Raw genomic sequence first — 57,671 nt, 5'->3', positions numbered from 1 at the left:
GCCGCCGTGGTCATCTCCGTGGATGAACAGACCCTGGCCAGGGATGCCCTGCAGGCGGTGAATCTGGATGTGGTGGCCTTAGGCGCCCAGGAGGGCTCAACCCGCGATATGCGGCATGTACGCCTGATCTCCAGGGCCCGCCGATACGGATTCAGCCTGGGCGGGCACACCATTGTGGCCCGACGTAACGAGGAATCGGACGACCTGGCCCGCCAGTCCCTGCCCGCCGATGCAGAAAGCGACGACCTGTCCCTGTGCATCGCCATGACCATGGCCGCCGGAGTCAAACGCAACAACATCAGGAGCGCCCTGCGCGTCTCCCGTGAAATGTCCTGAGAGGTGAGGATGAGTCAGTCTGTAGGGGCCGGGTCCATGCCCATGACCCTGGAAGAGGTCGTCGAATATGTGCACGGTCGGCTGGTCGAGGCCGGTCCCGGTCGCGAACCCGATCGGCGGTCGGTGCGCATGCGGGTGGTGACCGATTCCCGGCAGGCGGGGGCCGATGGACTCTTCGTAGCCATCAAGGGCGAGCATGTGGATGGCCATGACTATGTTCCCGGTCTGGGTATCAAGGGCTGCCGCGCGGCCCTGGTCGACCACCTGGTTCCAGGTGCTGACCTGCCTCAGATTCTTGTGGACGATACAGTTGTGGCTCTGGGTCTGTTGGCCCGGGCCAACATAGACCGTCGGCGCGAGGCACAAGGTCCCTTCACTGTCATCGGCATCACCGGCTCTGTCGGCAAGACCACGACCAAGGATCTGCTGGCCTCCCTGCTGGCCCTGCTGGGTCCTGTGGTGGCTCCGGTCGGGTCCTTCAACAATGAGATCGGTCTGCCTCTGACCGCCTTGGAGGTCGGGCCGGACACCCGTTACCTGGTGGCGGAGATGGGCGCCAGCCACGTGGGCGAGATAGCAGGTCTGACCCGGATGGTTCCCCCGGACATGGCCCTGGTCCTCAAGGTGGGAGTGGCCCACCTGGGTGAATTCGGCTCTGTGGAACGCATCGCCCAGGCCAAGAGCGAGATCGTGCAAGGCCTGGTTCCGGGCGGGACCGCCGTGCTCAATGCGGACGATTCCCGGGTGGCCGCCATGGCCTATCTGGCCTCTGGGCCGGTTCTGCGGTTTGGCATGGCCGCTGAGGACGGCGGGCGGGATCGCAACCTGGACGGATCGGCTCACTATCTGGACAGTGACAGTCTGGACAGGCCGGCCTTCGAACTGTACCTGCGTGGCCAGCAGCCGGTTCGGCTGCGTCTGGGTATCCCGGGACGGCACAATGTCATGAACGCCTTGGCCGCCGCCACGGTGGCCCACGCCCTGGGTCTGGACGCAGAGCGCATTGCCGATGAGCTGGGTCGACAGCGGCGAATAAGTCCGCATCGGATGGCCCTATCGTCGGTCCGGTTGCCGGATGCCTCCTTCACCCTGATCGATGATTCCTTCAATGCCAACCCCGACTCCGTGCGGGCCGGGCTGGATGCCCTGGCTGCCTGGAAGGGATCCGATGGCCCGGTCTATCGGATAGCGGTCCTGGGGGTCATGCTTGAGCTGGGCGATCGAGGGGAGCAGCTGCACCAGGAGATTGGCGCCTATTGCCGTCGTCAGGGCATTGATGCATTGGTCGCGGTGGGTTGCCGGGACCAACAGATGGATACTCTGGTCCAGGCCCTGGTCCGTGGTGCCGGCGGCCCATCCGATCCGAGCGAGGATCAGCCTGGGGCCATGCGAGTACTCTTTGCCCAGGACGCTGACCAGGCCGACCAGATGGTCCGCCATCTGTGCGCCAGGCATTCGGACCGGCAGAATTTGGTTCTGCTCAAGGGCTCGCACATGTCCGGCCTGTCCGATCTGGCCGACCGGTGGCAGGGCTGAGCCATGAGTCCACTGGCATCCCCGCAGCGGGGTCTAATATTCAAGGACAGCATCCAAGAGTTGGAGTACACACTGTGATTGCCCTCATCATCGGAATCCTGGTCGCCCTGGTGGTGACGCTGGCGGGGACCCCCCTGCTGATACGGCTGGTCCACCGCCTGCACTACGGGCAGTACATCCGCCAGGACGGGCCCAAGTCCCACCTGGTCAAGCGCGGCACCCCGACCATGGGCGGGCTGGTCATCAACCTGGCCATTCTGCTGGGATGGGCGGCCTCGGCGCTCTACCGCTACCTGTCACGGGGGGAGTCCGTGTCCCTGTCGGCCATGCTGGTCCTGTTCGCCATGCTCTCCATGGGCTTCCTGGGCTTCATCGACGACTTCGCCAAGGTGCGCAAAAAGCAGAATCTGGGCCTGTCGGTCAGGGCCAAGTTCATCGGCCAGTTCATTCTGGCCACCATATACGCGGTGCTGGCCCTTAAGCTGCCCACCAAGAACGGTTACCCCAGCGCCCAGGCGGGCATATCCTTCGTGGAGCAACCCATCATCGACTTCAGAATGGCGGGCAGCGTCCTGTCTGTGGTGCTCTTCATCATCTGGGTCAATCTGCTGATGACGGCCTGGAGCAATGCGGTCAACCTCACCGATGGCCTGGACGGGTTGGCTTCGGGCTCCTCCATGATCGCCTTCGTGGGCTATACGGTCATCGCCTTCTGGGAGAGCTACCACTTGAAGGGCGGCGGTCATCCCGGCCATGCCTACGCGGTTTCCGACCCCCTGGACCTGGCCATCATCGCCTGCTGCGCGGCTGTGGCCTGCTTCGGCTTCCTCTGGTACAACACCAATCCGGCCTCCATCTTCATGGGAGATACCGGATCCCTGGCTCTGGGCGGGCTCTTTGCGGCCCTGTCCATCGCCACCCATACCGAACTGTTGGCGGTCATCCTGGGCGGGCTCTTCGTGGGAGAGGCAGCTTCTGATGTCATCCAGGTGGGCTACTTCAAGCTCACCCACAAGCGGGTCTTCAAGATGGCGCCCATCCACCACCACTTCGAGCTGATGGGCTGGCAGGAGTCCAAGGTGGTTGTCCGATTCTGGATGGTTGACCTGATCTTCGTCCTGCTGGCCCTGGTCTGCTTCTATGCAGACTGGGTGGTCCGTTCCGGGCTGCCCATCTGAGTGCGTCCATTCACGGTACCGGACTTCGGCAGCCGGTATCATGCCAAGCAGATGCCGGAGCTAGCGGAATGAGGTGTTCATGGATATGGACTTGAGCCGGAAGCGTGTACTGGTCGCGGGGCTGGGCATTTCCGGACGGAGCGTGGCCGTAGCCCTGCGAGGACGGGCAGCTGGTGTGATCACCGTAGACCAGCGTGCCCCGCAGGCTGATCTCCATGACTTCGACCAGGTGGATTGGAGCCGGGTGGACCTGGTCATGGCTTCGCCAGTCTTCAATCCGCGTACTCCATTCATCCTTGAAGCGCAGCGTCGGGGCATCCCCGTGGTCAGCGAGGTGGAGATGGCTTGGCTGCTGCGGGTGCCCTCAGCACGGACCGGCCGTCCAGCACCCTGGATCGGGATCACCGGCACCAACGGCAAGACCTCGACCACCAGGATGGTCTCCGCCATGATGCAGGCCAGCGGGTTTACGGCCCCGGCGGTGGGCAACATCGGCAAGGCCGTCTCCACAGCCGTTCTGGATCCCGACAATGACATACTCTGCGTGGAACTGAGCTCCTTCCAGCTGCACTTCACCTTCTCGCCGGCCCTGGAGTGCGCGGCCATCACCAATCTGGCCGACGACCACCTGGACTGGCACGGGGGCTTCGAGGCCTATGCGGCCGACAAGGCGCGCATCTACCGGGGCGTGCGCAAGGCTCTGGTCTACAACGCCGACGACTCCCGGGTCTCTGATCTGGCCGGACAGGCTCAGCCAGCCTCCGGCTGCCTGCGGGTGGGCTTCACCCTGGGTCGGCCCGAGTCTGGGCAGTTGGGCGTGGAGGACGGCTGGGTCGTGGACCGCAGCGGATTGACAGGTCAGGACCTTGAGGGGGGTATCCGGCTGGTCAGGGTGGCCGATCTGACGGACCTGTGCGAGCCCGATGGCACGGTCTATCCCCATCTGCTTGCTGATGCCCTCTGTGCTCTGGCCCTGGCACTGGGCGCTGGGGCCCGGGTCGATGCGGCCATTAAGGCCATGCGCGCTTTCACGCCCGGCGATCACAGGATCAGTACCGTGGCCACCCTGGGCCAGGGTTCGCAGGCCATCCGATTTGTGGACGATTCCAAGGCCACCAACGCCCACGCCGCTGAGGCCTCCCTGGCCAGCTACCATGACGGACAGGTGGTCTGGCTGGCCGGAGGACTGGCCAAGGGCGCCCGTTTCGATGATCTGGTCCGGTCCCGCAGGTCCAAGCTGGCCGCAGCCGTGGTCATTGGCCAGAATCAGCAGCCCATGATCCAGGCCATCAAGGACCAGGCACCCGATCTTCCGGTTACCTTGATCGACCCTGGTGCAGGCGACCAGGTCATGGCTCGTGCTGTTCGCGCGGCCGGATCCTACGCACAGCCTGGCCAGGTGGTTCTGCTGGCACCTGCCTGCGCCTCCATGGATCAGTTCGCCTCCTATGCCGACCGGGGCGATCAGTTTGCCCGGCAGGCAACGCAATGGGTCCACGAGCATGAAGCGCGACACTGATCCGCACACGGCTTCCTCCCGGGGGGCTGGCGGCAAGGGGGGCTACCGGGGATGGCGGGCCATTCTCAACCCGCTCTGGTGCTACTACGGCTTTCTGGCCACGGTCGTCGCCACCACGGTCTTCGGCCTGATGATGGTCTTCTCCTCCTCGGCTGTGGATCTGGTGGCCCAGGGCAGCTCACCCTGGAGCCAGGTCATTCGCCAGAGCGTTTACGCAGTGTTTGGGCTCTTGCTGGCCCTGCTGGCTGTGAGGATCAGTGTCGACCACTACCGGAACTGGAGCACCTGGTTTCTGATCGCCAGCCAGGGTGTCCAGCTGCTGACCCGCACTCCGCTGGGGCGTTCTGCCAACGGCAATGAGGGGTGGATCTCGGTCGGGGGCGTCTCCATGCAGCCGGCCGAGCTGCTCAAGCTGGCCCTGTGTCTGTGGCTGCCCCAGGCTCTGATAGAAGCCCAGCGGCAGGTGGGCAAGAATTCGGATCTGAAGAGTCTGGCCAAGGCCTATGCCAAACCGGCCGCCGGTTTTATCGTCAGTTTCCTGCTGATCATGCTGGGCAAGGACCTGGGTACAGCCATGATCATCGTGATCATCGGCTTCGTGGCCTTCCTGGTCTCGTGCTTCCCCCTACGCTGGCTGCTCAGCCTGGCGGTCCTGGGGATGGCGGCGGTCATCGGCATTTCGGTCTATGGCAACAGCAACCGGACCCAGCGGATCATGGCCGCCTACGGCAAGTGCTCGGCCGATGACATTCAAGGGGTCTGCTACCAGTCCATCCACGGGCTCTACGCCATGGCCTCGGGGGGTCTGACCGGTGTCGGGTTGGGCAACTCCCGGGAGAAGTGGAACTATCTGCCCGAGGCGCACAATGACTTCATCTTCGCTGTCATCGGCGAGGAGCTGGGCTTTGTAGGGGCGGCCATGCTTATTCTGGTCTTTGTGGTCATGGGCTGGTGCATGCTGAGAATCGCCCTGACCACCAAGGACCGATATGCGGGCATGGTGCTGATCTGCCTGGATGTGTGGCTGGTGGGCCAAGCCCTGGTCAACATCTGCGTGGTTCTGGGCCTGCTGCCGGTCATTGGACTGCCCCTGCCCTTTGTATCGGCTGGAGGGACCGCCCTGATCTCCTGTCTGGCTTCGGCCGGGGTGGCCCTGAAGATGATTCGGACCCAGCCGGACGTGATGGCAGCCACGGACGGGTCCTGAGATGCGGAATGGATTTGGCGGAAAGGAAGCGGATTCGCGGATGACGACAGCGACGAGGACCGAGAAAGGGATGCCTGGGGTTGCCCAGGAGCATGCCGGAAAAGGCGCTGGTCCCCATCTGGTGTTGGCCGGCGGGGGGACGGCAGGGCATGTCAACCCCCTGCTCAGTGTGGCTGCGGCCATTCGGGAACGCTGTCCCCAGGCTTCTGTCAGCGTGATCGGCACTGCTGTCGGGCTGGAGCACGACCTGGTACCGGCAGCCGGGCTTCCCTTGGATCTGATTGAGAAGGTGCCCTTCCCTCGTCGTCCCGGCAAGGCCGCCCTGGACTTCCCCCGGCGTTGGCGGCGTGAGGTGCAGCGGGTCCGAGGCTATTTGCAGGCTCGGTCGGCCGACCTGGTGGTCGGCTTTGGCGGCTATGCCTCGGCGCCGGCCTACAGGGCCGCACGAAACCTTGGTCTGCCCATCGTCGTCCATGAACAGAACGCACGAGCGGGCATGGCCAACAAGCTGGGTGCCCGCTGGGCTGATTTCGTGGGTACGGCCTATGAGGATACCGGCATCCGGGCCCGGTCGGGAGTGCCCGTGCGCCGCGTGGGCCTGCCCCTGCGGCCGGCCATCGCCCGACTGGCCAAGCAGATGGAGGCTGATCCTTCAGGAGCCCGCAGGGAGTCTGCGCAGTCCTTGGGATTGGATCCCGATAGGCCCATCCTGCTGGTCACCGGGGGGTCTCTGGGCGCACTCAGCCTGAACAAGGCGGTGGCTGGCGCGGCCCGGCAGCTGCTGGACCGAACCCAGGTTATCCATCTGACGGGCCGTGGCAAGGCCGACCAGGTCAGGAAGCGGGTGGCGGCTGACTTGGGCGATGGAGCCATCAATGATCTGGACCCGGACCACCAGGGCCAGGGGGACTATCACATGGCCGAATACCTGGAGCGGATTGATCTGGCCTTCGCCTGCGCTGATCTGGTGGTCTGCAGGGCCGGTGCAGGCTCAGTCAGCGAGCTGGCCGCCCTGGGTGTGCCCGCTGTCTACGTGCCCCTGCCCATCGGTAACGGTGAACAGCGATTCAATGCTCAGCCGGTCGTACAGGCTGGGGGAGGACTCATGGTGGATGACGCGGCCCTGGACGCTCAATGGATAGCCGACCACATCCCTGCCCTTATGGCCGACAGGGATAGGCTGGCTGACATGCGCCGCCGGGCCTGGGGATACGGGATCCGCGATGCCGCCCAGGTGATGGCCGAGCAGATCCTGACCATGGCCGCCAACACCTCGCCCGCAAGGACTCCGGGAGGGCCTAATCGGGCATAATGGAGGCAGGCGACGGGTGACCGTCCTGAATGGTCCTGAACTGTTGGAGGAGATGCAACTACTGTGCCCAAGCATGAATTGAATACGGTGCCCGGTCGGCAGGATGGCAGTGACCGGTCCCTGCCGGTCCTGGACCCCTGCCTGCCTGCCCTGGCCCAGGCCGGAGTGCACGACCCCAAGGATCTGGGTCCCACACACTTCATCGGCATCGGCGGAGCCGGGATGAGCGTGCTGGCTGAGATGCTCCACCAGGAGGGGGTGCAGGTCTCCGGATCCGACCGCGCCGAGGGGGAGAAAACCCGTCGTCTGCGTCAGCTGGGGATCCGGGTCGCCATCGGTCAGGATGCCCGCAATGTGGTCGGGGCGCGCACAGTGGTCTGGTCCAGCGCCATCAAGCCCGACAATCCCGAGATTCTAGCAGCACGGGACGCAGGCGCTCGGCTGGTCCATCGCAGCGACATTCTGGCCCTGCTCATGGCCTCCAGGATTTCAGTCACCGTGGCCGGAGCCCATGGCAAGACCACCACCAGCGCTCTCTTGGCACACCTGCTGACCAAGGGCGGCCAAGGGAGCCTGGCCGATCCCAGCTACGCCATCGGAGGTAGCCTCCAGAGCGACCGGGGGCCCATGGACGGTGGGCATGTGGGAGCCGGACGGGTCCTGGTGGCCGAGGCGGACGAGTCCGACGGCAGCTTTGGCAAGTACACTCCCGACATCGCCATCATCACCAACGTGGAGCCCGACCATCTGGACCACTACGGCACGGCTGACGCCTTTCATCAGGCCTTTGTGGAACATGCCCGGCATGCCCGCCGCTTCCTGGTGGTCTGCGGGGATGACCAGGGTGCCCTGGAGGTGCTGCAGCGGCTGCATGGGGACTGCCAGGCCAAGATTATTGTCTATTCATCAAATCCCGAGCTGAGTGCTGACTCCCTGCCTGGGATTCTGGGTCTGGTCCGCATCGGGTCCGAGTCCGAGAGCAGCGGCAGCGGTCGTGAGCATTGCCGTCTGGCTCTCCCCGAGCAAATGCTCCAGGCGGCGGGGCTGGAGGTCGGCAAGCCGCTCGATCTGCAGGTGGATTTGGCGATTCCCGGCATCCATAACGCCCGCAATGCCGCCGCAGCCATCATCGCTGCCATCCTGCTGGGAATGGATCCTGATACGGCCGCCGCTTCTGCCGCAGACTTCCGTGGGGCCTCTCGGCGCTTCGAGGTCCGTGGAATCCAGCATGGGGTCACCGTAGTGGACGATTACGCCCATCATCCTACGGAGATCGCCGCCCTGCTGACCGCTGCCAGGCGACGCTATCCGGGCCGGACCATCAGGGTGCTCTTCCAGCCCCACCTGTATTCGCGCACCGCCATCTTCGCCGATCGTTTCGCGGCTGCTTTGTCCTTGGCGGACGATGTGACCGTCACCGACATCTTCCCCGCGCGTGAGCTGGCCAGCGATTTTCCGGGTGTTGATGCTGGAACAATCCCCGACGCGGCACGCAAGGCACAAGACCCGGAGTCTCAGGATTCCGGGAATAGGTCGGCTGGGGCCGTTTTCCGGGCCTGCCCGGACATGCATCAGGCGGCTTTGGATCTGGCCGAACGGGCGGAGCCGGGTGATGTGATCCTGACCGTGGGCGCCGGCGATGTCACCGACATGGGGCCGGTCATTCTTGACAGGCTGGCTGAACGGGACGAGCAGTGAAGACCGGCAAAGGTCGTCGCGCCTCCAGTGGGGCTTCATCCAGGACCCGGGCCGTCCGGGCTGCCAAGGCCACACGGACGGCCCGGTCTGGGCGCACCAAGTCTTCGGGAGAGGAACAGCGGACCAGCAGAACCGCCAGATCGGCCAGGTCGACTGTCGCCGAGGATGCAGCGCTTGCAGGCCGCCGGTTCAAGACTGAAAAAACCGGCAGCGAGGGCAGGCGTCTCAAGCGGTCGAAGCGTCTTAAGGGCCGTCCGAATCGTGCCAAGAATCCAGGCGGATCCCGGACTCGCAGCGCCAGGTCGGCCTCTTCATCCTCCCGCTCCTTGGTAAAAGGGAACAAGGCTTCAGTCTCAAAGTCTGCGGCATCCAAATCCGCGACCTCACGCTCGACAAGTTCGGCCGGAGGATTCGTCGATGCGCGGACCATACCGCCGGACCGGCCCGTTTCTGGCAGGATCGGCACGGATCAGGAGGAGCAGGGACTGGGGATTTTCGTTCGTCCCAAGGTGCTGGACTTTCAGGCCCGGGTGCGCGAGAAGAGGAAGGTCAGCCGCAGGCTGGTCCTGATCCGGACGGGTATCGTCATTCTGGTCATGGCTCTGATCGCGGGACTGGCATGGCTGCTCTTCCTCTCGCCGGTCTTCCGTCTGCAGGCCGACCAGATCAATGTGAGCGGCGGCAATGCCTGGGTGTCCGACGATCGGGTGGCCTCGATCGTGGCCCATCAGGGGGATCGCTCGCTGCTGCTGGTTTCCACCAATGGCGTCGAGCAGGAGATCAGCAGCATGGCAGGGGTGACCGATGCCAGGGTCCGCAAGAGTTTCCCGCACGGTCTGGAGGTGACCTTCGATGCACAGGAGCCCACAGCGGTCTTCAAGGATGCGCAGGGTAAGCTGACGGCCGTCGACAGGCAGGGGAGGGTGCTCAACACCGTGGCCAATCCGGTGGATGGGGTGCCGGTCATCCAGGTGGCCACCGTCAAGCGGGCCCAACAGGATCAGGCGGTCAGGCAGACCCTGCGGATTCTGTCGACAATGCCTGAGGCCATGCGCCATTCGGTGACCAAGGTGACTGCGGAAACCCAGGACTCCATCACCACCGAGCTCGACCAGGGCAAACATGTCATCATCTGGGGTGACGGCTCAGACCTGAAGCTCAAGCAGGCCGTGGTAGACAAGATCATCAACGATTCCTCCAAGATCGGTGACAAGCATCAGCTGGATGTTTCGGCGCCTCTGCGGCCCATCGTCAAATAGCTGCTGGAGGGGTTGTTTTCTTTATCAGCCTGTCGGTGTCCAGCAGGATGGTCACAGGGCCGTCATTGACCAGATCCACTCGCATATGGGCACCGAAGCGCCCTTCGGCAACAGGGACACCGGCCGCGGCCAGCGCCCGGTTCAGGTCCTGCCAGACGCTTTGGGCGTGTTGGGGCTCTCCGGCCGCCATGAAGCTGGGACGGTTGCCGCGACGCAGATCCGCATAAAGGGTGAACTGGGAGATGGAAAGGATGGATCCGCCGCAGTCCATGACCGACTGGTTCATCCGGCCCTCCTCGTCAGAGAAGATACGCATCCGGGTCAGCTTGCGGACGGCATAGTCCACCTGGTCAGCCCCGTCGCTGTCCTGGACGGCCACCAGGAGCAGGAGCCCCGTGCCGATGCTCTGGGGTTTGAAATCTGGATCCGGCTGCCCCTGTTCGTCGACCACATCGACCCGGGCACGGCTGACCCGTTGTATAACGATTCTCATGCCTTCAGTCTAAAGACCTCAGGCGTTGTTGTAGTGTCGCATGGAAAAGCTGGACCGGTACCTGGTTGGGGTCAGGCCGGAGAAGTGTTTGAAGACCCGCATGAAGTACTTGGGGTCGTCGTACCCGCAGGCCTCGGCTATCTGTCTGACGCCCATGGAGGTCGACAGGAGCAGCTCCTGCGCCCGTTCGATGCGGATCCGCCGAATCTGCCCGGTGATGCCTATGCCGAATCGTCGCTTGTAGATGGTCGACAGGTAGGAGGGCGAATAGTTGAAATTTTCAGCTACGCTGGCCACGCTGATCCGGTCGCAGGCATTGATACGAATCCAATCCTGAACCTGCTGAAGGTTGCTGTCCTCGTCGTCCGCTTCTTGAGGGTTCTTGGGCTCGGGCCTTCCCATGGAGATCTCCATGAGCAGGCAGGTCATGAAATAGCTGCAGTAGGGGCTGGGATTCGGGTAGGTGCGCTGATAGATGTCCAGCAGCTGGTTGAACATGACGGTCACCCGGTTGTTGTCTGCCAGACGAAAATCCAGGGGCAGCACCACTCGTGCCACGCTCTGGTTCTTTTTATTCCTCTGTTCGTCAGGCAGATTCTGAACCCTTTGCCAGTCAGGCAAGGTGAAGTGGGCCCAGTAGAAGGTCAGCGGCTCTTGTCCCAGCCGTCGACTGCCCTCATGAGGGGTGCCGGGCGGGATCAACAGCAGACCGCCCGCCTTCAGATCATGTTGCCGTCCGGCTACGGCAAGCGGGAGGATGCCCTCTTCAACCAGAATCAGCTCAAAACTGTCAACGGTGCGGCGCTCGTGGATCCATCCGGGGGTGCCGATGAAGCGCCCTGCGGATTTGAAGACCGCCGTATCGTTGGGGAAACTGGTGATGATTGCCTGATTCGTGTTGACCGTCCTCCCTGTCGCTGAAACCTCGGCCTTCGGTTGCGGTCAGTGACTAGCCACTTCGACGTAGGCATGGTAGGGCTGGTCATGGTCAATGGTCCAGAGGGGGACGAAATCCAGGCCGCTGTCCCGGTGACGGAAGACCAGTTCCTCGCCCTGGCGTTCGAAGGCGGACCCGGGATCCTTCCGGTCGATGTCAAGGCTCTGCATATCGGTGCTGGGGCTCAAGGCGGCCAGCACGTAGGGTCCCCAGGCCACGGCGGCCAGGGAAGGTCTGTCTGGGGTGCCGATCAGCCGGATGGCCGGATCGAACGTCAGCGTGATGGTGGTTCCTGACCAGGAATCCAGACCGCAGGCGCTCGCATCCAGGACCGCTACAGCCGGGTTGGTGCCCATAAGAGCCTGGGACACTGGGGTTCCGTCGATGTCGACATGGACCCTGCCGCGGGTCCAGGCGGGGATGCGTAGGGCCAGGCGCGGCCTGTCCAGGGCCTCTATGGTGATGATCACCTTCTCGGGGTGGCGGTCGTCCACGTCAACGCTCAGGGCCATCTTCTGGTCCATGTCGTTCAGGCTGCAGGGCAGATACTGCTCGATCCACAGGGTCGTCTCGTCTGTGTAGAAGGCTCCATCGGCGTAGTAGAAGTGTGATTCAAGGCCGGTGCCATGGCAGCAGCTGTTCTCCTCATCGAACTCCTTGCGGCCGCCCGGCTGAGTGGGGAAGAAGTAGAGGCTGCCACCCTGGGCCACATGGTCGGTGCTGGCGGCGATGTGGTTGAGTGTGGTCAGCTCGGTGTAGTCTGCATACTCCTGATCGGGGTCGAATGAGAACAGGAGCGCCGACAGCTTGAGCAGGTTGTAGGAGGCGCAGGACTCAGCAGTGTTGTCCTTGAGCAGGGCACCGATCACGTCGGGCTGCTGGAACATCTCGCCTTGCCCGGTGCCGCCCATGGCGTAGATGTGATGACCCATGACCGACTTGAGGAAGAACTCGGCCTGCTGCAGGTAGTAGGGCAGCCCGGTCTGGCGGAAGAGCTCCACCGAACCGATGACCTGGGGGATGTGCTGGTTGCCATGCAGCCCGCCCAGGGCATCCACCTTCTGACGCATGGGGACCATAAGACGGTCGTTATCGAAGAGCCGAGCGGCCTCCAGGTGCTCCTTACGGCCGGTGATGGCGTACAGATGGGCCAGGGACTCATTCATGCCGCCGAACTCGCCGGCGATGTACATGCTCCACATGTTCTGCAGCTGCTCGTGGGGGAGCCGGTGGACGCGGTTGTAGACCCAGTCGCCCAGGTCCGAGGCCACGCGCAGAGCCGTTTCATTGCCGGCAAAGTGGTAGGCGTCGATCAGCCCGGCCAGAATCTTGTGCAGAGTGTAGTAGGGTGCCCAGATGGTGGGGTAGGGCGCGTACTTCTCCAGCTTGTCGAACTGGCTCTCATCGTAGGCCGACAGGAAGCCCGGCTTGGTGGTCCCGCTCTTGGCGAAGGCGGCCTGGACCTCGGCCAGCCCGTCGACCAGATAAGTCAGCTTGGCCCGGATATCCTCGTCGCCGGTGGCGGCATAACCCAGGGCGTATGCGGACAGGACGTGCCCGGTGGTGTGGCCACGCAGGTTGGAGTCCGGAGCGTCCCAGCCGATCATGGGCTTGGCGCCCTTGGTGTCCAGGTGGGCGGCCCGGCGGAACTCCACCAGGAGCTGATCGTCGTCCAGGGTCTTCAGGAAGGCTATCCGTCGGCGCTGGTTGCCTGCCAGCATTCCATCACCGTTGAGCCGCACTCGGGAGATGGGCACGCGGCGGACTTTGGGGCTGGAATCCACTGGCTGTTCGGGGTCTTCGTCAATCACCTGAACCTTGCATTGCAGGCGGATGTCGCTGCCGTCGATGGATCCTTGGAAGTCATGCTCGCCGGTCTGTTCGTCCCGCTGCTCAACGCCTTCGTCCCAGTTGACCCGCTGGGAGACCTTCTGTCCGTCCTTGGTCAGCACGGCCGTGAACATAGGCAGATAGTAGGTGGCGCCCTTGCGCGCCTTGATCTCGATGGGGTAGACCTTGCGCACTTCAATCTTGTTGGGCATCTGCAACACGGTCACGTCGAAGCAGCGCTGCGCCTTGGCACCGCCCTTGGTGACGGTCGCGGTCAGAGTCACGTTCCGGTCGCCTAGGCCGTATTCGGGCTGATTGACCTTGCCTTGAGGGTTCACCCATCGATCGTCGCTGCTGGTCCACTCGATGGCAGTTTCCTCCACCCCCTCGGTCGGCAGTTTTAGGTCGAAATCCACGGTGCCCGTGTTGCCGATGTAGATCTGACGGGCCGCCTCGTCGACGCAGTCCTGATCAGTGTGCATGGATGATGTCATGATGAATTACCTACTTCCTCCGTTGACAGGCGGATTCTGGCCGGTCATGCTTTCCGTCGGGTCGTCTCCGATCCGTCGGCGCCGCTCTGCCCCGACGCCTTGGTGCGCCTTACCTCATCAGTCTATGGACGAAAGCCCGATCATGAAGGTGGGGGAAATCGTCGAATGGGTGGACAATCTTGCGTCTTTGGCTTGGAGTTGTTCTGGTTAGCTTCTATATCTTCCTAATCCTTGCAATGACGCGCGTTCTGAGTAAGGAACGACCCGTCAAAGGAGTTTTGTCAGGCGACCGTCAGACGGTATTACCGAGAAATATCCACCTTTTTCCGTTCTCATTGCACCTATGGCCGAGGGACAGAAGATTTACCGTTCACAGTGGAACAGCCTGTGGTTCCACGCAGAGCAAAAGGGTGCCCGCACAACGAGGGTAGGCACCAGTGAGAAGCGAGGAGAAGCGTATGGCAACATCATCGGAACATGTCGACGAGCAGTCGGACAAGGACCAGCAGGGTTCAAACCTGGTGGTCGATGAATCCGGTCTCAAGGTCGATCATCGTCAAGAGGAGGAATTGGAACATCTAAGATCAGATCGTTCCTTCTTCGGTTACCCCAAGGGCATTGGCATACTGGCCACGGGCAACCTTTTCAACTCCATCTGCTGGGCCTCTTACGGGGCTGTGATGATTTACTATCTCTACAAGCCCTGGACCAAAGGATTGGGATTCACCCAGGGTGAGGCGGCCCAGCTGATCGCCATCGTGGCGGCCATCAATTCCATGTTCGAAATACTGGGTAGCTGGTTGGCTGATCGAGTTTTTGGCGCTCGCAAGGCTTTGGTCATCGGCAATATCACCAAGGGGCTGTCCTGTGGCCTTCTTGCTATCCCTGCATTCTCAATCGGTCAGGGTCGGGCTTTTGCCATAGTGGGCATGGTCCTCATGAACATTCCTATCGTTGGTGCCTCCAACGCCTCGTTGACAGGCATGCTCTTCCATCGCGATGACAGTCGCCGTGACGGGGCCTTCGCTATTCACGCCATCGCCAATAACATAGCGGGCTTTATCACTCCTGTGATTTCTGCTCAATTGGGGCTGGTCAACTATCATTACGGTTTTGCTATCGGGGCTGTCGCGGCTCTGCTCTATGCCGCTATTATCGGATTGCCCGGTAAACGGTTCTTTGGATCCTTGGGTTCAAAGCCGTCCAGACCCTTGAGCGTCCAAGAGAAGAAGCGCTATAGTCTAATCGCTCTGGTGGCCTTGGTTGTCATCGCTGCTTTTATAGCCGTGTTGCTCTTGTCCAAGAAGGTCAGTGTGAACAGCCTGGCCAATACTGTCAGTTCGTGCACATTTGTTGTGGCGATTCTCTTCTTTGCCATTATCTGGCGTTCCAAGCGCATCAGCAGCACTGAACGGCATCGGTTGCGTGCAGTGACTCCACTGTTTATCATGCAAATCGTGATTGGTGTGGATTACGCCATCCAAGGAACCACCTTGCTGATGTTCTTGGATCAGCGGATCAACCGCAAGTTCTGGGGCATCGAAATCGCGCCAGGATCTTTCACAACTATTGTGGGTATTATTTCTTTGCTCTCGGGGCTCTTCTTCAGCTGGTTCTGGGTCACTGATCTTGGCAAGCGTTGGAAGTCGACCAGTCGTCTCTGCTTCGGTTTCTTTTTCTCCGGCATCGCCAATTTCCTCCTGATTGTGCCGACTGTCGTGCTCAATCCTCACGCCGGAAAATACTCGGTGGTTTGGCTGCTGGTTTATTACTTGGTCAGCAATTTCGGTGGATTCCCTTACGGTGTTGCAGCTAACTCAACTGTTGCTGCCATTGCTCCGAAATCTTACGAGACGCAGATGCAGACCTCACTAACCTTGTCTGCAGCCATCGGTACCGCCATCATGCTGGTCGTCTACGGAAGGTTGAAGTCGCTGGATCAGCAACTTCCTCTATTCCTCATCATTGGCACTTTGGAAGTTGTTGTTGCTGTTGTGGTAATGATGTTCAGCAAGCGTTTTGAATCCATGATTCTCGATGATTGATGAGTGGACTGGTCTTTGTCGAGCGAAGATCTTGACAGGGGCCGAGTAATAGTGAAGAGGTAAGCAGTTCCGTAACGGCCCTGTGCTGGTTGTCAATAGCGGCATCGGAGGTCATCAGCAATTTTGCGGCTTCCGGTGCCGCTTGTTTGTACTGATGCAACTATTAAATGACCACTGCGGTCATAATCCAGTCGGTCTGAATGTCCTCGCCCAAGGTGAAGGTATGCTCGCCGGTCCGTTTGAAACCCATGGCTTGGTAGAAACGTTGGGCGGGATTATTGTGCTCCCATACGCCCAGCCAGATTTTGCTCAGGCTCTGGTTCCTGGCTCGTTTGAAGGCCTGATTGACCAGCCTGGTGCCCAGTCCCTGGCGTTTGAAGTCCGATAGAACGTAGAGCCGCTCGATCTCCATGGAAGTATCACCGAACTGCTCCGTCTGGGCCTTCCCGGTGTTGAGCTGCATGTAGGCTGCGGGAGTGCCGTCCACGCTGGCCAGCAGAAAAACGGATTCAGGTTCGGACAGTTGCGACTTGACAAGTTCGGGGGAGAAGGAGTGACGGAGGTAGTCTTCCATGTCCTCCCGGCTGTTGTCGGCGGCGAAGGTGTCGCGGAAGGTAGTAATGCCCAAGGTACGTATCAGCCCGGCATCATCCGAGGTGCATTGCCGTATTGCTGCGGTCATGATGGTGATTCCTGCTCTCTTGATCTTGATTCGATTGCTTGGATATATCTGTGATGATGGTCATCACTCTTAATTGACGACCTTGAGTCCGACCACGCAGGCGACCAGACCGATGATGAGTAGAATGCGGGCGAGCGAAATTGGCTCCGAGCCCGTAGCCATGGCGTATAGGACAGTCAGGGCAGCTCCGATGCCGACCCAGACCGCATAGGCCGTGCTGGTTGGGATGTTGCGCATGGCAAAGGCCAGACCCACCATGCTGAGAATCAATCCCACGATAAAAACGATGTCAGGGACGATTTTTGTAAAGCCCTGAGACTTGCCTAATGCGGTAGCCCAGACCGATTCACAGATGCCGGCGAGTATGAGTATGATCCACGAGGACATGGTTCCCTTTCGGCAAGTCTTGTCGCTGTCCGGGTACTTGACCATCGTCCGGGAACCTGTATTAGATTCTGAACATCAGAGTAGCACGGGTTGAATCGTAAGATGTAGAGTCAGATATTTTTATGGCGGTTCAAAAGCTGTAAATGATCAATGCTGATTCAATTTGCCAGAGATCCTGATCAGTTGGGATTACATGGCTGCTTATCCACGAGGAATGGAAAACGCTGCAACCTAGGTGATCTGGTCGATTAAAGCTGTCAAAAGCACACATGGTTACATCGCATGTCTTGGCTTCATCGCCTCACTAGCGTCAGTATCAGTTGCCACCTTCCTTTGAAGCTGGAAAAACTATGAGTGATGATTTTTTGTAGTATTTCCTCGTTATCAGCCCCTGAGCTTATAGATGTTGATAAGTACTGACGATCATCGAAGATAGCAGCTAAATAGATTTTACAGTCCTCCTGGTCGCAACAATTGAACTCTGGATCATTGGTGTCGATTTTATTTATCAAGCGTGTGATAGTGCGTTGACGTTTTGTTGCATCAGGACTTATATCGTTTTTCTGTTTGAGGTTATCAGATTCTAGGGTTTTCTGAAGTTCCTGAGTTGATAAAGAAAGCAAGGGAACTTGATTTGTGGTGCGGAAAGCGGGATCACATATTTCTGCCCATTCTCCTTTTTCGGCGGGTATTATGACGGTATGCATCAAATACTCGCGATGAGTATCCACGGATAATTCAGAGCTTAAGTATGATGCCGCAATTTTTGTGAATGCTTCGTAGTGAATCTGTTCAATATTACGCTGGTCATCTTTTATCAAATTGCTAACCCACCATTTATGAATAGGTGCTAAAAACCAATTCCAGCAGGGTAGCAGATAGATGGCGACGATCAATATCGGCACCAAAAGAGTAATTAAGAACATAGGCAAAGTTGTTGGATTCAATACGATGGCAAAGGGAAGCACTGATATAAGCCAAGAAGACAATACTGTAAAGACTCGATATATCCATTTACAAACCATGCGACCCTTGTAGTGTTCTAGGTTCTTTCTACTTGGGTGACCGCCAACGCCGATGTCTAGCATAAACAGAGGATCTAACAAGCAAGGAACCAGCTCAAAAGCAACAGTTATAATAAACGTCCCTATAGAGGCTAATGGGTGATTGTTTATTCTGGCGAATAGCGCTGCTATTCCATATGTTATAAAAGCAGCAGGAGTAGTCATGAGTATCAATCCGCAAGTAATACGAAGAAAAGCATCGGCTATCGGGTGCCTTCTGACCAATGATCCCTTGGCTAATGACTGATATTCATTGAGATGATCTGATCTCAGCATTTCGTTTTCCTGTATCATGTGAAACGAAAAGACCTGTTTTACGCCGTAGCTAAGAGCAAAGGCTGCGATATTGAGGCTGACGATTATCAATAACAGGCTCAGACCAAAATCGTTCTGCTGCAACATATCAGGGGATATGTAGCCTGTGAAAATGCTAATAGCACATGACAGGAAACAGACGAATACAATGAATGCTCTCGCTTTGCTGGATGATTCAGGAGTTTTTGTTTCCAAAAAAGCTGTGACAATAATGACGCTTATGATTAATGTCCACAAAGCCAGCAGCATATTTGCTGAGTCTTTATAAGGATTGTTAAGCACGAAATTGTGTAGGAAGGTATTTTGCTTATACCGATTTAGCTCTGCTTTATTTTCAATTAAGTTATATTCTGCCAACCTGAGACCGATTCCTGATGCTAAAAGCAGGACAGAGTATGCTATTGCTACAAAGAATTGCCTTACATTTTCAGCGTGCCAGCTTTCTGCTGGACGGAATATTGGAGCAATATTCGAATGATCTCTTGTAGTGGACATAATTGAAACCTGCTCTATCATCGTCTCTCATTGTGACCTTATATAGTTAAATATAAATATGATTAAAGGACATGTAGTTTGTATACTGTCCTGGTTGTGGATCGAGAAACAAAATGACCATCGAACTGGCCAATGCGTTGGAATTGCTTGTTTGCTAGATCTTTCCAGTTAAAGGGCTTCATTTTAATGCCGCGATGCCTAGACTATGTAAGGCATACGATCACAATAAGCTCGGTCTCATAAGGATGAATCAGGGTTAGTTCAGGGTCGTTTCAGGGGTTCGCCGGATGTTGTCTTCAGCGTCGGTCAGCTATTCATGTAAATAGAGGAATGTAGTCGAGTGTACGCACGAGGATGTGGCAGGTGAATGAAACATGACTTGGGCCTTGCGTGACCTGAAAGCCAATAGTGGCATCTGGGCTGGCGTCTTTATCGTTCTTGTGGTCACCCAAACCCTGCTCTGCGCCACGAGCGTGAGCATGGGCGTCAACAGCTATTACCAGGGTCTGTCGGTCAAGACCAGGGATCCTGCCAAGAGTCTGGCTTCGGCCCTGAGTCTGGTCTTTCTCACGGTCATTGTGCTCGGCTGCCTGGTGATCAAGCACACCCTGCAGGCATCAATTCGGCAACGTCGGCAGGGGCTGGCCCTTCTCTCACTGCTGGGAGCTACGCCTAAGCAGGTCCAGGTGCTTACCCTTTTGCAGGTGATGATTTTGGCTCTGTCGGCTTCCCTTGTTGCCGTGGCTCTTTCACCTGCGCTGGCTGGAAGGATCCTCGATTGGTATTCCACAGGGATGCGAATGCCGGTACATTTCGCTTTTACCTGGGGCGGTTTTCCGAGGTCTGCCCTGACTGGTCTCGCAGTGGGGTTGGCCACGGCCGTCTTGGCGACCAGCCGAACATTGCAGGATTTGGGAAAGATGACACCAGTCCGGGTGGTGCGCCGTGCTGAGGAGAGCGAATCGATTGACCGCCCCCGACATGGACGTGGTCTTGTATCCCTTTTTCTTGGGCTGGCCTTGCTGCTGTTGCCGTTGCCTGTCTTTGCCTATCTTTCGCACAGCGGCTCTGGGCCCTTGGATCCTAAGCAAGTCCAGGCGGTCATAAGTGCCGTTGGAAGTGGACCGCTTTTCGCCATTCTCTTGCTTCTGATTGCCTTGGCACGTTCTGGGGGACCAGTTATAAGCTGGGTCACTCAACTTTGGACTGCTCTGGTGCCGTCATCGTCTGCCGTCTGGCGGATAGCGCGTTCACAGGCTGTGGCCAGGAGTCGAGACACTACATTCGGCTCAACAGTTATAGCTCTGACTGCCTGTATGTTTCTGGTTGGCGGTCTGTTGGCTGCCGGAGGCACCAGTACCATCGCCATGAACAAAGTACCGGGAATAGCAAATGCCACATCGGGTGGAACCCTGGAGTTGCTCTATGGTTTCTGGGCAGCGCTGCTGGTCGCCCTAGTCGGTGTGATCGCGGGGTTTGCCATTGCCGCTCGGGATCGTGACCTCGATCTCGTGCTCCTGTCAATTGCCGGCGCAAACCCGCAGCAGCTGACTGCTATATCCATATTGGACGGCACCATCGTGATGACTACGGGCATTATCATCGCAGCGGGCGGCACCGGACTGGTCGGACTGAGTACAGCTATGGTCTACTGGCCGCTTGTCCATAGTCTGTCCATGGTTTTTCCTTGGCGGTTCTTCCTTGTATGCGGGTTCCCGGTCATCGTCGTCGGTTCGCTGGCGACCATGCTGACGGCGCGGCCTGCTTTGTGGCGCTCGCCCATAGCTATTCTGCAAGGTGCCATAGGCGAATGATTGACAATGAACTTTTACTCCTGGACTCGCGATGCATAATTGAGCGGTCTTGCCGAGCATTGATCTCGGCCATGGCTGTGTGACATATTCGTCAATCTGCGGTTCCTTGCCGTATTGACCGGCACTGGTCAATACGGCAAATGCATGTTGGTTGCTCGAAGAAGGGTATCGTCATTATGGCATGTTGATCTTGAGGAGATCCTGCTGACGATTAATTTTTAACTGAGAAGTGGATAAACAATTGGCGGTCAAATTTGTGTATTGGGTACAGTGATTCGTGCCAGTCGGAACAAGGTTCGATCACCCAGACTTTCAATTATGTCACAGTGTTTGGTCATGGCTGCCGGTGGTCATCAAAGTAAGAATCATTTGATTCTTGTCGCGCTTGTACACCAGGAGCCAGTCTGCGTCAACATGTAGCTCCTCGTATTTGGACCAGCGTCCCTTCAACTGGTGATTTCGGTATTTACGTTTAAGTAGTGCTGAATTGTAGTCAGCCAAGTCGTCGAGCACTTGATCGAGCCTGCTTAAGTCGAAATGCTTCTTCTTGATTTTCTTGACATCACGCAGGAATTTCTGCGTATATGCAAACTCATACATGATGGATGATGTCTTTCATATCCTCTACATCACCCACGTGAGTGACCGGTGAAGCTTGAGCTTCCTCCATTTCCCTATCAAAATTGGAGAGTTGGGAGCGAAATGGAAGTCCCCCTTCGCGCAAAGACTGAGAAAGAAACATATTTATTGCTGTGCCGAGATCAAGGCCTAGATCTTCGAAAAGCTGTGAGGCCCGACGCTTCATATCCTCACTGGTGCGAATTTGAATTCTCGCTGTCTCTTTCATTGTTTTCACCCGTTTCGATTGCTCTGTTGGTCGTTCTAGTTCCAGAATTATATCATTTTTGCTCCGAATGGAGTTATATTGGAGTTATTTTAACTCCGCGAGTGAAGAAACGAGCATGACTTGAGATTCATGAATAAGGTTTTTGACAATGTGACGCACTAAAAAATGTGGGGAGTTGGATTCTTGAACCGTAAAGGCGGTATGAAAAGGGCCGGCCAAGTTGCCTCGGCCGGCCCTTGTTTTGTGGAGCTGCGGGGAATTGAACCCCGGTCCGGTGACCGCACCCTCAGTCTTCTACGTGCGTAGTCTGCTGGCCTTTGTGGCTATCTGTCTGCCCCCACCTGTGTCGCAGACAACCGGTGGCGGGCATAGCCGCAGTAAAAGTCCCCGAACCGCCCTGTGGCGCGGCAGTTCAGGCAAGTCTTCTTAATGACGCTCAGCATCCCCCCGAAGGCGAAGGGGAGTGAACGGAGCAGCTGCTCACTGGTTAATCCTGGCGCGAAGCTCAGGCAGCGAGAGCGAACTCAGTGCGGTTAGATTTAGCACTTGTTGTTTGCGGGAGGACATTAACGAGCGGACCCCCGCGTTCTCGGCACGCTTCCCTGCGACGAACAGGTCACCGTCGAAACCGATCAGCCCCAATCTTGAATTATCAAGCTCCGCTGGCACCGATTCGGGCCAGCCTCGTCAGTATACAACAGATGGGCGCTGCGGATATTCCCGCTTCTCCCTCAACATTGACTGCAATTTTGGTCAAGCCACAGAGCCCAGTCGGTTGGTGGCATAGTCGCTGAAGGCATGCACCTCCTCCACGTCCTCGTGGAAGGCCTCGCGTTTGGTGTCGTTGAAGAGGAAGATGTTGAAGCGAGGCATGTCATCTCCGGCAAAGGGGATGAAATGCAGGCCATCGCCAGGGTGCACGCCGGCCGAGGTGATCAGGCTGCAGACCAGGCCGGATGTGGTCACCATTTTCAGTGTTTCCACGTCGGAGACTTCAATCAGGTGGCTGACCGGTTCAGATAGGTGAATCAGCCGTTGGGCGGCCTGGGCATGGACGAAATCTCGGTTGAGGGTGGCAAAGGGGACATCCCCGGGAAGCATGGACAGATCCTCGGGGTGCAGGCTGGTCATTCCCGCCGTGCCCAGCCGTTCGACCATGGACTGGGTGCAGACCATGCCGAAGGGGAAGGAGGCCAGCTTGGTAGTCTCCACGCCATCCACGCTCAACGACTCGTCGACGCTGGCCACCGCCCCATAGTCCACACGGTGGGCCTCTATCTGGCTCAGCAGCTTTTGGGACCCTATGGTTTCTACGGTCGTGTTCTTGTCTGGTTCGCACTGCCCTTGCCGCCCCTGCCCGGAGCTCAGCAGCGAAGAGATGATGGGTGGCAGGCCGATTGTGCGCCGTCGAATCCCGGTCCTCGCAGCCAAGGCCTCGGGCAGGGAGTTAATCAGGTCCAAGGCCTGGCCGACGTGGTCCACCACTGTTCTTCCGGATTGGGTGAGCTGCGTGCCGTCACCTGCGCCGAAGCGCTGCCTTTGGACCAGCCTGGTTCCCAGATGCTTTTCCAACCTTCTGATGGCCTGCGAGACGGCAGGTTGGGAGATGCCCGCCTCCAATGCGACATCGGTGAAACTGCCGTACCGGGCCAGCATGGTAAGCAGCTCGAGGTCGCGGACATTATCCATATAGGTCATGAGCCGCTTCCCTTGATTGGTGCTCAGATTATTGCTTATCCTTATTGTTTATCCGTCAACTTTGGCGAAAGACTACTTATAAGAACCATATCATTATCATCTGGACTTGAGAAGATTGACCCTTGAGAATATTTACAGTTCCTGACCCATGACCGGGGTCCGGTCGCCACGATTATCGGTTATCAATCGTGCCGGCCGGACCCCAATTTCAATGTCGCAAGAAGCGAAGGTGCAGGTTTCGCTCAGGCGTCGTAGTGCCACTGGGCCTTGGCGACGGCGGCGTCCACATCCTCAATCGGCTCCCGGTTCAGACCTTCCTGGACCGCCTGTGCAGCTACAGCAGTGGCCACCCGGCGTGAGATCTCCTTGAGATCGGCCACCGGCGGCAGCACGGCTGTTCCGGGCTTGTCCACGTCGATCATGTCGGAGATGGCGTAGGCTGCGGCCAAGAGCATCCCCTTGGTGACCAGCCGTGCCTTGGCGACGATGGCCCCGAAGCAGATGCCGGGATACATGAGGGCGTTGTTGCCCTGTCCGATGGAATAGGTGACCCCCTGGTAGTCAACAGGCTTTGAGGGGGTGCCGGTGATGACGAAGCCGCGGCCGTGGGTCCAGGCGATTACGTCGGCAGCCTTGGCCTCGGCCAGTTCCGTGGGGTTGGAGATGGGGCAGATCAGCGGCCGCTCCACATGCTTGGCCATGGCCTCAACAACGTCCTGGTTGAAGGCTCCGGCCCTGGTCGAGGTGCCGATGAGCACCGTGGGCTGGAAAGCGTCGACAACCTGTGCCAGCGAGGTCTTGTCGGTGACTGAGGCGAACTCGTCCGGCTTGCGGGCATATCGTGTTTGCCCCTCGGTCAGATCATCCTGGCCCTGCTCGATCAGCCCCTGACGATCGAAGAGCAGAACCCTGTTCCGGGCGGTCTCAGGATCCATGCCCTGGCGGATGATCAGGTCGTCCACGATCTGGTCGGCGATGCCCACGCCGGCGGTCCCTGCCCCGAAGACCATGATCCTGGTGTCCTTGGGGTCGGCTCCGGCGATTTTCCTGGCGGCGATCAGTGCAGCCAGGACGGTCACGCCGGTGCCCTGGATGTCGTCATTCAGTGTCAGGATCCGGTCCTCGTAGCGCTTGAGGACAGGCGCCGCCTCAGGCCTGCCGAAGTCCTCCCAGTGGATCAGGGCCTCCGGGTAGCGCTGCAGGACCTGCTGGACGAAGTCATCGATGAAGTCGTCGTAGCGCTGGCCCCTGACCCTGGCGAAGTGATTGCCCACATAGTCCGGATTGTCCAGGAGGGCCTGGCGGTTGGTGCCGACATCCACCATCACCGGTAGAACGCGCGAGGGGTCAATGCCGGCAGCCGCAGTGTAGACCGCCAGCTTGCCCGTCAGGATCTCAGCGCCCTGGGCGCCCCAGTCGCCGATGCCGAGAATGCCTTCCGCGTCGGTGCAGACCACCAGATCGATGGGTCGGTTGCCGGCGTACTGGTCCAGGGCGTCGCCGATCCCTTCGGGGTGATCGATGGAGATGTAGGCCACGTCGCTGCCCGAATAGAACTCGTCGTAGCGTTGGATGGACTGGGCCACGGTGGGGGCGTAGACGATGGGCATGTACTCGGTCAGGTGCTTGTCCATGCTCCTGTAGAAGAGGCGACGGTCGGTGCGGCAGATGCTCATCAGGTAGAGCCGCTTGTCCAGATCGGTGGGCTGGGCCAGGAAGCGGCGGTAAACGATGCGCTCGCGCTGTTCGTCATCCTGGACGGCAGCGGGCAGCAGCCCGTCCAGCTTGAGCTCGCGCCGTTGTTCATAGTCGAATCCCAGTCCCCGGTTGGCATAGGAATCGTTGATCGTATCGAATCCTGTCATGGTCTCACTTGTCCTTCACGATTGGGGCCGGCCGCGTTGCCGGACCTCTGCAATCAGCCTAGAAAAGCCCTTGGCAGCCCGGCAAATAAGCATTGTCTATATGCCGCCAAGGGGATCATTCCAATCTTTGACGGGTCTTTAAGGCCTTCAGCGGCTGCCGGATGCGGCGTCCTTCATATAGGCAGCGCTTATTTGTCGTCCCTGCCGCCTGCCGCATAGCATAAGTCCACACGAGCAAGCCGACGAGGAGGTCGGCGGTTTTCAGGCGGTCATACGCCGGACCATGAGCGAAGGAGCAAAGATGGGTGAAACAGTACGAACAGGCGGGGGCGAGGGAGACCCCCAGACAGAGGCCAAACAGCCTTTCAATACGGGCCAACTGGTCAAGGCTCTGATCTGTGTGGCGGTAGGGCTGGTCATCTTCCTCATACCGCCTCCCAAGGGGTTGACTCCCCAGGGCATGCACATGCTGGGAGTCTTCGTGGGCACCATCCTAGGGCTGATTTTGCAGCCCCTGCCCACATCAGCGGTGGCTATCATCGGCATGACCGTGGGGATGCTGACCGGGGCATTGGACCCCAAGAAGGCGGCTTTCAACGGACTGGGCAGTGCCTCCATCTGGCTGATCGTGGCGGCCTTCTTCATCGCTCAGGGATTTGTCTCCACTGGACTGGGCCGCAGGATCGCCTTGGTCTTTCTGTCCAAACTGGGCAAGTCCAGCCTGGGCATAGCATACGGGCTCTCGGCCGCCGACCTGGTCCTGGCTCCGGCCACCCCGTCAAACACGGCTCGTCTGGGCGGCATCCTTTTCCCGATCATCACGTCCATCAGCGACGTGCAGGATTCAAAGCCGGACACTGATGAGTCCCGGCGACGCATCGGCGCTTACCTGGCGATTACGGCCAACAACGTCAACGCCATTACATCGGCCATGTTCCTGACGGCTATGGCGGCAGGCCCGGTCGTCGGGCAGCTGGCCCAGAAATTCCATGTGGACATCGGGTGGGGCACCTGGGCCCTGGCCGGCATCGTGCCCGGCCTGCTCTGCCTGATCCTCATCCCCGCCCTGATCTACCGCATCTTCCCGCCCACCCTGCGGAACGTGCCCCAGGCTCAGGAGGATGCCAAGGATGAACTCAAGGGACTTGGCCCGCTGAGCATGCACGAGTGGATCATGGCCGTGACCTTCCTGGTCATGCTGGTCCTCTGGGCGACCGGCTCGGTGATTCATATCAATTCCACCACCGTGGCCTTCCTGGGTGTGGCCGTGCTGCTGTGCACCAAGATCATCACCTGGCAGGACATGGTGGCCAACAAGTCGGCCTGGTCCACACTGATCTTCTTTGGTGTTCTGGTAGGCATGGCGGAACCGCTGAACACCCTGGGCGTCACCACTTGGGCGGGGGAGATCATCGCCGGACTGGTCAAGGGCATGCCCTGGGTGTTGGTCCTGGTCATTCTGACGATCTTCTACTTCTTCATCCACTACATGTTCGCTTCCGAGCTGGCCCAGGTGGCGGCCATCTACACGCTCTTCGTCAGCGTGGCCGTGGCTGCCGGTGTCCCCGCCATGCCTGCGGCGCTGATGCTGGGATGCGCCAGTGGTCTGATCGGCGCCATGACCCATTACGCTTCCGGGCCGGCGGCCTTGATTTACGGTGCCGGATATGTCAAGACCTCCGAGTTCCTGCGGATCGGCCTGATCTGCGGGCTGGTGACCGTGGCTATCTTCCTGACCGTGGGTCTGGGCTGGTGGCGGCTCATCGGCATTTGGTAAATTCCGAGACCGTAGATATAAGTTTGGCCCCGTCCTGTCGACAGTTCGACCTGGCGGGGCCAAATCATATTCAAAGGACGGGGATCATTGACCCTGCTGGCCCAGGTAGTCGGGGATATGCTCGGGATATTCGGGCCAGGCGCCCGGCTGGGTGCAGACGAAGGCAGCGGTGTTGACGGCAGCCCGGTGGGACTGGGTCAGGGAGGCCCCCAGCAGGCGGTTGATGGCGAAGGTGCCGGAGAAGGCATCGCCGGCACCAACAGTGTCGGCCACAGTGATTTCAGGCGTGGGCAGGTGGGAGGACTGGCCGTCCGCCAGATAGATTGTGCTGTAGTCGTTGCCGGCGGTCAGCACGATGGTGTCCAGGTGCCACTGGTCCATGAACCAGCGGCAGAGTTCGTCGTCGGTGGCTCCGGGCACACGGAACATGTCGCGCAGGGTGACCAGCTCCTCGTCGTTGAGCTTGAAGACCGTGGCCATGTCCAGAAGCTCCTGGATCAGGTCCTTGCTGTAGAAGGTGCCGCGCAGGTTGATGTCGAAGAAGCGCATGGCATGGCTTTTGGTGTGGCGCAGGACCTGCAGGCAGGTCTCGCGTGACTGGCTGCTGCGCATGCTCAGCGTGCCATAGCAAACGGCGTCGGCCTTGCTGGCCAACCCGGCCAGGTCATCCGTGTATTCCAGATGATCCCAGGCCACATCGGGCTTGAAGACGTACTGGGGGATGCCCTCGGTCAGCTGGACCTCGACGGTGCTGGTGGGGTGGTCGTTGTGCTGCAGGACGGCATCGACGCCGGCCTTCTGGACCGCCTCCTCAAGCTCCCGGCCCAGGTCGTCGCGTCCCACGGCGCTGATGGCGTAGCCTTCCGCCCCGTTCTTCGCGGCATGATAGCTGAAGTTGACCGGCGCGCCACCGGCCCGCTTGCCTGTTGGCAGGACGTCCCAGAGGATCTCGCCGATGCTGAGGACCACGGGTTTACTGGTCATGGTGTTCCTTTCCTGATGACGGGCGATGCGTCCGCCTTGTGCTTGTTGACTTCACAGCTGGTCGGCCCATACTGGCCGGATGTTCCAAAAATTGGCTGGCAGCCACCGCAGCGGCCCCGGTCAGCGTGGCATCGGCAGGTAGGTTGGAGAGCAGAATCTGCGTGTGCTCCCGTAGGCCGGGCAGGGCACGTTGGGATACTATGGCCCGAACTCGTTCAAGCAGGCGGGTACCGGCGGCGGCCACCATGTCTCCGATGACGATCTGGGCGGGGTTGTAGGCGTTGACGATGGTCACGCAGCCATATCCCACGTAGTCGGCTATCTGATCCACCAGGGTCTGGGCGGTCTGCTGGCCTGAGCGGGCCTGGTCGAACAGGACCGCGCAGGCCTTGGCATGGGTCATGGCTTCGATTCCAGGGAAATGATCCCGCATATCCGGCTGGCGCATGCGGCGATGGATGGCTACCGCCGAGCAGTAGCATTCCAGGCAGCCGCGGTTGCCGCACTCGCAGGGCAGGCCGTTCAGATCGATGCTGACGTGGCCGATTTCGGTGGCCGCTCCCCGGCTGCCGTCCACCAGGGCGCCCCTGTCGATGACTCCCAGTCCAACGCCTTCGCCCACCAGGAAGTAGGCCATGCTGGATGCGCTCACGCCTGGGTCGAACAGACTCTGGGCCAGCGCACCGGCTCGGGCATCCTGCTCGATGAAGGTGGGTACGCGGAAGGCCCGGCCGAATTCGTGGATAAAGTCCACCCCACGCCAGCCGGGCATGCTGGTGACCAGGGCGATGCGGCCGGTATCGCGCAGGTAGGGGCCCGGTACGGCCATGCCCACGGCCACGATGGCGGGGTGCGCCTCCAATCGCGCTTCCACTCGTGTTCTGACCTCGGCGACGGCGCCGGGGATGTCATCGGGGTTGACGGGGGGCAGCTCCTCCGAGTCCAGCAGACGGCCGCTGATGTCGAACAGTCCGATGCTGACCAGGCTGCGGGCGAACTTGACGCCGATGACCTGGTAGCGGTCGGCGTTCAGTGCCAATCCGATGGATCGACGGCCACCCTCTGAGTCCATGCTGCCGGTCTCGCTGATCAGGCCCAGGTCGATCAGGCGGGCCACCAGCTTGCCCACGGCCGCCGGCGTCAGGTTGATGTCCCGGGCCATCTGGGCTCGGGAACTGGTGCCGTGCTGGTGCAGGTACTGGACGATGCGTGACTGGTTGAGCTCGGAGAGGGCCTTTGGTGTGCTGGCGTATGGGCTGCCGCGCATGTCAACCTCCTCCTTGAGTGGTACAGTCACTACATTTTCGTGTACTTTATAAACAACGTTTATATATTAACATCGTTTATTAATCTTGCGCAACCTGTATCAACTCGTTTCAACCTGTTAAAGGTTTCTCGATAGAGGCAATTCCATCGTTGAACGCGTCATCGTTGACCAGAAAGTTCGCCAGTTTCTGCTTCTTGACCAATGCGACCAATCGTAGGTTCTTGCAGGCTTGCCGTCTTGTGCGAATGCTGTTTGTGTAGAGGATATTCGACTCTGCCGGTGTCCGCTCGGCCTGAATGCCGGAATCTCTTCTTGTCTCCGGCGTACGGGTAGGCTGAGGAGGTGGCCATCGTTGGCCATGGCTGGAGCATGTCCCTGACGCGGTCGTCAGTGGCATCAGCCTGTGGCGGGAAAGGTATGGAGTATGAGTCTTGACAATGGCATCGATGCCGTCCCCGCTCCGCCTAGGGAGCGGCCATTGGCCCTGATTCCCCGGCCGCTCCACTTGCAAAGGGATCGGGGCCGGTTGTTGTTGCCGGTGGCGGGCAGAATCGTCTGCGGTTCAGCGGTTGACCAGGAGCTGGGTTCAGTCCTGAGTGGCCAGTTGACAGATACCATTCAGCAGGCCACGGGGATGGTCTGGGATCATTCGCGAGGGCAGGCGTGGAATGGCGCGATCAGTCTGGATCTGGACCAAAAACTTGGCCCCCAAGAGTATCTTCTGTCCATCGCTGATCAGGGGGAGCGCCGTCCGATCGTGGATATCCGCAGCGGCGACGGTCAGGGACTGCGATGGGGGGTGCAGACCCTTCGCCAGATCATCATGCAATGCGGTCCTGTACTTCCCGCCCTGCACATCCAGGACCGCCCCGCCTACCCAACACGCATCTACAGTCTGGATGTGACCCGCGGTCGGGTGCCCACCATGGACTGGCTGCGGCACTGGGCGGACATATTGGCCCTGTATAAGTTCAATCAGCTGCAGCTCTACATCGAGCACACCATGGCTTTCCCGGGCATGAGCGAGGCCTGGAGGGGTACAAGCCCTCTGGAACCCGGGCAGATCACCGACTTCGATGACTATTGCGCCCGCCTGGGCATCGAGTTGGTGCCTTCGATTTCCACCTTCGGCCACCATTACACCAGCCTTCGCACTCGCGGATTCAGGAATCTGGGCGAGTTTCCCGAGCAGGCGGACCGGCCATACTCTTTCATAGAGCGTCAGGAGCATCACACCATCAATGTCAACCACCCACAGGCTCTGGCATTCTCTACAGGGCTGATTGACGCCTATGCGCCGCTTATGCGTACGCGAAACTTCAATATCGGCGGAGACGAGACCTTTGATCTGGGCAAGGGGCGTTCGCGGCAGGACGGTTCCAGCAAGGATCCTGCTGACATGTATGCCGACTATCTGATCAGCCTGTGCGATCACCTGCATGCACACGGCCGTCATCCCATGTTCTGGGGTGATGTCGCTGTGTCCATGCCCAAGGTCCTGGACAGGTTGCCCAAGGACTGCACGCTGCTCAACTGGCTCTATGACCCGCAGGTAGAGCCGGACAAGGTTGCTCTTGTAGCCTCTACAGGGGCCCGGCAGATAGTCTGCTCGGCCGTTCACGACTGGAATCATCTTCTGCCTGGAATCGACAATGCATGGAACAACATCAGCCGTCTGAGCCGATACGGGATCCAATACGGTGCCGTTGGGGCCATGGTCACGGACTGGGGCGATTACGGGCATATCAACGATCCGCGTATGAGTTTGCCTGGCATGGCCTACGCCGCCCAGTGCTTCTGGAATCCCGATGACGATGATCGGGACCGGGTGGACAGGGATATGGGCCTGCTGGTCTATGGGGATGCGACGGGGGACTATCTGCCGGCGCTGATTCAGGCAGGCTCCAGTGTGGTCTTCGGCTGGGACGATATGGTGCGCTACTGGGAGCTGGACGACCGCCACGGCGGTCTTAATCAGGATGTGGCATCTACAGTGCCAGGCGTGCCTGAACCGGATCCGTCTGCCGATGTCGACGAAGCTCGCCGTAACCTGCTTATGGCTTTGCGCAATCGCCTTGAGCAGGTGGATCAGCGTGACGCTCTGCTGGTCGACGCGGCTGCACGCATGGGCAGGGCGGCCGCCGAAAGCCAGGCTGATGCGCGCAGAACTTTGCAGGCTCAGTTGGTGGCTGTCCATGGCCAACGCCTCTTTAACGCATTGGGTCGTAGTCTGGCCGTTTGCCATGGCGTTCTGCCTGGAGCTCCGGATGCCGGCGCCGACCGGGGCCTGGCCGATGCCTTGGAGATCTGGTTCGAGTCCTACGCCACGGTTTGGCGTCAGGTCAGTCGCGAATCGGAGTTGGGGCGGATCGCCTCCGTGATTTGGGGCTTCGCCGACATTCTTCGGAAAGGGACGAACTCCTGATCGGATCGGTTGCGATGGTCATGTCGAAAGGTCGGGAGAGCGCAAGGATGACCATCAATGAGTAGAGCGTCGCTCTGCGGCATTTTGAGCTTTCCATGCATGGTGTCTTAGGTTTGCATAGATGTCGAGTTGAACAAATCGCTCAAGCATCTGCCCGTCGGTCATTGCCTTGGCTGGTTTCTTATGTCAAGGCTTGAAACCGGCGGGACAGATTATCGGACCAAAAGGAGTTCGGCTTTCGTCGTTGGGTGCTAGTTGAGTGCGGGGTCTTATAGGGCGAAGGAGTTTCTTGAAAACCACTGAGTGGTACCTGGGTTAGCGATACCACATCTATATAATTCAACGAATTGACAAAATAGATTCATCCCTCTACTCTTGATATTCAGGAGGCAGGAACCGGTTTCCTCCCCTGTGAACGCTGTAACGGCGGATGCAATTAAGCAAAGGAGCATTTCGGATGGGTCTGTGGGACGTCGACAAGATCGAATACGTGGGTCGCCAGGGCGTGAAGGAAGGTCTGGGTTTCCGTTATTACGACAAGAACAAGGTGGTGGCCGGCAAGCCTATGAAGGACTGGCTGCGCTTCGCTGTGGCATGGTGGCACACCTTCAACCAGGGCCTGGTGGATCCCTTCGGAGATCCCACCGCGCAGAGGCCCTACTACCGCTACACCGATCCCATGGATCAGGCGCTGGCCAAGGTGGACTACGCCTTTGAACTCTTCACCAAGCTGGGGGTCGAGTTCTTCTGCTTCCACGACCGCGATCTGGCTCCCGAGGGCGACACCCTGCGCGAGACCGACGCCAATCTCGACAAGGTGATCGACCGCATCGAGGCCGCCATGAAGGACACGGGCGTCAAGCTGCTCTGGAACACCTCGTCGCTCTTCACCAACCCCCGCTTCGAGGCCGGCGCCGGCACCTCGCCCTTCGCTGACATCTACGCCTACTCGGCAGGACAGCTCAAGCACAGCCTGGAGATCGGCAAACGGCTCGGTGCCGAGAACTACGTCTTCTGGGGTGGCCGCGAGGGCTACGAATCCCTCTGGAACACCCGCATGAAGGAGGAGCAGGACCACATGGCCGCCCTCTTCCACATGTGCGTGGACTACGCCAAGGAGATCGGCTTCGACGCGCAGTTCCTGATCGAGCCCAAGCCCAAGGAGCCCACGCTACACCAGTATGACTACGACGCGGCCACCACCATCAACTTCCTGCGCACCTACGATCTGCAGGACAACTTCAAGCTCAACATCGAGGGCAACCACGCCAACCTGGCCATGCATACCTATCAGCATGAGGTCCGCGTGGCCCGCGAGGCCGGATTCCTGGGATCCCTGGATGCCAACCAGGGCGACAAGCTGATCGGCTGGGACATGGACGAGTTCCCCTCGGACCTCTACGATGCCACCGCCGTCATGTGGGAGGTGCTGGCCAACGGGAGCATCGGGCCCCGCGGAGGCCTGAACTTCGACGCCAAGCCGCGCCGTTCCTCCTTCCTGCCCGAGGACCTCTTCAGGACCCACATCGTGGGCATGGATACCTATGCTGCCGGTCTGCTGGTCGCAGCCAAGATGCATGAGGACGGCTACATCGAGCAGCTGCAGCAGGAGCGCTACTCCTCCTTCGAGTCTGGCATCGGCGCCACGGTTGAGGACGGCACGGCCACACTGGCCTCCTTGGAGGAGTACAGCCTTGACAAGCCGCAGGCAGAACTGATCGCCGCCGACAAGTCCGACCATCTTGAAGTGGTCAAGGCCACCATCAACAACTACATCGTCGAGGCTCTGGCCCAGGCCTGAGCTTTAGCTAAGCATCGCTCAACCCTGTACGACGGAATTCGCCCCGTCGGGCAGGGTTTTCTCGTGCGCTTTCGGCTACCCGGGATTCCTGTATGTCATCGTGAGGAGACACTCGGAAGTGTCTGCGGAAAAACAAAGCGGGGATTTTCTGATCTGAGTAATGCCTAAGGCTTGAGGAATGGCCATTTCTGGAGAACTGCATTTCTGTTCTTCTCAGCAACTTTTCTGTGTTTCCGAGGATTTTTGTGGCTCTTGTGTGGTAAAGGGCTATAATGGAACTAAATCGCTTTAGTAGATCATCGAAGAACTACTGCGAACAACATGGAGGTTGTCGATGTCGAATGAGGCAGAGGGCATGCCAGACGGTAATCGCGAAAGTGACGAACCAGGACCTATTTTGGCCGGTTATTACCGCGCCTGGCACGATAACTGCGGAAAGCCGAAAAGGGGTTCGATTTCACTTGGCGATGTGCCTGCAGACCTGGATCTTGTGTCAATCATTACCAATGGAGAAGTCGATGATGATTTCTGGGTCGCTCTGCCGGCCTACATTGAAAAACTCCATGCGCAGGGCACAAAGGTGGTCAGAACCTTGTTTTTGGACTGCCTCTATCGGGATGCCTACGAGGATTGCGGCAAAGTCCACACTTTTGCCAGGCTTGGCGCAGAAAACGGCGGACCAGATCGCCGTGCGGACGAGATAATTGCCAACTACCTGGAGCCCTTTGACTACGACGGCCTGGTGATTGATGTCGATCATGAACCTGAGTCCGAGCAAATGGCTGCCGTCGCCGAGGTGTTTCACGCTTTGGCGAGAAAGTGGGGACCGGGTTCAGCGTCCTCACGCCTCATGATTTTCGATCAGGATATTCTTCTGCCTCAGACCAGTCTGATTGCTCAGGTCTATCAGGATTGCTCCTATTACTTTGCCGACACCTATGGCATGGATGTTCGTCGTATTCAGGGACTTTTCGAGCAGGTTCGCGACTTTGTCCCTGCTTCGAAATTCGTCACTGGTTTTTCATTCTATGAAGAAGGAGGCCCTCGATGGGGTGATGTCACATATCCGATTGAAGGAAGCAGGGTCAAAGATCTCCTATCCTGGCATCCGTTTGATGCGTACCGCACGGGGGGACTGTTCGCCTATGCAATAGATCGCGATGGGGTTGCCCAAGGTGACGATCGGTTGCGGCGAACCGATTTTAAAACCATGCACTATTTGAAAGAAGAATTGGAGAACAAAGGAGTCTCTCATGAATAAACTAGGAAAGATATCAGTCATGTTGCTGGCCGCAGCTACCAGCGTCGGGATTTTATCGTCGTGCGGCTCTTCCGAATCGGATAAGAAAACAGTCAAGTTTGCCTACCAGGCCACCGGAGACACCAGTGCCATAAGCAAGTGGATGAAAGACGTCAAATCCCAGTTTGAGTCTGAGAACAAAGGCGCTACTTTGAAACTGGAGCCCATCAAGTCGAACGGGGATGACTACGGCAGCAAGCTGGCCTTGATGAGCAAATCCGAAAAAACCGCTCCGGACCTCATGATCCTTGACACGGAAATGATCCGTCCCTATGTCGCAGCCGGTTACCTGAAGCCCATTGATGACCAACTGAAAGGGTGGAAGGACTGGTCGCAGTATTTTGACAGTTCCAAGAACGCCGGCAAAGCCGATGATGGAAAAATCTATGCGGTGCCTCTGGGCACTGACACCAGGGGCATCTGGTATAACAAGGACATTCTCAAGAAGGCCGGCCTGAGTGACGACTGGCAGCCTAAATCCTGGGATGAGGTGATTGATGCAGCGACAAAGATCAAGAAAACGCAGCCTGATGTAATACCGATGAACCTCTATGCCGGCCGTCCTCTGGGAGAGGTCTCCGTCATGCAGGGCTTCGATATGCTTCTTTACGGCACCAAGGGTGGCACACTGTACAACACCAAGACTCAGAAGTGGGTCACTGGTTCCAAGCAATTCAAAGACTCCCTACAGTTCATCAAGGATATTTACAGCAAGGGTTTGGCACCCACGCCCCAGCAGGCTCTGGATCCTCAGCTTGGTGACAAGGTCGGGCAACAGTGGATGCCTCAGTCGAAACTTGGTATGTCAATCGAGGGCAACTGGCTGGCTTCATCGTGGATGCCCGGCGGCGACAGCGAATGGACCGACTGGCAGAAGCATATAGGTTGGTGTGGATTCCCAACTCAGAACGGTCAGAAGCCTGGTCTGATTTCCATGTCTGGCGGTTGGGGCCTGGCGCTGTCCAGCCATACGCAGAATCCTGATCTTGCTTTCAAAGCACTCAAAGTTTTCCAAAATGAGAAGCATGCTGCCGCGTACGACACAATCTCCGGATCGATCGCGGTGCGCAAGGACGTAGAGCAAGACAAGAAGTACCTGGGATCCAATCCCACTATCAAGTTCTTCACGGATTTGGCCAAGTACAGTCAGTACAGGCCGGCGAACTCCCAGTACAAAGAGGTTTCCGACCAGGTCGCCATAGCCACGGAAAGTGTATTGACCGGCCAGAAGTCAGTCAAGGATGCAGCGGCTGAATACGATTCTGCGATAGCCAAAACCGTAGGTGCCGATCATACAGAAGCCGCGAAGTAAACGAATTCCATTCGCAGGTTTTCTTTCGTGACTGAGAGAAGAAAATGAATAGCAGTACAAGAAAGAAATTGATAAACGCTGAGCACTACACCCCGATTCTGCCAGCAGCGGCGATGATGTTGATTTTCCTGCTTGGCCCAATCATATGGTCCCTGTATGCCTCGCTGACCGACTATTCAATGGTTGGTTCAACGGCTGTCAACCCACACTTTGTTGGTCTGAAGAACTATGTGGCGCTCTTTACGGATCCTGTTTTCCCCAAGTCCCTCTGGCTGACCATTCTTCTGATTCTGGCCTCGGCACTAATTGGGCAGAACATATTGGGCATGGTATTGGCTCTACTCAGTCAAAAAGCGCCCAGAAGACTGACGAAGGTCGTTGACTCAATAGTTGTTCTGGCTTGGGTCATTCCGGATATCGTCGGGTGCTACTGCGCCTACGCGCTCTTTGCTGGCGGAGGCACTCTTGACGCTTTGGGCAAGGTGTTGGGAGCCGATTGGTCGGCTCTTCTCTACTACCATCCAATGACCATCGTCATCATTGTGAATGTCTGGCGCGGCACCGCCTTTTCAATGCTCATCTATCAAGCTGCTTTGAACGACATCTCCAAGGATGTTATCGAAGCTGCTGAGATAGACGGCGCGAACGCCTGGCAGTCTTTCTTCAGAATCAAGCTGCCTATCATGCGGCACTCGATTCTTACCAATCTGATGTTGATCACCCTGCAGACACTCTCTGTCTTCAGCATCATCATTGTGCTGACTGGCGGGGGGCCTGGCACGAATTCGAGCACCCTTCCCGTTCTCGCCTACTTGGAGGCTTTCAACTTCTCGAAGTTGGGATATGGAACCGCCATTTCGGTGATATTGGTCGTCGTGGGTGCCCTCTTCTCGGTGCTCTATATCAAGCTGCTAAGGACGAATGATGAAGACTGAAGCCACTCTTGATCCAAGGATGAACGCACCACACAGGTATGACTGGATGAAACTGGCCGCTGCGGTACTGACAGCCCTGATAGGGTTTCTTTTCGCTGCGCCCATGCTCTGGCTGCTGGTGGCCTCCTTCAACGCGCATGCGACCCTGTCTTCGTTCAACTTGGGTTTTTCCTTCCAGAACTTCGTCAAGGTATTCAACATGCAGACCTTCGGGTTGCCTATCGTCAACTCGCTGATCATCAGTATTGGCACATCGGTCCTGGTGGTGACTTTCTCGGTCCTGGCAGCCTATCCTCTCTCCAGATTCCGTTCCAAGACCACCAACCGGACCGTTAACGCCATCCTCTTCGCCAGCTGTCTGCCGATTACAGCCATGATGGTCCCTGTTTACGGGATATTCGTCCAGCTTCATCTGATTGATTCACTGACCGGAACCGTTCTGTTCATGACTGCCTGCGGATTGCCGCAGGGCATCTTCATGATGAAGAATTTCATGGATTCAGTACCGGTTACTTTGGAGGAAGCCGCTTGGGTGGATGGAGCCACGAGGATGCAGGCCCTGTTCCATGTGGTCGTGCCCCTGATGGTTCCATCGCTTCTGGTCATCTTTATTTCGGAATTCGCCGGGAACTGGGGGAACTTCTTCGTTCCCTTCATGCTTCTGATGTCTCCGGATAAGGAGCCGGCAGCCGTCAGCATATACACCTTCTTCGGGCAGCATGGCACGGTTGCCTACGGCCAGCTTGCAGCGTTCTCCCTACTGTATTCAATACCTATTCTGATTATTTATGAAGTTACGAATAGATACATTGGCAACCAAACCCTGCTTGCCGGTGCAGTCAAGGAGTAGAGACGAAGCGTCGATGCTACGGAGAGGAGGGGAATCGACATTTTACCAGCTTCGGTTAAAGCAAAGGCAAGTTTGAAAAGAGATCAACCATGAAAATCCGGAGATTGTTAACGGCATCAATGGCCATATTGGCCTTAGCCGGAACGTCCGCGATAGGTACGGCTACTGCCTGGGCCGAGCCTGCTGTTCAGGGGAAGACCCACGAGATGACCGTCGCCTATTTCAGGGCCTGGAGGGATACGCATTCGGATCCGACTGTCAATTTCAACTCGATGTCGGATCTGCCCAAGCAGGTGGACATAGCCATCGCCTTCCCCAACCCGGAGACCACTCAGGCCTTCTGGGACACTCTTCCTGGGCAGATTGAGTCCCTGCACAAGCAGGGTACAAAAGTGATCAGGAGTCTGGATATCAGCCTCTTCTATAAGGATGATTTCAACGACCCTCATGATCATCAGTCTCTTTCGCCCATGGAGAGCAACGCAGAGGGGTACGCCAAACGCGCCAGCGAGCTCAAGAAGTCCTATCTTTACTTCCCTGGACTGGACGGCTTTGTTGTCAATGCCGAGGCGAGCATGACCTCCACTGACGTTCAACGAGCCACGGGGGTTCTCAGGGCTATGTCGAGCTATTACGGGCCCAAGTCACCTGAGCCGAGTTCCATCTTTGCTTATAACACCAACAAACCTGGGACCAACAGCCTCTATAGGGGAGTGTCCGACGTGGTCTCTTACGTATTCGCCGACGCTTATGGGCGTTCGGTCGGAGCCCTCCAGCGGGACTGGGAGACCTACAAGGGTACAATCAAGAGCAGGCAGTACATTCCGGGTTTCTCGTTCTATGAAGAGCGTGGCGGATGGTGGTATGACACCGAAGAGCCGATGTCAACCAGCAGGGCCATGCAGTACGCTCTTTGGGAGCCTGACGGCGGGGCCGATGGCGCACAAAAAGGCGGCATTTTTGAGTATGCCGTCGATAGGGATGGAGTGCGTCGTGGCGACGACAAGCTTCAACCTACGACCTTCGAATGGACCAAGGCCCTTTCGGCAGCCATGAACAAGAAGTGATGACCATCTGAAAATTGAGGGTCCTTCTGCCTTCCGGCACCTGGACCCTCTTTTATTGTTGAGGGCTTTCCCGATTGCTAGTGCCGATTCAACATATTGGGGGAAACGATCTCGGATATATACCCTTGAGAGTTGCCAATTCGCGAACAGTGAACAAGAGCCATTTCCGGGAGCTACAACATAAGGCTGAGGTGTGCTCGGAGGCTGCAAGTCTTGATAGGTCAATGGGTTTTCTCAAAGCAGTTGCAGGTCCCAAAATGTCGTGATACCGCCCTTCGTCAGGTATCCATCCTGGTGGAATCTGGGCTTATGCTGACTTTTCGAACTTGTGAATAGAAACGCGCTATTTTGTTGGGGGCCATATCTTTGGATATTGGATAGGGTACAATTGAACTAAACCGCTTTAGTAGAGATGCAAAGCGGACCTACGAGGAGGTTGTGAGGATGCAGCTGAAGATAGAACGCGTGCTTGACAAGTGCGATCGTGTCATGCGTCAACGCGTGCTACCGAAGATTGAGCGGCCCATGGGCAAGGTCCAAGTCCGCTCTTTCGTCATTTCCGGGGAACCGATACCATCATCGGAGTTCTTCAAGAAAGTACAGAGCAAGAGTGTGGACTTCCGGCCTCTCTCCTTGGGGGATACCTGGGGCACGACCTGGGGGACCACCTGGATGGAGGTGACCGGTCGCGTCGATGCCGACTGGGCGACCAGGGCTCCTATCGAGCTGGTGGTCGACCTGGGCTGGCATCCGGATGCGCCGGGCGGTCACTTTGAGGCCCAGGCATATAGGAGTGATGGTTCGATCATCAAGGCCGTCAATCCCCGCAACCGCTGGATTCCGCTTGACGGCACTGACCTGGATGGGAATCCGACACATGACGAGGCTTCGGTCATCGACGCTGACGGAACCTTTACCATCTATCTGGAAGCGGCCTGCAATCCGCTCCTGCTTGGCACCCCCGCATTCGTGGAGACGCAGCTGGGTGAGGGAACCACAGGTCGTGCCGATGAGCCCAATGTCCTCAAGCAGATGGATGTCTGCCATTTTGACCATGAGGCATGGAACTACTACATGGATCTTGAGGTCACGGCCCAGCTGATCCGCGAAGGCAACACGAGCCAGCCTCGGTACTGGCGTCTGGGCAAGGCCCTGCAGCGCTCGCTGAATATCTACGATGAACGTGACCTGGCCACACTCGTGCCGGCTCGACAGGCCCTGGCCGGTGTACTTGCAGTGCCTGCGACTCCCAGCGCACTGGATCATGCCGCAGTGGGGCATTCCCATATTGACTCCGCCTGGCTCTGGCCCAAGCGGGAAACCAGGCGCAAGGTGGCGCGGACTGTATCGAACATGCTTGCGCTGATGGAGCGCGACCCTCAATTCATCTATGCCATGAGCTCGCCCCAGCAGTATGCATGGCTGGAGGAGGACCATCCTGATCTTTTCGCCCGTGTCAAGCAACGCATCCAAGAAGGCAGGTTCATCCCCGTCGGAGGGATGTGGGTGGAGTCTGACGGCATGCTGCCCTCAGGGGAGTCGCTGACCCGGCAGTTCACCTATGGCAAGCGGTACTATCGGGAGCATCTGGGGGTGGATACAACCGTGGTCTGGGAGCCGGACAGCTTCGGCTATACTGGTCAGTTCCCGCAGATTGCCCGCCGTGCAGGCATGACATCCTTCCTTTCGCAGAAGATCTCCTGGAATGATACAACCAAATTCCCGCATCATACCTTTGATTGGCAGGGCATCGACGGAACGGCCATCTTCACGCATTTTCCTCCCATGGATACCTATGCCTCCAGCATGACGGCCCGCGAGCTCAACCACTCCCAAGAAAACTATCAAGACAAGGACATCTCGACCAGGGCCTTGGTTCTGTTCGGTTATGGCGATGGTGGCGGCGGCACCACCAGGGAAATGCTGGGACGCTATGAGCGCCTGCATGACGTGGAGGGATCGGCCAAGGTGCGGTATCAGGCTCCTGCAGACTTCTTCCGCCAGTCTGAGAAAGAGATCCGCGCGGAGGCCGGTTCCGAAATGCCCGTCTGGAAGGGCGAGCTCTATCTGGAGCTGCACCGTAAGACCCTGACCTCCCAGCAGGATATGAAGCGGGGCTGCCGGCAGGAGGAGGCCATGCTGCGCACGGTCGAATACCTGTGCGCCTACGCCGGCTTGGTCGATGACTCCTACACCTACCCCCGTCAGGAGCTGGACGAAATCTGGCGCACGCTTCTGCTCAACCAGTTCCACGACATTCTTCCAGGTTCCGCCATCTCCTGGGTGCATAGGCTGGCCAGGGAAGACTACCGCAGGGACATCGCCCGTCTGGAGCAGATCGGCGATGATGCTGCACACGTCATAGCTTCCGCCCAGCCACAGGCTCCCATGGTGTCCGATGCCAGGCTGGTGCCCATGGACGGCAAGGGTCAAAAGGCTTGGAGGGCCGGCGGACCAGTCCATGCCCAGGAGGGGCCTGAGGGCATCCTGCCTGTCCAGGTCAGTAAAGAGGGCGACGGATTCATCCTGGACAATGGTCTTATCCGTGCCGTCGTCGCTTCAGATGGTGAAGTCCATTCCATTCTTGACAGGACCTCTGGCAGGGACCTGGTCCCACAGGGCTCCTCGGTGGGCGGATACGAGCTCTTCAAGGATGAGCCCTACATGTGGGATGCCTGGGATCTGGAACGTGATGCCCTGCTGACCGCTGCTCCGGTCGATGACCCAGTCACCATGGAGGCCTTGGAATCCGGTGTTCGGGTATCGCGTCGGCATGGGGAGACCACCATCGTGACCACAATCGGGCTGACCCCGGGCAGCAGGCAGTTGGACTTCACTGCTGACGTGGATTGGCACCAGGATGAGCAGCTGCTCAAGGTGGACATTCCCGTCGCCGTTCAGGCCAGGTACGCGCAATTCGAGTGCCAGTACGGCTTCATCGATAGGCCCATTCAGAAGAACAACGCCGCTGAAGAGGCTCAGTTCGAGAGCTGCACGCACCGATTCGTCAGGATCAGCGACGACGACCTTGCTGTTGGCGTGGTCAACGCTTCGACATACGGCGGCGACACCACACCGATTCACTACGACGAGAAGGCTGGCAAAGAGGCAGGCACCTTGGTCAGGCTGACCCTCCTGTCCGCTCCGGTCTTTCCCGATCCGCATACCGATAGGGGCAAGCACAGCTTTGCCTGGTCCATCGTCCCTGGGGACACCCAGGCTGACATTCTGCAAGCAGCCTATGCCCTCAACGCGCCGGTCTTCCATCATGGACTGCCTGCCGTTGAGCCCCTGGCTGGTGTCGAGGATATTCAGGGTACCACCGTCATCGACTGGATCAAGACGGCTGATGACGACAGCGGCGATGTGATCGTCAGGGTCTACAACCCGGATTCTTCGCCATCCAAAGCCAGATTGCGCACAGGATCCGTTCTGCAGGATGCGACTGTGAAAGAGACCAATTCCTTGGAGGACGGACCTGTGCCCGAGGGTGTGCGGCCAGGCCTGTGCTCCGAACAGGGTGCACAAGCTGATGGGGCCTTGCTGGATCTTGTTCCCTTCCAGTTCACCACATTGAGACTCTCCAGGCGCTGAATCGCCTGACCAAGGGTGTCTGTCCGGCCGGTTCGCTCGTCGTTTTGGACCGGCCGGAAGCTCCACAAAGAAGTGAGTAGTAAAAAAGAAAGGAAGCTCCGATGAGAGCACTGAAGAAGTTAGCAGTATTGATCTGCGCGACTGCCATGGCGGGTTCGTTGGCGGCGTGCGGAGGAAGCAACAGCAGTTCAGGCGGGTCGAAGGACGGCAAGCCGTCAGGCGAGATCTCCTTCCAGACCTGGAACCTGAAGAACGACAAGTACACTCCGTATTTCAAAAACCTGATTTCGGCCTATGAGAAGTCGCATCCCGGCACCACCATCAAGTGGATCGATCAGCCCTCGGACAACTATGAACAGAAGCTGTCCGCCGACGCAGCAGCCAACTCCCTGCCCGACATCATCGATGCCGGCCCCTCCCTGATGTATGGCCTGGCCAAGGCCGGGGCCCTGATGAACATCAGCAAGGAAGCTCCCAAGGCCCAAAACAACTATTACAAGAATGCCTGGGATGCAGTGACCTTCAGGGGCAAGGACATCGAGGAGGGCGCCTACGGCTTCCCCTGGTACGTCAACGATGGACCGACCTATTACAACACTGAGCTCATGCAGAAGTGCGGGCTGGATCCCAACAAGTTGCCTGTGACCTGGGACGACTACTTCTCCCAGGCGGACACCATGGTCAATAGCGGTTGTGGGGCCTATATGTCCACCATGCTGGGCGGTTCCGTCGATGACTATGCATCGGCCGGCATCCCAATCATGAACAAGGACCACACCAAGTACATCTTCAATTCCCCCAAGGCCGTCAAGCACCTGCAGCGCTTCGTCGACCTCTACAACAAGAAGGGAATCCCGCCGGAGGCCCTGAGCGCACAGTGGTCTCAACAGGGCGAGTTCTTCCAGAAGGGCTCCATCGTGGCTATGGGTGGCAGCGCCTACTCGGCGGCGGACTTCAAGCAGAACTCTCCTGACCTGTACAAGCATCTGGCTGTGGGCACCAAGATCAGCGATCAGGGCAAGTCCGCCAGCCTGGCCTATGAGATGCTGGCCGTCAATGCCCAGACCAAGAACAAGACGCTCGCCCTGGACTTCGTCCAGTATGTGACCAATGCCAAGAACCAGCTGGCATTCGCCAAGAAGTCCAACACCTTCCCCTCCAGCAAGGGAGGTCTTGACGATCCCTACTACGCCAACATCGACACCAGTGATGTCCAGGGCAAGGCCCTGAAGATCACTCTGAACTCCGTCAAGAATGGATACTCAAGCCGTCCTGCCGAGTTCACCGATGCCAACGGCCATGACTACCTGCAGCAGCAGGCTGCTCTGGCCCTGCAGGGCAAGCAGACCGCCAAGGAGTCCTTGGACAAGGCCGTCAAGTACGCCGACGAGAAGCTGCAGTAACTATGAGCCGCACCGACTCTTCCGACATCCGGCCGAAGGCTTCTGCCCTCGGCCGGCACGGTGGGTCCCAGGCCGGGGTCCAAGGCGGCAAGGGGACCCACTGGACCACGGCCCTGGCCCCCTACCTCTTTGTCTTCCCGGCCTTTGCCATCGTTTTCATCTTCGTCATCGTAGCTGCGCTGAATACCTGTCGGCTGGCCTTTACTGATTCCACGCTGCTGCGGCCGGGCAAGTTCGTGGGCATCGAGAACTTCGTAAAGATCGTGCATGACGACTATTTCTGGACCGCGTTGCTCAACTCCACCCTCTACGTGGTCTGCGTGGTCCCCTTTATGGTCATCCTTCCCCTGATACTGGCCAATCTGGTAAAGGGGAACTCCAGGATCATGGGGTTCTTCAGGACCTCCTTCTACACTCCTGTGGTCATGTCGGCCGTGGTGGTGGGAATGATCTGGACCAACCTGCTGGATCCCAAGGGGCTGGTCAATTCGGTTCTGGAGTCCCTGCACATCATCCACAGTCCGATTCCATTCCTCAGCGATCGCTGGCTGATACTGTTCACATCCATGTTCGTCACCATCTGGCTGGGCCTGGGATACTACATGGTCATCTACCTGACCGCCCTGGCCAACATCGACGTCTCCCTCTATGAGGCCGCCTCGCTGGATGGGGCAGGATCGGTAAGGCAATTCCTGTATGTCACCATTCCAGGAGTGAGATCCACCATCGTGCTGATCATGATGCTGTCCACCATCGCGGCCTTCCGCGTATTCAACGAAATCTACGTACTCACCAACGGCACGGCTGGTCCCGGCGGCGAGGACATCACCATGTCCATGCTCATCCAGAAGGAGGGCACGGGCATCCAGGCCAGAACGGGCTATGCCAGCGCTTTGTCACTGATTGTTCTGGTTGTTGTCGGAGCCATGCTGATTCTGCAGCAGATTATCCAGAAGCGGGGGGAGGACTCATGAAAACCGGTCACTCCAAAGTCACTGTTGGCAAGGTCATTCAGTACCTTGTGCTCATACTGGTCTTCATCCTGCTGGTGGGGCCCTTCGTCTGGGAGCTCTCGCTCTCCTTCAAGGGCAAGGGCGACAATGTCTATGCGGTTCCGCCCTATATCATCCCGAAGACGCCCACCTGGAACAATTACATATCCGTCTTCAGGCAGGTTCCGGTCTTCCGGTACATGCTGAACACGGTGATCGTCGCCATTCTTTCCATCGGTGGCAACGTCATCTTCTCGACCATGGCCGGATACGCGCTGGGCCGGCTCAAGTGGCGCGGGCGCAACATGCTCTTCACTATTTTCATGGGCACCATGGTCATCCCCGTCGAGGGTGTGGTCATCTCCCAGTTCCTGATCGTCAGAAGCGTCGGCCTGCAGAACACCCTGTTGGCTGTCGCCCTGCCAGGCATGGTGGGCGCCGTCAATATTCTGCTCATGACCAATGCCTTCAAGGGCATCCCGGACGAGCTGGAGGAGGCGGCCGAGGTGGACGGAGCCAATCTTTGGCAGCGGTTCTACCGGATATGCGTGCCCCAGGTCAAAGGCACCATGACCGTCGTCGGCATCTTCGCATTCGTGGGCGCCTGGAATGATTTCCTCTGGCCTCTGATTGTCATTTCCGACGAGTCCAACTACACGCTCACACTGGGCATGAACCGACTCAAGGGCATGTTCGTTTCGGATCCCAGATTGATAGCAGCGGGGGCGTTGGTCTCCCTGATACCGATTCTGGTCTTCTTCGCCTGCTTCCAACGCTACTTCTTCCGTGGTCTGGAACAGGGTGGCATCAAGGAATAGCGTCATCATGAAATTTGGAGTCAATTACACCCCCTCCCACAACTGGTTTTATTTCTGGCTGCATCCGGATTGGGATGCCGTCGCCGAAGACCTCGACGACATTGCGTCCATTGGGCTGGACCATATCCGCATCTTCCCGCTGTGGACGATTCTCCAGCCCAACAGGACCTGGATCAACGATGCCGGCCTGGACGACCTGAGGCATATGGCCGCCTTGGCGGATGAGCGAGGACTGGATGTCTATTCGGATGTCATCCAAGGGCACATGTCCAGTTTTGACTTCGTGCCCTCCTGGCTGGTCTCATGGCATGAAACCAATATGTTCACGGATCCGGACGCAGTCCAGGCGCAGGCCCGGTTGGTCGCTGCGGTCTATGAGGCCCTGGCGGACCTGCCGCATTTCCGCGGTCTGACCATCGGAAACGAGTGCAACCAGTTTACCGACCGTGTCCATCCGCGCCGGATGCCCTCCACCTCCAAGGAGGCTGAAGGCTGGCTGCTGCAGCTGTTGAACCCGTTGAAGGAGAGGGCGTCCCAGGAAGGCCGCGTGCTTCTGCATTCCGAAAACGACGCGACCTGGTATCAGGATGGCCACGCCTTTCTTCCGCGATATGCGTCCAACATCGGAGATATGACCTGCATTCATTCCTGGGTTTTCAACGGCGCCGCGCAGGAGTGCGGTCCCTTGGCCGAGGAGAGCACGCGTCACGCCGAGTACTTGGTGGAGCTTTCAAAGGCTTTTGCCGATCAGCCCCATCGGCAGGTTTGGGTGCAGGAGATCGGTGCACCGCTCAATGTAATGGGCGCAGAGCAGACCGCTGACTTTTGCAGGTCTTCAGTGGAGCATGCTCTCGACTGCGGCGACATGTTCGGCATCACCTGGTGGTGCTCGCATGACGTCGACCAGCGGTTCGGTGATTTTCCTCCCTTTGAGCATCAGCTGGGTCTGTTCGATCAAGAGAAGCACCTCAAGCCCATAGGCCAGGCCTTCGCCCAGGCGGTGAAGGACTACTCCGGCAAGGAGGATTCTCGGCCCAGGTCCACGGCTTTGGTCGTGGATGTGGACGAGAACGATGATCCCTTGCTCAGATCTGCCTGTGCGCCCGGCGGGTCCATCTTCAACAAGTGGATGGAACTCAGCCGTCAAGGTTCAAGGCCGGCCCTGGTCACCTCCCTGCATGCGGCGGATAGGAGCTGGCTGCAGGACAGGGGCATCAGTGAGTGCATCGCCGTCAAATCTGTTGGCGGAAGCACCTATAGCGCCGTATCCGACCCCTCCCTCCTGCGGAAAAAGTCCTGACCGCGGCATACCCGGCTTCCCGATTCGGCTCCTGCTCTCGTCTGAGGCTGGAATGTGAGCGATAACAAGCTCTTCGGCCTCAGACGAGGTTGTGGGCCACGGTTTTGTGCGGATGAGGGTCTAAGTTAGGGTTAAAGGCCGATATTCGTGTGCGCCTCAGGCGTGTGGCAGGCAGTCTGGCTTGCTGAGTCGGCCGAGCCGGATCACGGGTGTCGACGAGGATGGTTGATATGAGGTGGCGCATGGGCGGCGAGTCTGATGGCGGAGAAACAGAAGCCAGAACGGGCTCGTCCGTTCACAGGGAGATGGATGATGCCAGGGTCAGCCTCAAGGACATAGCCAACGAACTGGGGATATCCCAGACCGCTGTCTCCTTCGCCATCAATGACAAGCCCGGGGTCTCCGACCGGACCAAGCGCAGGGTTCGCGAAGCAGCTGCCAGAATGGGTTGGAAACCAGCATATGCCGCCCAGGCTCTGGGCAGTTCCAGGACCATGACAGTGGGCTTTGCCCCAGCCCGTTCCATGGATGCCTTCCAGACCGAAGGCTTCATGCTGCATTTCATGGCCGGCATACATGCCTCCCTGAGCCGGTCGGGCTACGGCCTGCTCTTCCGCCCCTGCGTCACCCTGGATGAGGAGCTGGACACCTACAGGGACTGGGCCAGACGCAAGCGGGTCGATGGGGTGGTACTGGTGGACCTTCTCTCCGATGATCCCAGGCCCCGGCTCCTGCATAATCTGGGCCTGCCCGCTGTGTTGGCCGGGGGGCCCGACTCGGACAACTACCTGCCCTCGTTGTCCATCGACGATTCCCGAACTATGACGACGATCATGGACCATCTGAGTTCGCGTGGACATGTCCGGATCGCCTACTTGTCGGGGGACGCGAACCTCGACTATAGCCGCGCTCGTGTCTCTTCATTCCGGGAATTCGTCCGTCGGAAGAACCTCGGGGAACCGAAGGTGGAGTTCACGGATTTCACGCCTGATAAGGCCGCCGCCCTTACTCTTCGTCTGTCATCGGGGAAGAATCCGTATACGGCTTTTATCTATGAGAACGAGATCATGGCGGCGGCCAGTCTGCGCGTAATGCTGGAACACAGGATGGCATCCGCAACTGTGCCAGGATCTGATAATGTTATTGCGGCCACTGACTCGGTTTATATGAGTCTGCCGGCCATGGTCAGTTTCGAGGACAGCTTCATCTGCCAGAGCACCTATCCCTCCATCACGTCGGTCCATCGTGATGCCGGGCTCTACGGCACCAAGGTGGCCAACCTGCTTCTGAAGATCTTCCGGGGGGAGCAGGTGGGGGGCAACCGCCGCATCCTGACCCCCAAGCTGGTCATCCGCGAGAGCACGGCGCGTCCTGTTCGATGAAACCCGTGACAACTGCCGGGAATGGTGTGCTATGTAACCGGTATCATGGTCGCATGTGAGCGTAAACAGTCATACCTGTGAAACGTCTGCTGCCAAGGCCACCGAAGAGGATGGAGTCGTCATGTTCATACCACGTTATTACGAGGATCCGGCCACGCTGCATGTGGGGACCGAGCCCAACCGTGCCTACTTCGTGCCGGCCGGCGCCCCCATGGACACGCGTGGCGACCTGCGCAGGCGCTCCGACCGGTACCTGGACCTGGATGGGGACTGGGATTTTCGCTATTACGCCAGCATCGACCAGCTGGACGCCGAGGTCCAGTCCGCCACCGAGGCCGAGGATCCGGTCTTCTTCGAAGCCGACTACAGCCCTTCCAGGGATGCGGGTCGAGGGGTGTACCAGCCCATCCATGTGCCGGGCGTCTGGCAGACCCAGGGCTATGACAATCCCCAGTACACCAACGTGCGTTATCCCTTCCCCTTCGATCCGCCCAGGGTGCCGGCCGACAATCCCTGCGGCATCTACCTGCGCGCCTTCGACTACGAGCCTGAACCCTCAGCGCCTCGTGCCCTGCTCAATTTCGAGGGTGTGGACTCCTGCTTCTACCTCTGGGTCAACGGTAATCTGATCGGCTACAGCCAGGTCTCCCACGCCACCAGCGAGTTCGATGTGACCGACCACCTGCGTCCGGGTCGCAACCAGCTGGCCGTTCTGGTGCTCAAGTGGTGCGATGGCAGCTATCTGGAGGACCAGGACAAGTTCCGCATGAGCGGCATCTTCCGCGATGTCTACATCCTGCGTCGGCCCAAGGCACGTCTGCGCGACTGGTTCGTCCATACCGACCTGGACGAGGACATGAGTCATGCCAAGGTGACCCTGGACTTGGATCCGACCGGCGTATCGGACCATGACGATGCCGCTCTTGATGTCCAGGCCCTGCTGACCGATCCCGATGGGGTGGTGGTGGCTCGGGCCGAGCTGACAGGTTGCAGGGGGCCTGCGCAATTTGTCCTGGAAGTCGGCCACCCTCGCCTCTGGAATGCCGAGGACCCCCAACTCTACCGACTAACGCTGTCGACCAGAGCCAGCGCATCTGCTGCCGGCGATTCGGATGAGGTCATCACCGAGTACATCGGCCTGCGCACCATCAGCGTGGACGGTCAGGTGGTCAAGGTCAACGGTAGCCCCATCAAGATCCATGGGGTCAACCGCCATGACGGGGATCCGCGCACCGGCTTCGCCATCGATCAGAAGCAGATCATGCGCGACCTGACCCTGATGAAAGAACACAACGTCAACGCCATCCGCACCTCCCATTACCCCAACAGCCCCCAGTATTACGCCCTCTACGACCAGCTGGGCTTCTATCTGGTCGCCGAGGCCGACCTGGAAACCCATGGCATCGAGGCCCTCTACCATGGTCCTGAGTGGAAGGAGCCCGATTACTGGAATGGTCGCATCGCCGACGAGCCGCGCTTCACCAAGGCCATCGTCGACCGTGTCCAGCGCAGCGTGGAGCGGGACAAGAACCATCCTTCGATTCTGATATGGTCCATGGGCAACGAAAGCGGCTACGGCTGCGGCATTGAGGCTGCTCTGGCCTGGACCAAGTCCCGGGACCCCTCCCGTCTGACCCACTACGAGTCGGCCATCCACGGCTCGCCCCGGGAGGATCTGGACTATAGCAATCTGGACATCACCTCGAGGATGTATCCCAGCATCAAGCAAATCGAGGATTACTTCACGCCGGAGGGTCCTCACGGCATCAGCAGCCACGGGGATGACGGAGACGGGGGCCGTCGGCCATACTTCCTCTGTGAATACTGTCACGCCATGGGACTGGGCCCCGGGGATTTGGAGGACTACTTCCGAGTCATTCAGGCCTATCCAGGGCTTCTGGGCGGCTGCATCTGGGAATGGGCCGACCATGCCATCGACCAGGGCAGGGACTCCAAGGGCCGTCGGATCTATGCCTACGGTGGCGACCACGGCGAGTACCCCAACGATGCCAACTTCTGCATGGACGGCCTGGTCTACCCGGACCGGCGGCCCCACACCGGCCTCAGGGAGTTCAAGAACGTCTTCCGCCCGGCACGTCTGGTCGGCTACGATCCCCAGACCCGTCTGCTCACCCTGCACAACTATCTGGACTTCACCTTCCTGGACGAATACCTGAGCCTGAAGTGGACCCTCCTGTGTGATGGGGAGCCGGTTGCCTCCGGGACGCCAGAGCTTGATCGGGGGACCGGCCTGCACATCGCCCCCCACGCTGAAGGCACCGTGGGTCTGCCGTCTATGGATCCCCCTGAGAAGGGCCGTCTGACCCTGCTGGTGGAGTACGCCCTGGCCAAGGTCGATCCGGTGCTTCCGCAAGGGTATCCACTGGGCTTCGATCAGCTTGAAGCTGCGGACATGGGAATGTCTGAGCGTCCCAATGGGGTGGCCAGGGTCATCGGTGCCGATCCTGGCAGCGGAGCCCGGGGCGCCCACCGGCCGGTGGTCAGGCAGACCGATGCTCGCTTCGATGTGGAGGGGGCTGACTGGCGCTATGTCTTCAACCGCCGTACCGGCATGGTCGACTCCATGAGCATCGACAACCGTTCCCTACTGACCGCCCCTATGGAGGTCAACCTCTGGCGGGCGCCCACCGACAACGATGCCACCATCAAGCAGGAATGGCGCAAGGCCGAATACGACCGGGCTAGTACCAGGGCCCTATCCTGCCAGCTGGAGACCAATCAGGACAAAGGATTGACCGTCATCAAGACTGAACTGTCCCTGGTGGCACCTTTCATTCAGCCCATGGGCAGCATTCTCGCCACCTGGACCCTGAGCGACCAGGGTGGGCTGGATCTGAAGATGGAGCTGCATCGGGATCCCGAGTTTCCCTATCTGCCCAGGTTCGGCCTACGGCTCTTCCTGCCCCAGAGCCTGCAGCGGGTCACCTACTGCGGATATGGGCCCTACGAGAGCTACCGGGACATGCATCATGCCAGCCACTATGGCGTTTTCCATGACACTGCGTCAGGCATGGTCGAGCACTACCTGCGTCCTCAGGAGAACGGCTCCCACTATGGTTGCGACTACGTCATGGTGGAGGATGACCGCTCCCTGCTGCAGGCGGCCGGGGATGGGCCCATCAGCTTCAACTGTTCCCCCTATACGCAGGAGGAGCTGACCGTCAAGGGGCACGACCACGAGCTGGAGGAGTGCGGCTCAACTGTGCTCTGCCTGGACTATGCCACAAGCGGCATAGGCTCCAACAGCTGCGGACCTGAGCTGGATCCCGCCTATCGCCTGGATGAAACCGATCTGGTCTTCGGACTGCATCTGCGGGTGCGGTCCAAGTGACCCGGACTGGCGGGGCCTTTCATCCCCGCCAGCGCAGGTACTGCTGGTAGACCTTTTCGCAGGGGGCTCCCGTCAGCGTGGTCTCGATGTCCACCGGCCAGATGGGAGGCTCCCCTTCTCCAGTCAAGGCCCAGGCCGCCTGGCGGGCAGCGCCAATGGCCACATACTCGTCTGGCCGGGGCAGCTGCACATCCATGCCCAGGATTCCCGGGGCATAGGCTCTGACCGCTGGGGACTTGGCGCCGCCGCCGACCAGAAGGATCCTGGAGACCGTGGTGCCCAGCCGTTTCAGCAGTTCCAGGCAGTCACGCTGGGAGCAGAGCAGCCCTTCCACGAATGCCCTGGCCAGGTTGGTGCGTGTGGTGTTGGCCAGGGTCAGCCCCTCCAGCCTGGCGTGGGCATCAGGGCGGTTGGGGGTGCGCTCGCCGTCGAAGTAGGGGATTAGGGTGATGCCCTCGGCACCCGGCGAGGACTTCTCCGCCAGCTCGGCCAGACCGTCATAATCCGTCCCCAGGGCGGCCAGGCCTGCGTCCAGGATGCGTGATGCGTTGATGGTGCAGGCCAGTGGCAGCCAGTGGCCGGTGGCATCCGCGAACCCGGTCACCGAGGCGCTCATGTCATAGGCAGGAACCGGACTGACCGCAGCAGCGACACCGGAGGTTCCCAGGGAGATGGAGACATCACCCACTTGCATGGCCAGGCCCAGCGCCGTCATGGCGTTGTCGCCGCCGCCCGGTGCGATGATGCAGCCGCCGGGCACATCCCGACCGGCGATGCGGGGGTCGGCCTTGGCTCCGACCTGGTGGGGGCCAAGAACCTTAGGCAGGATTACCCGCTCAGCCATGCCATCGGGCAGGGCCATGGCCAGTAGGTCACGGCGGTAGCGGTCAGTGGCTGGGTCGTAGTAGCCGGTGCCGGAGGCATCCGAACGATCAGTGAAGAGATTTTCCAGCCCGGGTTCGGTCCCCGGGTCGGCTTCGGGGCCGTGACCGGCGATGACCCAACTCAGCCAGTCGTGGGGGAGGCATATGGCCGCGATGGCTCTGGCATTATCCGGCTCCACCCGGCTGACCCAGGCTACCTTGGTGATGGTCAGCGAAGCTACGGGGGAGGAGCCCACAGCTCGCACCCAGGCTTGTTTGCCGCGCATGGCCAGGTCCAGGTTCGAGTTCGGATTCGATTCCGGTCCCTTGTTTGGCTCATCACTTTCCGTCCGGGCGTTTTCAGCCTCGCCGGTCTTGGGCCCGGCTAGCCGATTGATGAGATCGTCGGCATCGGGAGCTGAACGCGTATCGTTCCAGAGCAGGGCATCCCTGATCACCTGTCCCTGGCTGTCCAGCAATACCATGCCGTGCTGTTGGCCACCCACGCTGATGGCCGAGACATCGTTCAGACCTCCCGCCTGGGCAGAAGCCTCCTGAAAGGCCTTCCACCAGGCCATGGGATTGACGCTGGTACCTGCCGGGTGAGGGGCCTTGCCGAAGCGGACCAGCCGACCGGTCCGAGCTTCGGTGACCCTCACCTTGCAGGACTGGGTCGATGTGTCCACTCCCGCCACCAGGATCTCATTCATGTCAGCCTCCTTGCTTTCTGGGCTCCTGTCCTTGGAGTACCCAATCATAGTATCTTAATTATTAAATCGATAAACTAAATGGCCCAGGTCCGAATGCGTTTCAATGTCTCACCTGCCGTCAGGCTGGAACGTAAGATGTTGAAGGGCCCAGGATTCTGTAGGCCTGTGTCCTTTCATGAAAGGTTGTTGAACCGTGACTGCCCTGCGCTCCATCAATCAGGATGATCTGAGGAACCACAACCTCTCGGTCATCATTGACACCATTCTGCGGTCGTCTACCTCGCTCAGCAGGGCGGATTTGGCCAAGGCCACAGGGCTGACCAAGGCCACCATGTCGCTCCTGGCGGGACTCCTACTCAGGAATAAGGTGGTGCGCGAGGAGGAGCCCGAGACCTCGCAGAGCAGCCACGGTCGACCCAGCACTCCCTTGTCCATCGCACACGGACGCTGGGCCGGTCTGGGCCTGCAGATCAACACCGACGGCTACGGCTGTCTGGCCATGGATCTGGATGGGACCCTGATCGATTCGGCCTGGGTCAAGGACGATATGCACGAGGCGGAACCTGATCAGGTCTTCGCCAATCTGGAGAAGCTGGCCAAGCCCATCGAACGCAAGCTGTCACATCACCACTACCGCACAGTGGGTTCGGGCCTGGCCCTGCCCGGTCTGGTCGGTGGCGACACCACCCTGCTCATGGCCCGCAACCTGGGATGGGAACGTCTGGATCTGCAGGACTTCCCCCTGGTTCGCCGTCTGGCTCCCCGAGTGGGCAACGAGGCGCGTCTGGCAGCCCTCGCACAGATTCCCGGCTACGCCGTCCAACGTCCGTCTGGCGGAGATGATGGGCCGCTTTCACCCACCGATTCCTTTATTTACATCTCGACTGACATCGGCATCGGCGGGGCTGTGGTGCGTCGAGGGGCCGTCGAGGTCGGCGATCATGGGTTCGCTGGCGAATTGGGACATGCCTCGGTGGATCTGAACGGGCCCACCTGTCGTTGCGGCCGCCGCGGATGCCTGGAGACCTACGCCGGGCGTAGGGCCCTGGTCGAAGCGGCTGGCATCGCCACCGGAGCCGAGGCAGTCACGCCTCAAGCTATGGAGGAACTCTGCCAGCGTTGGCAGCAGGGAGACGCCAAGGCGGTCGATGCCATTGACCGCGGACTCGATGCCATGACCTCGGTCATTGCCTCCGCCATCAACATTGTCGACGTGGATACGGTCATCCTGGGGGGATTCTGGTCGCACTTCGGGGGAAATCTGGCACAGCGCCTGCAGGATCGTCTCAATCAGCTGACCCTGGGCCGGGATGCTGTGGACATCCGTGTGCTCATCCCCTCTGAGGCCGACTATCCGGCCCTCAAGGGGGCAGCACTGGTGGGTCTGCGCCGTTTCATTGACGATCCGCTGGACTTCTTTCAGGACTGAGTTTCGAGGACTGAGCTGTCCAGGGTTCAATGACCTGCCTGAGACTGATCGGAGTCGGACTGGTCGGAATTTGCGGGCAGCTCTCTGCCGCCAGCCTTGAAGAGGGCGTGGGCGTCCCCGCCCTGCAGGTGTTTCAGATAGGTTCGAGCCCGGGCCATGCGTTCCACAGTGGTCTGGGCCAGAGGGGCAGGGAGTTGATCGGGGTTGAACCAGCCGACTGACAGGCTCTCCTCGTCACCCACAAAGGGGTCGGCATTGCCGCTGGGGTCGGGCCGGCAGATGAACAGATGATCCATGTACATGGTACGGTCACCGTTGGCATAGGTGACCACCTCCCGGGAGGATGTGACCGCCGCCAGGTCGGTGACGATCACATCAACCCCGGTCTCCTCCTTGACCTCGCGGACCACGGTGTCGGCCGGGTCCTCGCCCGGTTCGTTGATTCCGTAGACCAGGGCCCACTGGCCGGTGTCGGAGCGCCGGCCCAACAGGACCCGGCCCTGGTCGTCGGTGACGAAAGCCGTCACGCCGTTCAGCCAGAGCAGGTCATGGCCTATGGACCGGCGCAGTCTGAGCACGAAGTCAGGAGTGGGCATATGTCAGTCCCGGTCCGGGTCGGCCAGCGCAGCCCGCTGGGCCATCCAGGCCTCTACCTCTTCCACGGTCTTGGGGATTCCTGCAGACAGCCACTGAGGTCCCTGCTCGGTCATGAGCACGTCGTCCTCCACACGCACGCCGATGCCGCGGAATTCCGGGGGAACCAGCAGGTCGTTCTCCTTGAAGTAGAGTCCGGGCTCGATGGTGAAAATCATCCCAGGGGTGATGGGTGCGCCCTGGTAGGACTCGTACCTGGCCTCCGCGCAGTCGTGCACGTCCAGACCCAGGTGGTGGGCGCAGCCACAGGCGTGCCAGCGGCGGTGTTGCTGGCCCTGGGGGGAGAGGGACTCCTCCACGCTGACCTTGAGGATGCCCCACTCGTGCAGGGTTTCGGCCAGCACACGCATGACGGCATGATGGATGTCCGAGTAGGTGGCACCAGGCTTGGCGGCCTCGAAGCCGGCCTGCTGGGCCTTGAGCACGGTCTGGTAGATTCGCTTCTGCAGGGGGCTGAAGGTGCCGCCTACGGGGAAGGTGCGGGTGATGTCGGCCGTGTATAGGCTGTTGACCTCCACGCCAGCGTCAATCAGGAGCAGGTCGCCCTTCTGGACTGTTCCGTCGTTGCGCATCCAATGCAGAATGGGGGCATGCTTGCCCGAGGCGATGATGGAACCGTAGCCCACGTCGTTGCCCTTCTCGCGGGCGTTGGCGTTGAAGACGCCCTCCAGCATCCGCTCGGAGCGGGGTTTGCCCACCACCTGGGGCAGGTGGGTCAGAATCCGGTCGAACCCGTCCTTGGTGGCGGCGATGGCCTTGCGCATCTCGCCCACCTCGTAGTCGTCCTTGATCATGCGGGCCTCGGAGGTGAACTCTTCAAGCTTGTCGTCGGCTTCCTCATTGCGGTCCGGACCGCCGATGCCGTTGGCCTTGCGGGCGGCCTCCACCTGGTTCAGGACCTCCTGGTCGGCAGTGCGGATCACCCGCATCTTGACCGCCCCCTGGTCCGGCCCGAGATCCTTGGCGATGGCATCAGGGAAGGAGGCGATGTCCTTGGTGGGGATGCCGGTCATGATGGCCAGCTCCCGCAGTCCGGCCCGGGGACCCACCCAGTACTCCCCGTACTGGGATGACCTGTAGTAGTCGCGGGTGGACTGGTCGGCCCGGGGATGGACGAAGAGCTCAGGGGTATGGGTCAGGCCCTTGGCGGCCTCAGGACTGTCGGGGTCCACCGGGTTCAGAACCAGGATGGCTCCGGGTTCATAGTCCTCGCCCAGTCCCGTGTAGTAGGCGAAGGTGGTATCTGGGCGGAAGGCGTAATCGTTGTCGTTGTTACGGGTCTTGTAGGAACCGGCGGGAATGACCAGGCGTTCGCCAGGGAAGCGTTTACCCAGTTCACGCAGACGGCGCTCAGTGTATTTGCTGGACTCCAGCGGCTCGATCTGCGGCTCCTGGGCCTGCCAGCCGGTGGTCATGAACTTCTGGAAGGCGGGGGAGTTGGGGCGCAGGGTGCGGTTGTTCACCCGGTCCTCCATATTCTGCTCATCCAGGTCCACATTCTTGGGATCGGTGTCTCCTTGTAGATGCTCCTGAGCGGATGCGGTCACGTCCAGCCTCCTTGAAATTCCGGTTCTGACTATGTTGGTTCCATGGTAGTGCGTTCGGCCGATGTGACAGTCGGCTGTTTCGGCCTTCAATCGGGGTCGGTCGCGCATAGAATAGGCGGGAAGCATCCACAGCCAGCAGGAGGCGCAGGCAGAATATGTCATTCGAACACCCCAACAGCAAGGGTCAGAATATTCGCGATGTCGAGCGGGCTATCATGTCGCGTCCCGCCGAGCATGACAGCCCCAATCTGGACCTGGACAGGATGGGGATGATGCTGGACCTGCTGGGCCACCCCGAGCACAGCTTCCGGGTCATCCACGTCACCGGGACCAACGGCAAGGGGTCCACGGCGCGGATGGCCGAGGCTCTGGTGAGGGCCTATGGCCTGCGCACCGGGCTCTATACATCGCCTCACCTGGAACGGATCAACGAGCGGATCGCCATCGACGGCAAGGAGCTCTCAGACGAGGACTTCGTGGACCTATACCAGCAGATCGAGGATTTCATCGCCATGGTGGACGACCGCTTCGCCCAGCAGGGCAGGGCTTCCATGAGCTTCTTCGAGGTTCTGACTGCCATGGCTGTCTGGGCCTTCGCCGACGCCCCCGTGGACGTGGCCATCGTCGAGGTTGGGATGGGCGGCCGCTGGGATGCCACCAACGTCCTCGACGGGGATGCCTCCATCATCGGGCCGGTGGACATGGATCACATGCAGTGGCTGGGGGATACGGTCGAGCAGATAGCGGGGGAGAAGGCTGGGATCATCAAGCCCAAGTCCACGGTCATCGTCGGCGCCCAGCCCCATGAAGATGCCGTCATGCCCATCATCGAGCAGGCCGTGCGCGAGCAGGGCGCCCCCACACTGTTGAGGGACGGCAACGAGCTGGAGGTGGTCTC

42 protein-coding genes, 1 other RNA gene and 1 riboswitch (2 of these 44 only partly in view) are annotated in these 57,671 nt (G+C 59.2%); of the genes, 27 read left to right on the top strand and 16 right to left on the bottom strand.

Annotated features, from left to right (window positions below; translation table 11 throughout):
• The 8 genes from AACP62_RS04860 to AACP62_RS04825 form a co-directional block, all read left to right on the top strand.
• Positions 1 to 336, top strand: the final stretch of a protein-coding gene (locus tag AACP62_RS04860; protein WP_029677927.1) for a hypothetical protein. It extends 546 nt beyond the left edge of the window; 336 of the gene's 882 nt are visible here — the last part of the coding sequence; its start codon lies off the left edge, out of view; the stop codon is at positions 334 to 336.
• Between the two features lie 9 nt (positions 337 to 345).
• Complete coding sequence (locus AACP62_RS04855) at positions 346 to 1,872, top strand: UDP-N-acetylmuramoyl-tripeptide--D-alanyl-D-alanine ligase (RefSeq protein WP_339346772.1); 1,527 nt, start codon at positions 346 to 348, stop codon at positions 1,870 to 1,872.
• A 74-nt stretch (positions 1,873 to 1,946) separates the two neighbouring features.
• Positions 1,947 to 3,050, top strand: a complete 1,104-nt coding sequence (gene mraY / locus AACP62_RS04850; RefSeq protein ID WP_029677929.1) for a phospho-N-acetylmuramoyl-pentapeptide-transferase — start codon at positions 1,947 to 1,949, stop codon at positions 3,048 to 3,050.
• 79 nt (positions 3,051 to 3,129) lie between these two features.
• Complete coding sequence (murD, locus tag AACP62_RS04845; protein WP_339346768.1) at positions 3,130 to 4,569, top strand: UDP-N-acetylmuramoyl-L-alanine--D-glutamate ligase; 1,440 nt, start codon at positions 3,130 to 3,132, stop codon at positions 4,567 to 4,569.
• On the top strand, positions 4,553 to 5,776 hold the full coding sequence (locus AACP62_RS04840) for a peptidoglycan glycosyltransferase FtsW (RefSeq protein ID WP_339346766.1): 1,224 nt from the start codon (positions 4,553 to 4,555) through the stop codon (positions 5,774 to 5,776). The genes murD and AACP62_RS04840 overlap by 17 nt, the downstream gene beginning before the upstream one ends.
• A gap of 70 nt (positions 5,777 to 5,846) precedes the next feature.
• A complete protein-coding gene (locus tag AACP62_RS04835) occupies positions 5,847 to 7,088 on the top strand; it encodes a UDP-N-acetylglucosamine--N-acetylmuramyl-(pentapeptide) pyrophosphoryl-undecaprenol N-acetylglucosamine transferase (protein WP_339347298.1) in 1,242 nt (413 codons plus the stop codon).
• Between the two features lie 87 nt (positions 7,089 to 7,175).
• Complete coding sequence (gene murC / locus AACP62_RS04830) at positions 7,176 to 8,786, top strand: UDP-N-acetylmuramate--L-alanine ligase (RefSeq protein ID WP_425332923.1); 1,611 nt, start codon at positions 7,176 to 7,178, stop codon at positions 8,784 to 8,786.
• A complete protein-coding gene (locus tag AACP62_RS04825) occupies positions 8,783 to 10,045 on the top strand; it encodes a cell division protein FtsQ/DivIB (RefSeq protein WP_339346764.1) in 1,263 nt (420 codons plus the stop codon). Before murC ends, AACP62_RS04825 begins: the two co-directional genes overlap by 4 nt.
• Here AACP62_RS04825 and dtd read toward each other — a convergent pair.
• The 3 genes from dtd to AACP62_RS04810 form a co-directional block, all read right to left on the bottom strand.
• A complete protein-coding gene (dtd, locus tag AACP62_RS04820) occupies positions 10,038 to 10,538 on the bottom strand; it encodes a D-aminoacyl-tRNA deacylase (protein WP_339346762.1) in 501 nt (166 codons plus the stop codon). The two genes, AACP62_RS04825 and dtd, sit on opposite strands and share 8 nt — an antisense overlap.
• Positions 10,539 to 10,556: 18 nt before the next feature.
• Positions 10,557 to 11,369: a helix-turn-helix transcriptional regulator gene (locus AACP62_RS04815; RefSeq protein WP_339347295.1), complete on the bottom strand. Its 813-nt coding sequence runs from the start codon at positions 11,367 to 11,369 to the stop codon at positions 10,557 to 10,559.
• 111 nt (positions 11,370 to 11,480) lie between these two features.
• A complete protein-coding gene (locus AACP62_RS04810) occupies positions 11,481 to 13,799 on the bottom strand; it encodes a beta-L-arabinofuranosidase domain-containing protein (RefSeq protein ID WP_339346760.1) in 2,319 nt (772 codons plus the stop codon).
• Positions 13,800 to 14,257: 458 nt separating this feature from the next.
• On the opposite strand from AACP62_RS04810, the gene AACP62_RS04805 reads away from it, so the two are divergent.
• A complete protein-coding gene (locus AACP62_RS04805; RefSeq protein WP_052323129.1) occupies positions 14,258 to 15,844 on the top strand; it encodes an oligopeptide:H+ symporter in 1,587 nt (528 codons plus the stop codon).
• 163 nt (positions 15,845 to 16,007) lie between these two features.
• Here AACP62_RS04805 and AACP62_RS04800 read toward each other — a convergent pair whose 3' ends face one another.
• From AACP62_RS04800 to AACP62_RS04790, 3 genes are all read right to left on the bottom strand, one after another.
• The gene (locus tag AACP62_RS04800) at positions 16,008 to 16,526 is read right to left on the bottom strand and encodes a GNAT family N-acetyltransferase (RefSeq protein WP_339346757.1); all 519 of its coding nucleotides are present in this window, start codon (positions 16,524 to 16,526) and stop codon (positions 16,008 to 16,010) included.
• A 69-nt stretch (positions 16,527 to 16,595) separates the two neighbouring features.
• Positions 16,596 to 16,913: a DMT family transporter gene (locus AACP62_RS04795; RefSeq protein ID WP_339346756.1), complete on the bottom strand. Its 318-nt coding sequence runs from the start codon at positions 16,911 to 16,913 to the stop codon at positions 16,596 to 16,598.
• Between the two features lie 8 nt (positions 16,914 to 16,921).
• A riboswitch (guanidine-III (ykkC-III) riboswitch) is annotated at positions 16,922 to 16,985 on the bottom strand.
• Between the two features lie 221 nt (positions 16,986 to 17,206).
• Positions 17,207 to 18,808 carry a hypothetical protein gene (locus AACP62_RS04790; protein WP_339346754.1) on the bottom strand — a complete coding sequence of 534 codons (1,602 nt, stop codon included), beginning with the start codon at positions 18,806 to 18,808 and terminating at the stop codon, positions 17,207 to 17,209.
• 353 nt (positions 18,809 to 19,161) lie between these two features.
• On the opposite strand from AACP62_RS04790, the gene AACP62_RS04785 reads away from it, so the two are divergent.
• Positions 19,162 to 20,601 (top strand): FtsX-like permease family protein, encoded by a 1,440-nt coding sequence (locus AACP62_RS04785; RefSeq protein ID WP_339346752.1) that lies wholly within the window; start codon positions 19,162 to 19,164, stop codon positions 20,599 to 20,601.
• A gap of 321 nt (positions 20,602 to 20,922) precedes the next feature.
• Here the strand turns inward: AACP62_RS04785 and AACP62_RS04780 are convergent, their stop codons facing one another.
• From AACP62_RS04780 to AACP62_RS04760, 5 genes are all read right to left on the bottom strand, one after another.
• The gene (locus tag AACP62_RS04780; RefSeq protein ID WP_339346750.1) at positions 20,923 to 21,201 is read right to left on the bottom strand and encodes a type II toxin-antitoxin system RelE/ParE family toxin; all 279 of its coding nucleotides are present in this window, start codon (positions 21,199 to 21,201) and stop codon (positions 20,923 to 20,925) included.
• Complete coding sequence (locus AACP62_RS04775; RefSeq protein WP_101432134.1) at positions 21,194 to 21,448, bottom strand: type II toxin-antitoxin system RelB/DinJ family antitoxin; 255 nt, start codon at positions 21,446 to 21,448, stop codon at positions 21,194 to 21,196. Before AACP62_RS04775 ends, AACP62_RS04780 begins: the two co-directional genes overlap by 8 nt.
• Before the next feature lie 241 nt (positions 21,449 to 21,689).
• Positions 21,690 to 22,088: a transfer-messenger RNA gene (gene ssrA / locus AACP62_RS04770) on the bottom strand.
• Between the two features lie 113 nt (positions 22,089 to 22,201).
• Positions 22,202 to 23,146: a LysR family transcriptional regulator gene (locus AACP62_RS04765; protein ID WP_339346748.1), complete on the bottom strand. Its 945-nt coding sequence runs from the start codon at positions 23,144 to 23,146 to the stop codon at positions 22,202 to 22,204.
• 242 nt (positions 23,147 to 23,388) lie between these two features.
• Positions 23,389 to 25,011, bottom strand: a complete 1,623-nt coding sequence (locus AACP62_RS04760; protein ID WP_339346746.1) for an NAD-dependent malic enzyme — start codon at positions 25,009 to 25,011, stop codon at positions 23,389 to 23,391.
• Positions 25,012 to 25,312: 301 nt separating this feature from the next.
• Between AACP62_RS04760 and AACP62_RS04755 the strand changes: the two genes are divergently transcribed.
• Positions 25,313 to 26,788 (top strand): DASS family sodium-coupled anion symporter, encoded by a 1,476-nt coding sequence (locus tag AACP62_RS04755; RefSeq protein WP_339346745.1) that lies wholly within the window; start codon positions 25,313 to 25,315, stop codon positions 26,786 to 26,788.
• A gap of 84 nt (positions 26,789 to 26,872) precedes the next feature.
• Here AACP62_RS04755 and AACP62_RS04750 read toward each other — a convergent pair whose 3' ends face one another.
• Both AACP62_RS04750 and AACP62_RS04745 read right to left on the bottom strand, forming a co-directional pair.
• Positions 26,873 to 27,772, bottom strand: coding sequence for a carbohydrate kinase family protein (locus AACP62_RS04750; protein ID WP_045935199.1), 900 nt, complete (start codon positions 27,770 to 27,772; stop codon positions 26,873 to 26,875).
• The gene (locus AACP62_RS04745; RefSeq protein ID WP_339346744.1) at positions 27,762 to 29,039 is read right to left on the bottom strand and encodes an ROK family transcriptional regulator; all 1,278 of its coding nucleotides are present in this window, start codon (positions 29,037 to 29,039) and stop codon (positions 27,762 to 27,764) included. Before AACP62_RS04745 ends, AACP62_RS04750 begins: the two co-directional genes overlap by 11 nt.
• A gap of 424 nt (positions 29,040 to 29,463) precedes the next feature.
• Here AACP62_RS04745 and AACP62_RS04740 point away from each other — a divergent pair, with 424 nt between their 5' ends.
• The 14 genes from AACP62_RS04740 (at position 29,464) to AACP62_RS04675 (ending at position 51,570) form a co-directional block, all read left to right on the top strand.
• Positions 29,464 to 31,464 carry a family 20 glycosylhydrolase gene (locus tag AACP62_RS04740; RefSeq protein WP_339346743.1) on the top strand — a complete coding sequence of 667 codons (2,001 nt, stop codon included), beginning with the start codon at positions 29,464 to 29,466 and terminating at the stop codon, positions 31,462 to 31,464.
• A 457-nt stretch (positions 31,465 to 31,921) separates the two neighbouring features.
• A complete protein-coding gene (gene xylA, locus AACP62_RS04735) occupies positions 31,922 to 33,265 on the top strand; it encodes a xylose isomerase (RefSeq protein WP_045935202.1) in 1,344 nt (447 codons plus the stop codon).
• Between the two features lie 334 nt (positions 33,266 to 33,599).
• On the top strand, positions 33,600 to 34,526 hold the full coding sequence (locus AACP62_RS04730; RefSeq protein ID WP_339346742.1) for an EndoS/ChiA family endoglycosidase: 927 nt from the start codon (positions 33,600 to 33,602) through the stop codon (positions 34,524 to 34,526).
• Positions 34,519 to 35,877 carry an extracellular solute-binding protein gene (locus AACP62_RS04725; protein WP_339346740.1) on the top strand — a complete coding sequence of 453 codons (1,359 nt, stop codon included), beginning with the start codon at positions 34,519 to 34,521 and terminating at the stop codon, positions 35,875 to 35,877. Before AACP62_RS04730 ends, AACP62_RS04725 begins: the two co-directional genes overlap by 8 nt.
• Before the next feature lie 44 nt (positions 35,878 to 35,921).
• Positions 35,922 to 36,812, top strand: a complete 891-nt coding sequence (locus tag AACP62_RS04720; RefSeq protein ID WP_198176650.1) for a carbohydrate ABC transporter permease — start codon at positions 35,922 to 35,924, stop codon at positions 36,810 to 36,812.
• A 46-nt stretch (positions 36,813 to 36,858) separates the two neighbouring features.
• Positions 36,859 to 37,662, top strand: a complete 804-nt coding sequence (locus tag AACP62_RS04715) for a carbohydrate ABC transporter permease (protein WP_339346738.1) — start codon at positions 36,859 to 36,861, stop codon at positions 37,660 to 37,662.
• Between the two features lie 89 nt (positions 37,663 to 37,751).
• A complete protein-coding gene (locus AACP62_RS04710) occupies positions 37,752 to 38,729 on the top strand; it encodes an EndoS/ChiA family endoglycosidase (protein ID WP_339346736.1) in 978 nt (325 codons plus the stop codon).
• Positions 38,730 to 39,173: 444 nt separating this feature from the next.
• Positions 39,174 to 42,323, top strand: a complete 3,150-nt coding sequence (locus AACP62_RS04705) for an alpha-mannosidase (protein ID WP_339346735.1) — start codon at positions 39,174 to 39,176, stop codon at positions 42,321 to 42,323.
• A 101-nt stretch (positions 42,324 to 42,424) separates the two neighbouring features.
• Entirely contained in the window at positions 42,425 to 43,726 is a 1,302-nt protein-coding gene (locus AACP62_RS04700; protein WP_339346733.1) for an ABC transporter substrate-binding protein, read from the top strand.
• A 2-nt stretch (positions 43,727 to 43,728) separates the two neighbouring features.
• Positions 43,729 to 44,700, top strand: coding sequence for a carbohydrate ABC transporter permease (locus AACP62_RS04695; protein WP_339346731.1), 972 nt, complete (start codon positions 43,729 to 43,731; stop codon positions 44,698 to 44,700).
• A complete protein-coding gene (locus AACP62_RS04690; protein WP_339346730.1) occupies positions 44,697 to 45,536 on the top strand; it encodes a carbohydrate ABC transporter permease in 840 nt (279 codons plus the stop codon). Before AACP62_RS04695 ends, AACP62_RS04690 begins: the two co-directional genes overlap by 4 nt.
• Positions 45,537 to 45,543: 7 nt before the next feature.
• Positions 45,544 to 46,836, top strand: a complete 1,293-nt coding sequence (locus AACP62_RS04685; protein WP_339346729.1) for a glycoside hydrolase 5 family protein — start codon at positions 45,544 to 45,546, stop codon at positions 46,834 to 46,836.
• 305 nt (positions 46,837 to 47,141) lie between these two features.
• Positions 47,142 to 48,218, top strand: coding sequence for a LacI family DNA-binding transcriptional regulator (locus AACP62_RS04680; protein ID WP_339347293.1), 1,077 nt, complete (start codon positions 47,142 to 47,144; stop codon positions 48,216 to 48,218).
• Between the two features lie 55 nt (positions 48,219 to 48,273).
• Positions 48,274 to 51,570 carry a glycoside hydrolase family 2 TIM barrel-domain containing protein gene (locus AACP62_RS04675; RefSeq protein WP_425332907.1) on the top strand — a complete coding sequence of 1,099 codons (3,297 nt, stop codon included), beginning with the start codon at positions 48,274 to 48,276 and terminating at the stop codon, positions 51,568 to 51,570.
• A gap of 19 nt (positions 51,571 to 51,589) precedes the next feature.
• Here AACP62_RS04675 and AACP62_RS04670 read toward each other — a convergent pair whose 3' ends face one another.
• Positions 51,590 to 53,143 (bottom strand): xylulokinase, encoded by a 1,554-nt coding sequence (locus tag AACP62_RS04670; RefSeq protein WP_339346728.1) that lies wholly within the window; start codon positions 53,141 to 53,143, stop codon positions 51,590 to 51,592.
• A gap of 193 nt (positions 53,144 to 53,336) precedes the next feature.
• Between AACP62_RS04670 and AACP62_RS04665 the strand changes: the two genes are divergently transcribed.
• Positions 53,337 to 54,572, top strand: a complete 1,236-nt coding sequence (locus AACP62_RS04665) for an ROK family protein (RefSeq protein ID WP_339346726.1) — start codon at positions 53,337 to 53,339, stop codon at positions 54,570 to 54,572.
• Positions 54,573 to 54,598: 26 nt separating this feature from the next.
• On the opposite strand, the gene AACP62_RS04660 is transcribed toward AACP62_RS04665, so the two are convergent.
• Positions 54,599 to 55,168 carry an NUDIX hydrolase gene (locus AACP62_RS04660; RefSeq protein ID WP_339346724.1) on the bottom strand — a complete coding sequence of 190 codons (570 nt, stop codon included), beginning with the start codon at positions 55,166 to 55,168 and terminating at the stop codon, positions 54,599 to 54,601.
• Between the two features lie 3 nt (positions 55,169 to 55,171).
• Complete coding sequence (locus tag AACP62_RS04655) at positions 55,172 to 56,722, bottom strand: aminopeptidase P family protein (RefSeq protein WP_339347290.1); 1,551 nt, start codon at positions 56,720 to 56,722, stop codon at positions 55,172 to 55,174.
• Positions 56,723 to 56,928: 206 nt separating this feature from the next.
• Between AACP62_RS04655 and AACP62_RS04650 the strand changes: the two genes are divergently transcribed.
• Positions 56,929 to 57,671 carry the 5' portion of a bifunctional folylpolyglutamate synthase/dihydrofolate synthase gene (locus AACP62_RS04650; RefSeq protein ID WP_339346722.1) on the top strand. 679 nt of this gene lie beyond the right edge of the window, so the window shows 743 of its 1,422 coding nt (coding positions 1-743); the start codon lies at positions 56,929 to 56,931; the stop codon falls past the right edge of the window.

Origin of the sequence: Bifidobacterium apis, from assembly GCF_036986835.1 — a bacterium.
GTDB classification, from domain to species: Bacteria; Actinomycetota; Actinomycetes; order Actinomycetales; family Bifidobacteriaceae; genus Bombiscardovia; species Bombiscardovia apis_A.
This window is presented reverse-complemented; position numbering and strand designations above follow the sequence as displayed.

Bases quoted from the DNA above. Each gene is read 5' to 3' on its own strand.
- AACP62_RS04685 (WP_339346729.1), top strand. From the start codon at position 45,544: ATGAAATTTGGAGTCAATTACACCCCCTCCCACAACTGGTTTTATTTC.
- AACP62_RS04755 (WP_339346745.1), top strand. From the start codon at position 25,313: ATGGGTGAAACAGTACGAACAGGCGGGGGCGAGGGAGACCCCCAGACA.
- AACP62_RS04690 (WP_339346730.1), top strand. From the start codon at position 44,697: ATGAAAACCGGTCACTCCAAAGTCACTGTTGGCAAGGTCATTCAGTAC.
- AACP62_RS04720 (WP_198176650.1), top strand. From the start codon at position 35,922: ATGAATAGCAGTACAAGAAAGAAATTGATAAACGCTGAGCACTACACC.
- AACP62_RS04810 (WP_339346760.1), bottom strand. From the start codon at position 13,799: ATGACATCATCCATGCACACTGATCAGGACTGCGTCGACGAGGCGGCC.
- AACP62_RS04700 (WP_339346733.1), top strand. From the start codon at position 42,425: ATGAGAGCACTGAAGAAGTTAGCAGTATTGATCTGCGCGACTGCCATG.
- AACP62_RS04760 (WP_339346746.1), bottom strand. From the start codon at position 25,011: ATGACAGGATTCGATACGATCAACGATTCCTATGCCAACCGGGGACTG.
- AACP62_RS04705 (WP_339346735.1), top strand. From the start codon at position 39,174: ATGCAGCTGAAGATAGAACGCGTGCTTGACAAGTGCGATCGTGTCATG.
- AACP62_RS04785 (WP_339346752.1), top strand. From the start codon at position 19,162: ATGACTTGGGCCTTGCGTGACCTGAAAGCCAATAGTGGCATCTGGGCT.
- murD (WP_339346768.1), top strand. From the start codon at position 3,130: ATGGATATGGACTTGAGCCGGAAGCGTGTACTGGTCGCGGGGCTGGGC.
- AACP62_RS04775 (WP_101432134.1), bottom strand. From the start codon at position 21,448: ATGAAAGAGACAGCGAGAATTCAAATTCGCACCAGTGAGGATATGAAG.
- AACP62_RS04695 (WP_339346731.1), top strand. From the start codon at position 43,729: ATGAGCCGCACCGACTCTTCCGACATCCGGCCGAAGGCTTCTGCCCTC.
- dtd (WP_339346762.1), bottom strand. From the start codon at position 10,538: ATGAGAATCGTTATACAACGGGTCAGCCGTGCCCGGGTCGATGTGGTC.
- AACP62_RS04855 (WP_339346772.1), top strand. From the start codon at position 346: ATGAGTCAGTCTGTAGGGGCCGGGTCCATGCCCATGACCCTGGAAGAG.
- AACP62_RS04780 (WP_339346750.1), bottom strand. From the start codon at position 21,201: ATGTATGAGTTTGCATATACGCAGAAATTCCTGCGTGATGTCAAGAAA.
- xylA (WP_045935202.1), top strand. From the start codon at position 31,922: ATGGGTCTGTGGGACGTCGACAAGATCGAATACGTGGGTCGCCAGGGC.
- AACP62_RS04800 (WP_339346757.1), bottom strand. From the start codon at position 16,526: ATGACCGCAGCAATACGGCAATGCACCTCGGATGATGCCGGGCTGATA.
- AACP62_RS04840 (WP_339346766.1), top strand. From the start codon at position 4,553: ATGAAGCGCGACACTGATCCGCACACGGCTTCCTCCCGGGGGGCTGGC.
- AACP62_RS04680 (WP_339347293.1), top strand. From the start codon at position 47,142: ATGGATGATGCCAGGGTCAGCCTCAAGGACATAGCCAACGAACTGGGG.
- AACP62_RS04740 (WP_339346743.1), top strand. From the start codon at position 29,464: ATGAGTCTTGACAATGGCATCGATGCCGTCCCCGCTCCGCCTAGGGAG.
- AACP62_RS04835 (WP_339347298.1), top strand. From the start codon at position 5,847: ATGCCTGGGGTTGCCCAGGAGCATGCCGGAAAAGGCGCTGGTCCCCAT.
- AACP62_RS04710 (WP_339346736.1), top strand. From the start codon at position 37,752: ATGAAAATCCGGAGATTGTTAACGGCATCAATGGCCATATTGGCCTTA.
- AACP62_RS04795 (WP_339346756.1), bottom strand. From the start codon at position 16,913: ATGTCCTCGTGGATCATACTCATACTCGCCGGCATCTGTGAATCGGTC.
- AACP62_RS04660 (WP_339346724.1), bottom strand. From the start codon at position 55,168: ATGCCCACTCCTGACTTCGTGCTCAGACTGCGCCGGTCCATAGGCCAT.
- AACP62_RS04805 (WP_052323129.1), top strand. From the start codon at position 14,258: ATGGCAACATCATCGGAACATGTCGACGAGCAGTCGGACAAGGACCAG.
- AACP62_RS04730 (WP_339346742.1), top strand. From the start codon at position 33,600: ATGTCGAATGAGGCAGAGGGCATGCCAGACGGTAATCGCGAAAGTGAC.
- AACP62_RS04715 (WP_339346738.1), top strand. From the start codon at position 36,859: ATGAAACTGGCCGCTGCGGTACTGACAGCCCTGATAGGGTTTCTTTTC.
- AACP62_RS04765 (WP_339346748.1), bottom strand. From the start codon at position 23,146: ATGACCTATATGGATAATGTCCGCGACCTCGAGCTGCTTACCATGCTG.
- AACP62_RS04790 (WP_339346754.1), bottom strand. From the start codon at position 18,808: ATGATAGAGCAGGTTTCAATTATGTCCACTACAAGAGATCATTCGAAT.
- AACP62_RS04725 (WP_339346740.1), top strand. From the start codon at position 34,519: ATGAATAAACTAGGAAAGATATCAGTCATGTTGCTGGCCGCAGCTACC.
- AACP62_RS04670 (WP_339346728.1), bottom strand. From the start codon at position 53,143: ATGAATGAGATCCTGGTGGCGGGAGTGGACACATCGACCCAGTCCTGC.
- AACP62_RS04750 (WP_045935199.1), bottom strand. From the start codon at position 27,772: ATGACCAGTAAACCCGTGGTCCTCAGCATCGGCGAGATCCTCTGGGAC.
- AACP62_RS04745 (WP_339346744.1), bottom strand. From the start codon at position 29,039: ATGCGCGGCAGCCCATACGCCAGCACACCAAAGGCCCTCTCCGAGCTC.